Source organism: Nonomuraea sp. NPDC005692 (assembly GCF_040631115.1).
GTDB lineage: Bacteria > Actinomycetota > Actinomycetes > Streptosporangiales > Streptosporangiaceae > Nonomuraea.
Genome location: NZ_JBEXYU010000026.1, coordinates 108,937 through 159,936 on the forward strand (window position 1 = coordinate 108,937; position 51,000 = coordinate 159,936).

At 73.9% G+C, this 51,000-nt stretch carries 46 protein-coding genes (1 of these 46 only partly in view); 20 read left to right on the forward strand and 26 right to left on the reverse strand.

The features are described 5' to 3' along the window. The 3 genes in view from ABZ459_RS38125 to glgB are tightly spaced (at most 3 nt apart) and all read left to right on the forward strand, a layout consistent with a single transcriptional unit that may run on beyond the window. A protein-coding gene (locus ABZ459_RS38125) for an NDP-sugar synthase (protein ID WP_357981173.1) crosses the window boundary here: on the forward strand, positions 1-521 show its end. 787 nt of this gene lie to the left of the window's left edge; only the last 521 of its 1,308 coding nucleotides appear in the window; the start codon falls outside the window, past its left edge; the stop codon is at positions 519-521. A gap of 3 nt (positions 522-524) precedes the next feature. Continuing rightward, a complete protein-coding gene (locus ABZ459_RS38130; RefSeq protein ID WP_357981176.1) occupies positions 525-2,507 on the forward strand; it encodes an alpha-1,4-glucan--maltose-1-phosphate maltosyltransferase in 1,983 nt (660 codons plus the stop codon). Then, on the forward strand, positions 2,507-4,408 hold the full coding sequence (glgB, locus tag ABZ459_RS38135) for a 1,4-alpha-glucan branching protein GlgB (RefSeq protein WP_357981179.1): 1,902 nt from the start codon (positions 2,507-2,509) through the stop codon (positions 4,406-4,408). The genes ABZ459_RS38130 and glgB overlap by 1 nt, the downstream gene beginning before the upstream one ends. On the opposite strand, the gene ABZ459_RS38140 is transcribed toward glgB, so the two are convergent. After that, a complete protein-coding gene (locus ABZ459_RS38140) occupies positions 4,391-5,029 on the reverse strand; it encodes a response regulator transcription factor (protein ID WP_357981182.1) in 639 nt (212 codons plus the stop codon). The two genes, glgB and ABZ459_RS38140, sit on opposite strands and share 18 nt — an antisense overlap. Next, complete coding sequence (locus tag ABZ459_RS38145) at positions 5,007-5,888, reverse strand: ATP-binding protein (protein ID WP_357981185.1); 882 nt, start codon at positions 5,886-5,888, stop codon at positions 5,007-5,009. The genes ABZ459_RS38140 and ABZ459_RS38145 overlap by 23 nt, the downstream gene beginning before the upstream one ends. 330 nt (positions 5,889-6,218) lie before the next feature. Between ABZ459_RS38145 and ABZ459_RS38150 the strand changes: the two genes are divergently transcribed. The 3 genes from ABZ459_RS38150 to ABZ459_RS38160 all read left to right on the forward strand — a co-directional run bounded on the left by ABZ459_RS38150 (position 6,219) and on the right by ABZ459_RS38160 (position 9,583). Beyond that, a complete protein-coding gene (locus ABZ459_RS38150) occupies positions 6,219-7,370 on the forward strand; it encodes an IS701 family transposase (RefSeq protein WP_357981188.1) in 1,152 nt (383 codons plus the stop codon). A gap of 35 nt (positions 7,371-7,405) precedes the next feature. Next, a complete protein-coding gene (locus ABZ459_RS38155) occupies positions 7,406-8,518 on the forward strand; it encodes a low temperature requirement protein A (RefSeq protein WP_357981191.1) in 1,113 nt (370 codons plus the stop codon). Positions 8,519-8,608: 90 nt separating this feature from the next. Continuing rightward, complete coding sequence (locus ABZ459_RS38160) at positions 8,609-9,583, forward strand: hypothetical protein (RefSeq protein WP_357981194.1); 975 nt, start codon at positions 8,609-8,611, stop codon at positions 9,581-9,583. Between the two features lie 88 nt (positions 9,584-9,671). On the opposite strand, the gene ABZ459_RS38165 is transcribed toward ABZ459_RS38160, so the two are convergent. Genes ABZ459_RS38165 through ABZ459_RS38175 form a run of 3 tightly spaced genes read right to left on the reverse strand, consistent with a single transcriptional unit; the run spans position 9,672 to position 12,244 of the window. Beyond that, positions 9,672-11,006 (reverse strand): HAMP domain-containing sensor histidine kinase, encoded by a 1,335-nt coding sequence (locus tag ABZ459_RS38165; RefSeq protein ID WP_357981197.1) that lies wholly within the window; start codon positions 11,004-11,006, stop codon positions 9,672-9,674. Further along, positions 11,003-11,674, reverse strand: a complete 672-nt coding sequence (locus ABZ459_RS38170; protein ID WP_357981200.1) for a response regulator transcription factor — start codon at positions 11,672-11,674, stop codon at positions 11,003-11,005. Before ABZ459_RS38170 ends, ABZ459_RS38165 begins: the two co-directional genes overlap by 4 nt. Before the next feature lie 51 nt (positions 11,675-11,725). Then, entirely contained in the window at positions 11,726-12,244 is a 519-nt protein-coding gene (locus ABZ459_RS38175) for a hypothetical protein (RefSeq protein WP_357981203.1), read from the reverse strand. Positions 12,245-12,472: 228 nt separating this feature from the next. On the opposite strand from ABZ459_RS38175, the gene ABZ459_RS38180 reads away from it, so the two are divergent. Further along, positions 12,473-13,348, forward strand: a complete 876-nt coding sequence (locus ABZ459_RS38180) for a diacylglycerol kinase family protein (protein ID WP_357981206.1) — start codon at positions 12,473-12,475, stop codon at positions 13,346-13,348. A 29-nt stretch (positions 13,349-13,377) separates the two neighbouring features. Here ABZ459_RS38180 and atpB read toward each other — a convergent pair whose 3' ends face one another. From atpB to ABZ459_RS38205, 5 genes are all read right to left on the reverse strand, one after another. Next, positions 13,378-14,154: a F0F1 ATP synthase subunit A gene (gene atpB, locus ABZ459_RS38185; protein WP_357981209.1), complete on the reverse strand. Its 777-nt coding sequence runs from the start codon at positions 14,152-14,154 to the stop codon at positions 13,378-13,380. A gap of 55 nt (positions 14,155-14,209) precedes the next feature. Then, the gene (locus ABZ459_RS38190; protein WP_352363766.1) at positions 14,210-14,803 is read right to left on the reverse strand and encodes a response regulator transcription factor; all 594 of its coding nucleotides are present in this window, start codon (positions 14,801-14,803) and stop codon (positions 14,210-14,212) included. Then, a complete protein-coding gene (locus tag ABZ459_RS38195; protein WP_357981212.1) occupies positions 14,800-15,999 on the reverse strand; it encodes a sensor histidine kinase in 1,200 nt (399 codons plus the stop codon). The genes ABZ459_RS38190 and ABZ459_RS38195 overlap by 4 nt, the downstream gene beginning before the upstream one ends. A 138-nt stretch (positions 16,000-16,137) precedes the next feature. Continuing rightward, positions 16,138-17,385 (reverse strand): MFS transporter, encoded by a 1,248-nt coding sequence (locus ABZ459_RS38200; RefSeq protein WP_357981216.1) that lies wholly within the window; start codon positions 17,383-17,385, stop codon positions 16,138-16,140. A gap of 160 nt (positions 17,386-17,545) precedes the next feature. Continuing rightward, complete coding sequence (locus ABZ459_RS38205) at positions 17,546-18,139, reverse strand: winged helix-turn-helix domain-containing protein (RefSeq protein WP_357981219.1); 594 nt, start codon at positions 18,137-18,139, stop codon at positions 17,546-17,548. Between the two features lie 114 nt (positions 18,140-18,253). Between ABZ459_RS38205 and ABZ459_RS38210 the strand changes: the two genes are divergently transcribed. The 7 genes from ABZ459_RS38210 (at position 18,254) to ABZ459_RS38240 (ending at position 24,076) form a co-directional block, all read left to right on the forward strand. Next, positions 18,254-18,676: a nuclear transport factor 2 family protein gene (locus ABZ459_RS38210; RefSeq protein WP_357981222.1), complete on the forward strand. Its 423-nt coding sequence runs from the start codon at positions 18,254-18,256 to the stop codon at positions 18,674-18,676. Positions 18,677-18,893: 217 nt separating this feature from the next. Continuing rightward, positions 18,894-19,409: a 2Fe-2S iron-sulfur cluster-binding protein gene (locus tag ABZ459_RS38215; RefSeq protein WP_357981225.1), complete on the forward strand. Its 516-nt coding sequence runs from the start codon at positions 18,894-18,896 to the stop codon at positions 19,407-19,409. Further along, a complete protein-coding gene (locus tag ABZ459_RS38220; protein WP_357981228.1) occupies positions 19,406-20,413 on the forward strand; it encodes a xanthine dehydrogenase family protein subunit M in 1,008 nt (335 codons plus the stop codon). Before ABZ459_RS38215 ends, ABZ459_RS38220 begins: the two co-directional genes overlap by 4 nt. A gap of 123 nt (positions 20,414-20,536) precedes the next feature. Next, positions 20,537-21,508 (forward strand): prolyl aminopeptidase, encoded by a 972-nt coding sequence (gene pip / locus ABZ459_RS38225; RefSeq protein WP_357981303.1) that lies wholly within the window; start codon positions 20,537-20,539, stop codon positions 21,506-21,508. Positions 21,509-21,615: 107 nt separating this feature from the next. Continuing rightward, positions 21,616-22,290 (forward strand): response regulator transcription factor, encoded by a 675-nt coding sequence (locus ABZ459_RS38230; RefSeq protein WP_357981231.1) that lies wholly within the window; start codon positions 21,616-21,618, stop codon positions 22,288-22,290. Continuing rightward, positions 22,287-23,471 carry an ATP-binding protein gene (locus tag ABZ459_RS38235; protein ID WP_357981234.1) on the forward strand — a complete coding sequence of 395 codons (1,185 nt, stop codon included), beginning with the start codon at positions 22,287-22,289 and terminating at the stop codon, positions 23,469-23,471. Before ABZ459_RS38230 ends, ABZ459_RS38235 begins: the two co-directional genes overlap by 4 nt. A 98-nt stretch (positions 23,472-23,569) precedes the next feature. Then, positions 23,570-24,076 carry a DUF2690 domain-containing protein gene (locus tag ABZ459_RS38240; protein ID WP_357981237.1) on the forward strand — a complete coding sequence of 169 codons (507 nt, stop codon included), beginning with the start codon at positions 23,570-23,572 and terminating at the stop codon, positions 24,074-24,076. A gap of 46 nt (positions 24,077-24,122) precedes the next feature. Here ABZ459_RS38240 and ABZ459_RS38245 read toward each other — a convergent pair whose 3' ends face one another. The 5 genes from ABZ459_RS38245 to ABZ459_RS38265 all read right to left on the reverse strand — a co-directional run bounded on the left by ABZ459_RS38245 (position 24,123) and on the right by ABZ459_RS38265 (position 31,167). Beyond that, on the reverse strand, positions 24,123-25,745 hold the full coding sequence (locus ABZ459_RS38245; protein ID WP_357981240.1) for a protein kinase: 1,623 nt from the start codon (positions 25,743-25,745) through the stop codon (positions 24,123-24,125). Positions 25,746-25,816: 71 nt separating this feature from the next. Beyond that, entirely contained in the window at positions 25,817-28,606 is a 2,790-nt protein-coding gene (locus tag ABZ459_RS38250; protein ID WP_357981243.1) for an FAD-binding and (Fe-S)-binding domain-containing protein, read from the reverse strand. A 20-nt stretch (positions 28,607-28,626) separates the two neighbouring features. Next, a complete protein-coding gene (locus tag ABZ459_RS38255) occupies positions 28,627-29,529 on the reverse strand; it encodes an alcohol dehydrogenase catalytic domain-containing protein (protein ID WP_357981246.1) in 903 nt (300 codons plus the stop codon). Further along, positions 29,529-30,377, reverse strand: coding sequence for a fumarylacetoacetate hydrolase family protein (locus ABZ459_RS38260; protein ID WP_357981249.1), 849 nt, complete (start codon positions 30,375-30,377; stop codon positions 29,529-29,531). Before ABZ459_RS38260 ends, ABZ459_RS38255 begins: the two co-directional genes overlap by 1 nt. 25 nt (positions 30,378-30,402) lie before the next feature. Next, positions 30,403-31,167, reverse strand: coding sequence for an IclR family transcriptional regulator (locus ABZ459_RS38265; protein WP_357981251.1), 765 nt, complete (start codon positions 31,165-31,167; stop codon positions 30,403-30,405). 112 nt (positions 31,168-31,279) lie between these two features. Here ABZ459_RS38265 and ABZ459_RS38270 point away from each other — a divergent pair, with 112 nt between their 5' ends. From ABZ459_RS38270 to ABZ459_RS38280, 3 genes are read left to right on the forward strand one after another with little or no spacing between them, the layout of a single operon-like run. Next, positions 31,280-32,656 carry an MFS transporter gene (locus tag ABZ459_RS38270; protein WP_357981254.1) on the forward strand — a complete coding sequence of 459 codons (1,377 nt, stop codon included), beginning with the start codon at positions 31,280-31,282 and terminating at the stop codon, positions 32,654-32,656. A 59-nt stretch (positions 32,657-32,715) separates the two neighbouring features. Then, positions 32,716-33,147, forward strand: coding sequence for an SRPBCC domain-containing protein (locus tag ABZ459_RS38275; RefSeq protein ID WP_357981257.1), 432 nt, complete (start codon positions 32,716-32,718; stop codon positions 33,145-33,147). Next, the gene (locus ABZ459_RS38280) at positions 33,134-33,466 is read left to right on the forward strand and encodes a metalloregulator ArsR/SmtB family transcription factor (protein ID WP_357981259.1); all 333 of its coding nucleotides are present in this window, start codon (positions 33,134-33,136) and stop codon (positions 33,464-33,466) included. Before ABZ459_RS38275 ends, ABZ459_RS38280 begins: the two co-directional genes overlap by 14 nt. Before the next feature lie 19 nt (positions 33,467-33,485). On the opposite strand, the gene ABZ459_RS38285 is transcribed toward ABZ459_RS38280, so the two are convergent. Continuing rightward, positions 33,486-34,670, reverse strand: coding sequence for an MFS transporter (locus ABZ459_RS38285; RefSeq protein ID WP_357981262.1), 1,185 nt, complete (start codon positions 34,668-34,670; stop codon positions 33,486-33,488). A gap of 88 nt (positions 34,671-34,758) precedes the next feature. Continuing rightward, positions 34,759-37,002 carry an arylsulfatase gene (locus ABZ459_RS38290; protein WP_357981265.1) on the reverse strand — a complete coding sequence of 748 codons (2,244 nt, stop codon included), beginning with the start codon at positions 37,000-37,002 and terminating at the stop codon, positions 34,759-34,761. 110 nt (positions 37,003-37,112) lie between these two features. Between ABZ459_RS38290 and ABZ459_RS38295 the strand changes: the two genes are divergently transcribed. Further along, positions 37,113-37,700: a TetR family transcriptional regulator gene (locus tag ABZ459_RS38295; RefSeq protein WP_357981268.1), complete on the forward strand. Its 588-nt coding sequence runs from the start codon at positions 37,113-37,115 to the stop codon at positions 37,698-37,700. 100 nt (positions 37,701-37,800) lie between these two features. On the opposite strand, the gene katG is transcribed toward ABZ459_RS38295, so the two are convergent. The 5 genes from katG to ABZ459_RS38320 all read right to left on the reverse strand — a co-directional run bounded on the left by katG (position 37,801) and on the right by ABZ459_RS38320 (position 44,067). Next, a complete protein-coding gene (gene katG, locus ABZ459_RS38300; RefSeq protein ID WP_357981270.1) occupies positions 37,801-40,029 on the reverse strand; it encodes a catalase/peroxidase HPI in 2,229 nt (742 codons plus the stop codon). 34 nt (positions 40,030-40,063) lie between these two features. Then, positions 40,064-40,501, reverse strand: coding sequence for a Fur family transcriptional regulator (locus ABZ459_RS38305; protein ID WP_352327424.1), 438 nt, complete (start codon positions 40,499-40,501; stop codon positions 40,064-40,066). 94 nt (positions 40,502-40,595) lie between these two features. Beyond that, a complete protein-coding gene (locus ABZ459_RS38310) occupies positions 40,596-42,221 on the reverse strand; it encodes an ABC-F family ATP-binding cassette domain-containing protein (RefSeq protein ID WP_357981273.1) in 1,626 nt (541 codons plus the stop codon). A 564-nt stretch (positions 42,222-42,785) separates the two neighbouring features. Further along, positions 42,786-43,460, reverse strand: a complete 675-nt coding sequence (locus ABZ459_RS38315) for an ankyrin repeat domain-containing protein (protein ID WP_357981276.1) — start codon at positions 43,458-43,460, stop codon at positions 42,786-42,788. 58 nt (positions 43,461-43,518) lie between these two features. Further along, positions 43,519-44,067, reverse strand: coding sequence for a heme-binding protein (locus ABZ459_RS38320; RefSeq protein WP_357981279.1), 549 nt, complete (start codon positions 44,065-44,067; stop codon positions 43,519-43,521). A 200-nt stretch (positions 44,068-44,267) separates the two neighbouring features. Between ABZ459_RS38320 and ABZ459_RS38325 the strand changes: the two genes are divergently transcribed. Both ABZ459_RS38325 and ABZ459_RS38330 read left to right on the forward strand, forming a co-directional pair. After that, complete coding sequence (locus ABZ459_RS38325) at positions 44,268-45,476, forward strand: histidine kinase (protein ID WP_357981282.1); 1,209 nt, start codon at positions 44,268-44,270, stop codon at positions 45,474-45,476. Further along, on the forward strand, positions 45,473-46,096 hold the full coding sequence (locus ABZ459_RS38330; RefSeq protein WP_357981285.1) for a response regulator transcription factor: 624 nt from the start codon (positions 45,473-45,475) through the stop codon (positions 46,094-46,096). The genes ABZ459_RS38325 and ABZ459_RS38330 overlap by 4 nt, the downstream gene beginning before the upstream one ends. A 25-nt stretch (positions 46,097-46,121) precedes the next feature. On the opposite strand, the gene ABZ459_RS38335 is transcribed toward ABZ459_RS38330, so the two are convergent. The 4 genes from ABZ459_RS38335 to ABZ459_RS38350 all read right to left on the reverse strand — a co-directional run bounded on the left by ABZ459_RS38335 (position 46,122) and on the right by ABZ459_RS38350 (position 50,963). After that, positions 46,122-47,057, reverse strand: a complete 936-nt coding sequence (locus ABZ459_RS38335) for a hypothetical protein (protein WP_357981288.1) — start codon at positions 47,055-47,057, stop codon at positions 46,122-46,124. A 13-nt stretch (positions 47,058-47,070) separates the two neighbouring features. Continuing rightward, positions 47,071-48,243 (reverse strand): MFS transporter, encoded by a 1,173-nt coding sequence (locus ABZ459_RS38340; RefSeq protein ID WP_357981291.1) that lies wholly within the window; start codon positions 48,241-48,243, stop codon positions 47,071-47,073. After that, positions 48,244-49,551, reverse strand: a complete 1,308-nt coding sequence (locus tag ABZ459_RS38345) for a discoidin domain-containing protein (RefSeq protein ID WP_357981294.1) — start codon at positions 49,549-49,551, stop codon at positions 48,244-48,246. A 254-nt stretch (positions 49,552-49,805) separates the two neighbouring features. Continuing rightward, positions 49,806-50,963: a right-handed parallel beta-helix repeat-containing protein gene (locus tag ABZ459_RS38350; protein WP_357981297.1), complete on the reverse strand. Its 1,158-nt coding sequence runs from the start codon at positions 50,961-50,963 to the stop codon at positions 49,806-49,808. Positions 50,964-51,000: the final 37 nt, after the last annotated feature.

Genomic DNA, 51,000 nt, shown 5'->3' on the forward strand with positions numbered 1-51,000 from the left:
CGCTGAGCGGCGGCTACCCGCACGTGCTCAAGGGCATGCTGCGGGCCTACCCCGGCAACGTGCGCATCCACGAGTCCTCGCTGCGCCAGCGGGACGCGACGTCGGGCATGACGCTGGCCGAGAAGATCAGCGCGGGCCTGGTCAGGATCGGGCCGAACGTGCACATCGGCCGGGACGTCGAGATCGGCCCCGGCGTGGTCGTCTCCGACTCCGCGATCGGCGACGGCGTCGACCTGCACACCGGGTGCCGGCTGCAGCGGGTGGCCTGCCTGGACGGCGCGATCATCGGGCCCTGGGCGCGGCTCACCGACACGCACGTGGGGACGATGGTCACGGTGGAGTCGTTCGTGGACTGCGTGACCGTGCTGAGCGGCTACAGCGCGCTGGGCAACGGAGTGACGGTTCAGGCCGGCGTGCGGCTGTCCGGGGTGACGGTGTACCCGGGGCTGACCGTGCCGGCGCACTGCGAGGCCGCCGCCGGCACCTCGTTCGAGACCATCGCCGACCTGCAGGACGCGTGACACATGACTGAGACGCTGGTGTTGACCGAGATCTCCGAGATCGCCGCGGGGCGCGTGCCCGTCGTCGGCGTCCGGCCCGTCGTGGCGGGCGGGTGCCGGCCCGCGCGCGCGGTGCCGGGCGAGCCGTTCGAGGTGTCGGCGACCCTGTTCAGGGAGGGGCACGGCGTGGTGGGCGCGAACGTCGTGCTCACCGACCCCGACGGCAAGCAGGCCGCCTGGATCCCGATGGCGGCCGTGTCCCAGGGCTCCGACCGGTACGCGGCCGAGGTGGCCGCCCACCGGGAGGGCGAGTGGACGTTCCGGGTGGAGGCGTGGAGCGATCCCGTGGCGACCTGGCTGCACGTGGCCGAGGTGAAGATCCCCGCCGCGATCGACGTGGCCGTGACGATGGAGGCGGGCGCCCGGCTGCTGACCAGGGCCGCCGCCCAGCCCGAGGTGCCGCCCGCCGACGCCCGGCTGCTGCGCGTGGCCGCCGCGACGCTGCGCGACGGCGAGCTGGACCCCGAGGCGCGGCTGGCGATCGCGCTGGCCGAGCCGGTGCTGCGGACGCTGGCCCGCCGGCCGCTGCGCGACCACGTGACGGCCGGGGAGGACCTGCCGCTGCTGGTGGAGCGCGAACGGGCGCTGTACGGGGCCTGGTACGAGTTCTTCCCCCGCTCCGAGGGCGCCGTGGTGGACCCCACGGGGTGTCACCCGCCGCGCTCGGGCACCTTCCGGACCGCGGCCGAGCGGCTGCCCGCCGTCGCGGCGATGGGCTTCGACGTGGTCTACCTGCCGCCGATCCACCCGATCGGCCGGACCAACCGCAAGGGGCCGGGCAACTCGCCGATCGCCGGGCCGCACGACCCCGGCTCGCCGTGGGCGATCGGCTCGGCCGCCGGCGGGCACGACGCCGTCCATCCCGACCTGGGGACGATCGACGACTTCGACTTCTTCGTGGCCAGGGCCGGCGAGCTGGGCCTGGAGGTGGCGCTGGACTTCGCGTTGCAGTGCTCGCCCGACCACCCGTGGGTACGGGAGCACCCGCGGTGGTTCGAGCACCGGCCCGACGGCAGCATCGCCTACGCCGAGAACCCGCCCAAGAAGTACCAGGACATCTACCCGATCTCCTTCGACGCCGATCCCGGCGGCATCCTGGCCGAGTCGCTGCGGGTGCTGCGCCACTGGATGGGCCACGGGGTGCGGATCTTCCGGGTGGACAACCCGCACACCAAGCCGGTGTTCTTCTGGGAACGCCTGATCGCCGAGATCAACCGCACCGACCCGGACGTCGTCTTCCTGGCCGAGGCGTTCACCCGCCCGGCGATCATGCACACGCTGGCCGCCGTCGGCTTCCAGCAGTCCTACACCTACTTCACCTGGCGCAACGCCAAGCCGGAGCTGGAGAGCTACCTGGGCGAGCTGGCCGGGGAGGCGGCGGCGTACATGCGGCCGAACCTGTTCGTCAACACGCCCGACATCCTGCACGCCTACCTCCAGGAGGGCGGCCCCGCCGCGTTCCGGGTGCGGGCCGCGCTGGCCGCGACGGCCTCCCCCACGTGGGGCGTGTACGCCGGGTTCGAGCTGTGCGAGCGCGAGCCGGCCGCGCCGGGCAGCGAGGAGTACAAGGACTCGGAGAAGTACCAGTACCGGCCGCGCGACTGGTCGGCGGGCGGCACGCTGGCGCCCTTCCTGGCCACGCTGAACCGGGTCCGCCGCCGCCATCCGGCCCTGCGCCTGCTGCGCAACCTGCGTTTCCAGCACGCCGACGACGACGCCGTGCTCTGCTTCGCCAAGCAGGCGGGCGAGGACACCGTGATCGTCGTGGTCAACCTCGATCCGCACCACGTGCGGCAGGCCACGGTGACGCTGGACCTGCCCGACCTCGGGCCCTCCTTCCGGGTGCGCGACGAGCTGACCGGCGAGGTCTACCAGTGGGGGGCGCGCAACTTCGTGCGGCTGGACCCGTCCAGGCAGCCGGCGCACATCCTGACGGTGGAGCGGTGATGGACGTCCTGACCGGCGGTGTCCCGTCCGTGCTGGGCGAGCTGGACCTGCACCTCATCGGCGAGGGCAGGCACGAGGAGCTGTGGCGGGCGCTGGGCGGGCGCACCCGGACGGTGGGCGGCGTGGCGGGCGCCTCGTTCGCCGTGTGGGCGCCGGGCGCGCGCGAGGTGCGGCTGGTGGGCGACCTGAACGGCTGGGACGGCGCCGGGCACGCGCTGCGCCGGGCGCCCGGCGGCGGCCTGTGGGAGCTGTTCGTGCCCGGGGCCGGCGACGGCTGCCGGTACATGTACGAGATCACCGGCGCGGACGGCCGTGCCCGGCGCAAGGCCGACCCGCTGGCCCTGGCGGCCGAGCACCCGCCGCGCACCGCTTCGGTGGTGTTCACCTCGCGGCACCGCTGGCGCGACGGCGCGTGGCTGGCGGCCCGCGGCGACGGCCCGGCCCGCGAGGCGCCCATGAGCGTGTACGAGCTGCACCTGGGCTCCTGGCGGCGCGGCCTGACCTACCGCGACCTGGCCGAGCAGCTGCCCGGGTACCTGCGCGGCATGGGCTTCACCCACGCGGAGCTCATGCCGGTGGCCGAGCATCCCTTCGGCGGCTCCTGGGGCTACCAGATCTCCTCCTACTACGCGCCGAGCTCCCGCTACGGCACCCCCGACGACTTCCGCGCCCTGGTCGAGGCGCTGCACCTGGCCGGGATCGGGGTGATACTCGACTGGGTGCCGGCGCACTTCCCGCGCGACGACTGGGCGCTGGCCCGCTTCGACGGCGGCCCCCTGTACGAGCACCCCGACCCGCTGCGCGGCGAGCATCCCGACTGGGGCACGCTCACCTTCGACCTGGGCCGCCCGGAGGTGCGCAACTTCCTCATCGCCAACGCCCTCTACTGGTGCGAGGAGTTCCACGTCGACGCCCTGCGCGTGGACGCCGTCGCCTCGATGTTGTACCTGGACTACTCCCGCCCGGACGGCGCCTGGCGGCCCAACGCGCACGGCGGCAGGGAGCACCTGGAGGCGATCGCGTTCCTGCGGGAGCTGAACGACACCGTCCACCGGCGCTGCCCCGGGGTGCTGACGATCGCCGAGGAGTCCACGGCGTGGGAGGGGGTGACCCGGCCGACGGCCGCCGGCGGGCTGGGGTTCGACTTCAAGTGGAACATGGGCTGGATGCACGACACGCTCGGCTACATGCGGCGCGACCCGGTGCACCGGCCGTACCACCATCACGCGCTGACGTTCGGGCTGACGTACGCGTACGCGGAGGACTTCGTGCTGCCGCTCAGCCACGACGAGCTGGTGCACGGCAAGGGCTCGCTGGCCGGGAAGATGCCGGGCGACGAGTGGCAGCGGCTGGCGAACCTGCGCGCGTACCTGGCCTTCATGTGGGCGCATCCGGGCAAGAAGCTGCTGTTCATGGGCCAGGAGTTCGCGCAGCGGAGCGAGTGGTCCCATGATCGCGAGCTGGACTGGGCGCTGCTGCGCGACCCGCGGCACAAGGGCGTGCGCGACCTGGTCAGGGACCTGAACCGGCGCTACGCCGCCACCCCGGCGCTGTGGCGGCTGGACTGCTCCCCCGGCGGCTTCAGCTGGATCGACGCCGACGACGCCGGTTCCAGCGTCTACTCCTTCGTGCGCTGGGACCGGTGGGGGGCGCCGCTGGTGTGCGTGAGCAACCTGTCGCCGGCGCCGCGTCACGGGCACCGGCTGGCGCTGCCCTCCGGCGGGCGCTGGCACGAGGTGCTCAACACCGACGCCGCCTGTTACGGCGGCGGGAACCTCGGCAACCTGGGCTCGGTCACGGGCACGAGCTCGGACGGGGGTGCGGTCGCCGAGGTGCTGCTGCCGCCGCTGGCGACGCTCTGGCTGGTCCCCGGGGAGGAGGCGTCAGAGCGTCAGCAGTGAGGCGGCCATGGCCTTGTTCACCGCGTCGAGGCGGGAGGTGGCGTCGAGCTTGGTGAAGATGTTGCGCAGGTGACGCTTGACCGTGCCTTCGGCGATCATCAGCCGGGTGGCGATCTGGGCGTTGCTGAGGCCCTGGGCGGCCAGGGACAGCACGCTCAGCTCCCGCTCGGACAGCTTGCCGGCGCGCGGCCGGCCGGCCATCATCAGGCTCTCGCGCGAGACCGACAGGACCACGCGCTCGGCGTCCGCGCAGACGCCGCGGATGGCCTGCACCAGCTCCTCCCGGCCGACGCTCTTGAGCAGGTAGCCGCGCACGCCGTGGGCGATGAGCTCCTGCACCAGCACCGGGTCGTCGTACATGCTCAGCACGATGACGCGGGACCGGGGCGAGACCCGGTGGATGTGGGTGGTGGTGCGCACGACGCCGTCGCCGGGCATCTCCACGTCGAGCACCACGACGTCCGGCCGCAGCGCCTCGGCCGACTTCACCGCCGCGCGCGCGTCCCCCGCGGTGGCGACGACACGGAGGTCGGGTTCGAGCTCCAGCGTCTGCTTGAGCGTCTCCCGCAGGATCGTGTGGTCGTCGGCGATGAGGACGTCAATGCTGCCTTCTCTTTGCATCCGATGTTTCCTTCGGCCGCTCGTCCCGGACAGCCCGGACAGGGGCACGGAAGACGACCTCGGTGCCCTTCCCGGGGGAGCTCTCTATGGTCACCAGGCCGCCCATGGCGACCCCGCGCTCGCGCATGGAGGTCAGGCCGTTCCCATGTTTCGCGCGCCAGCCCGAGAAACCCCGGCCGTTGTCCCGCACAATTGCTGTGATCCGGTCGTGCGCAATCTTGACGCACACTTCGAGCAGGTCGGCGCCCGCGTGGGAGATGCTGTTGGTAATGGCTTCGCGTAATATCAGGAATAACTCGTCCCGAATACGCGGAGGTAGGCCGTCGACATCGCCGATAAGGGTGATTCGATGCTCCAGCCGAGGGTCCACAATGGTGGTCATCAGCCGTACCAGCGCTTGCTCCATTCCCGGCCAATGGGCGTGAACGCGCAGGTCGGATATGACGTCGCGGATTTCCTGGTGGGCTCGGAGCAGCGCGGCCTTCGCCTCCTTCACATGCACCGGGAAACCGTCCGTACCGCGTGCGTGACCGATTTCGGCGAGCTCCAGCTGCCGGCTCGCCACGCTGATCTCGTGGCCCACCCGGTCGTGCAGGTCGCGGGAAATTCGCCGCCATTCGCGGGCGTCGCCGCGACCGCCGTCCATTGCCCCGGCCAGGGCTCCGGAAGAGCGGTCCGTACTGGCCTTGAGCCGGGCCACCATCAGGTCGAGCAGCTCTTCCGCCAACTCCGCGCACTCGCCCGGAGCGGCTCCGGAAGTTGATTCTTCAATTTCGCCGCACAGCTGTGCCAAGATCGCAGCCTTATGGGCCTCGATCCGTTCGGCTATCACAACCGTGGGCTGGATGTTGCACTGCACTGGTCATCCCCCGTAGTGTGTGTCGCCTTACTCAGTCACCGGCGCAGATCCCCGCATCATATGATCACATGATTCCGGTGGATGCAAGAGTGCACTCCAGACTCATCGGGCGGCAAGTCCATTACCCGCACACCTGACTGAGCGCACGTGTGATGTAATACCGGGTTATCGATGAGCACCCGGTAGATGCCTCCGGGAGTACTCCCTTTAATACTCCCGGACAGCCCCGCTGCCACCTTGGTGTTACTCTCTTGTGCGAACCAAAACTTAACTGCGATCCTGACCGCGTTCGCCATTACGGATCTTCTCTAATGCAGGTGAGGGGCGGTCATGAGAGAACTCGCGGTGAACGAGCGCGAAGAGTTCGCAGAATTCTTCGGTACGATATTCGGTTCGCTGCCGCGCTCCGACCAGCGTAGCGCGGCCGAGTCGTACGTGCTGGGGCTGCTGCACGCGGGCGGGCGCAAGTCCATCCAGCGCATCGCCGACGAGGTGGGCGGTCCGCACAACGGCCAGTCGCTGCAGCAGTTCGTCAACCAGAGCCGCTGGGACCCGCGCCCGGTCCGCCGCACCGTCGCCGACGTGCTGGCGGCCGGCGCGCCCCCGGCCGCGTGGCTGGTGGAGGAGGTGGCCTTCACCAAGCACGGCCGCTGGTCGGCGGGCGTCGAGCGCCAGTACGTGCGCGGCCTCGGCCGCACGGTCAACTGCCAGGTGGGCGCGGCCGTGCTGATGAGCTCGGGCGAGGCGGCCGTGCCGGTCAACTGGCGGCTGTGCCTGCCGCAGTCGTGGGAGGCCGACCACGACCGGCGGGCCCGGGCGCACGTGCCCGACCAGGAGCGGCACCGGCCCTTCGGCGAGCACGTGATCGACCTGGTCGACGACCTGACGCTCGACTGGGGCACGCCCGTCGCGCCGCTGGTGGCCGACCTCACCCACGTCCGAGGCGTCGCCGACCTGCTGCGCGGCCTGGAGGACCGCGGCCTCGACTACGTCGTCGAGGTCGACGCCCGCCACCGGGTCAGGGCCTCGATGAGCGTGGTGCGCGGGGGCGGCCCGCGGGCCCGCGTCGCGCTGGCCGAGGCGGCGCAGGCCGCGGCCGGGCTGGAGCGGCGCACGGTGGCCTGGTGGGAGGGGCCGCGGGGGCGGTCGCTGCGTTCGCAGTTCGTCCTCCTGCCGGTCTCCGACGAGCAGGCGCGCTCGCGCAGGCTGCTGGTGGAGTGGCCGCTCGGCCGGCCGCGGCCGCGCGCGTTCTGGCTGACGAACATGTCCGTGCCGGCGCAGGAGCTGGTCGCGCTGGCCAAGTCCCGCTGGCGGGCCGCCCACGCCATCGGCGAGCTGGCCGGGGGATTCGGGCTGTTCGACTACGAGGGCCGTTCCTTCCACGGCTGGCACCACCACGTCACGCTGGCCTCGGCCGCCTACGCCTACGACGTGCGCTGGCGGCTGGCCGCCGGCGACGAGCCGGCGCTGCTGCCCGCGTGAGCACCCGCACGACGCACGAGGAGTCACACCGCTCGATGAAACCGAAAGCAGACAAGCAAGTCACCTGGGTCGAGCTCTTCTTCGACCTGGTCTTCGTGTTCGCCGTCACCCAGCTGTCCGACCTGCTCCACCGCGGCCACGGCTGGGGCAGCGTGGGGCAGGCCGTCGTCGTGCTGGTGCCGACGTACTGGGCCTGGGTGGGCATGGCGGTGCACGCCAACACCCGCGACGTCAACAACACCCCCGACCGGCTGGGCATCCTGGCGCTCAGCCTGTGCGGCCTGTTCATGGCGCTGGCCACCCCCCTCGCCTACGAGGAGCGCGGCCTGATGTTCGGCGCCGCCTACTTCGCCCAGCGCTCGCTGCTGGCCGCCCTGTACTTCCGCGGCCGGCCGTTCGAGCTGGTCAACCCCTTCACGCTCTCGGTGTGCGTGACCGGGCCGCTGCTGCTGGCCGGGGGCCTGCTGGACAGCGGCACCCGGGTGTGGGTCTGGGCCGCGGCCGCCGCCATCGACCTGGCCGCGCCGGTGCTGACCCGCAGCCACCTGGTGCGGGTCAACTTCCACCCCCATCACTTACCCGAGCGGTTCGGCCTGTTGCTGATCATCGCGATGGGCGAGCCGATCCTGGCCATCGGCGCGCAGGCGTCGGCGGCGCGCCCGCTCGCCGTGGGCTCGATCAGCGCGGTCGCCGCGACGTTCGTGCTGGCCTGCGCGCTGTGGTGGGTGTACTTCATCTTCGCCGCCGAGTCGCTGCCCAAGGCCCTGGACGAGGCCGTGATCCGCACCGACCTGATCCGGCGCGTCTTCTCCTACGGCCACCTGGCCTTCATCGGGTCGATCATGGCGATGGCGGTGGGCATGGCCGAGGTCGTCTCCCATCCGGGCCAGGTCTTCGCCGCCCCCGTGACCGCGCTGCTGTTCGGCGGCTGCGCCCTGTACTTCGCGACGTTCTGCTACGCCCGCTGGCACATCTTCGCCAAGTGGTCGGGGCCGCAGCTCGCCATGCCCGTGGCCATCCTGGCGATCATCCCGGTCTCGTTGCAGGCGCCGGCGCTGCTGTCCGTGGCCGCTCTGGTGCTGGTGGTGATGACGTTCAACTTCCTGGAACATTCGCGGGCCAGATCCGAGTCCGACGCCTTGACTTAGCGCGCGCTCTAACCGGCAAGGTGAAGGCGGCGGCGCCGGTCGTGCGGGCCGCCACCAGGACCTGAACCGGGTGGACAACTGAGGAGCGTCATGAAGAATCCCGCTGTTCGAGTCGCGGTCGCCTACCTGGTGTCCGCGGTCGTCGGCGTCGTGATCATCGCTTCGTTCGTCGGAGCGCTGCACCACCCGGTTCCGCACGGGGTGCCGCTCGCCGTGGTGGGCCCCGACGCCGCCCGGCTGGAGCAGTCCGCGGGCGGGGCCGTGGACGCGCGCCCGTACGCCGACGCGGCCGGCGCGCGGGCGGCGGTGCTCCGGCGCGAGGTCGAGGCCGCCTACCTGGCGGGCGAGGGCCGCCTGCTGGTGGCCAGCGCGGGCGGCGACACGGCGGCCCCGCACTTCACCGCCCTGATGCAGCGCGCCGCCGGACGGCAGCTCGCGGTCGAGGACGTGCGGCCGCTGGCCGAGGGCGACTCCTCCGGTGTGTCCGGCATGTTCTACGTGCTGGGCCTGCTGCTGACCGCGCTGGCGACGACCGTGCTCACCATGCGGATGCAGCCGATGATGCACCGGGGGCTGCGGCTGGCGGTGCTCGCGCTCGGCGCGGTGACCGGCGGCCTGGCGCTCACCTGGGTCGTCGGCGGCCTGCTCGGCGCGCTCACCGGCGCCCCACTCGGGCTCCTGGCCGCCTCCAGCGCGGTGATCTTCCTGGTCTCGGTGGCGGTGAACGGCCTGATGCGCCGCTTCGGGCCGCGCGGCGTGATCGCGGCGGCCGTGCTGTTCATCCCGATCGGCCTGCCGGCCAGCGGCGGGCCGTTCGGCGCCGCGTTCATCGAGCCCTGGTACGCGGCGCTCGGCTACGTGCTGCCCACCCGGTCGGCGCTCGAACTGGTGCGCAGCGTGGTCTACTTCGACGGTGCGGCCCTGGCCGTCCCGCTGACGGTGCTCGGCCTGTGGGCGGTGCTCGGCCTGGTGCTGATGGCGCTGCCGCCGCGCCCGATGCCCCGGCCGGCCGCGCCCGCCGCGCCGGCGGTCCCCGTCGCCGGGGCCGCCCCCGGCGCCCACTGAACACTGGACAGGCCACCGGCCCCCGGACCGGCGCGGCTGCGGGTGCGGGGGTCCGCGCCCGTGGTCGCGCCCTCATCTCCGGCGGCGGTCAGGTGGCCGGGGGCAGCGCGAGGACCAGCCGTACGCCGGGCCGCAGCGGCTCGGCGCGCACCGACCCGGCGTGCGCCTCGGCGATCTGGCGGACGATGGCCAGGCCGAGCCCAGAACCCGGCAGGGAACGGGCCGACTCGGCGCGGTAGAACCGGTCGAACACGAACGGCAGGTCGTGGGCCGCGATGCCGGGGCCCTGGTCGGCCACCGACAACGAGCCCGCCGCGTCCACCCGTACCAGCACCACGCCACCGGGCGGGCTCCACTTGATCGCGTTGTCCACCAGGTTGGCGACCGCCCGTTCGATCGCGTCGGCGTCGGCCGTCACCAGGCACTCGGCCAGCTCGCCGCGCAGCCGTACGTGCGGGGCGCGGGCCGTGGCCCTGGCCAGCACGCGCCCGGCCACCAGGTCGAGCCGCACGTCCTCCAGGTGCAGCTCGACGTCGCCGTGCCTGGCCAGCTCGACTAGGTCGTTGACCAGCGCCCGCAGCTCCTCGGCCTGGACGCGGGCCTCGTGCACCAGGGCCGGGGCCTGCGGGTCGGCCGTGCCGCGCCCCTCCTCCAGCAGCTCCAGGTTCGTGGTGAGGCTGGTCAGCGGCGTGCGCAGCTCGTGCGAGGCGTCGGCGACCAGGCGCCGCTGGGCCAGCACCGACTCGCGCAGCGCGTGCGTCATCGTGGTGAACGAGCCGGCCAGGCGGGCCACCTCGTCCCGTCCGGCGCCCATGCCGTCCAGCCCGTCGGCGGTGAGGGTGCCGGTGGCGGTGACCCGCTCCACCACGGCCGTCAGCCGGGCGACGGGCCGCAACGCCCGGCCGGCGAGGAAACGCGCGCCGGCCGCCGCGACCAGCGCGCCGCCCAGGGTCAGCGCGGCCAGCAGCAGCTTCAGCGCGTTCAGGGTCTGCTCGTCGCGGTTCAGCGGGAACGCCGTGCGCACCAGGATGCCCTTGCCCAGGTTGAGCGGGGCGGTGTAGAGCCGGTAGCGCACGCCGTCGTAGGCGACGTCCCGGAAGTAGGGGGGCAGCTTGCCGTACGCGACCGCCTGGTCCTGCTCGGCCAGCGGCACGAACCCGTCGGTCGGGCCGGACAGCAGCGGGTCGGGGCAGAACTGCAGCAGCGTGTTGCCCACCGGAAGGGGCGTGGCCGGCAGCGGCGAGTCGGCGGCCTTCACCGACTCCAGCAGCCGCGGCGCCTGCCCGGCCGCCAGCACCAGCTCCCCGTCGTGCTGGCCGGCCAGCCCCGCCGCGGCCGCCGGGTAAACCACCAGTGATACCGCCAGCAGCGCGGCGGCCACCACGGCGGCGACCGTCAGCGCGACCCTGGTACGCAGCCTCACGGCTCCTCCCGCAGCACGTACCCCAGGCCGCGGACGGTCTGGATCAGCCGCGGCTCTCCCCCGGCCTCCAGCTTGGCCCGCAGGTAGCTGATGTAGACCCACAACGCGTTCGAGGACGGCCCGAAGTCGTACCCCCAGACCGAGTCGAAGATGACCTCGCGGCTGAGCACCCGGCCCGGGTTGCGCAGGAACACCTTCAGCAGGGTGTACTCCGTCCTGGTCAGGTCGAGCGGCCGGCCGCCCCGGGTGGCCCGGCAGGCGGCCGGGTCCAGCTCCAGGTCGGCGTGGCGGAGCAGCCCCTGCGCGGGCGCGCTGCGGCGCAGCAGCGCGCGCAGCCTGGCCCGCAGCTCCTCCAGCGCGAACGGCTTGACCAGGTAGTCGTCGGCGCCCGCGTCCAGGCCCGCGACCCGGTCGCCGACCAGGTCGCGGGCGGTGAGCATCAGGATCGGGGTGCGGTCGCCCGCGGCCCGCAGGCGACGGCACACCTCCAGGCCGTCCAGGCCGGGCATCATGATGTCCAGCACCACCGCGTCCTGACGTCCGCCGCCGGCCGCCTCCAGGGCGCGCAGGCCGTCGGCGGCGACGCTGACGTCGTAGCCCTCGCGGGTGAGCGCGTGGGTCAGGGAGCGGCGGACCGCCTCGTCGTCGTCGGCAACAAGGACGTGCATGGTGCCACTCTCCCCTCCGCACCCCCGGCTGAGGAAGATCGGTGCCGGTCCCTATGCGGGCTCGGCACCGGCCAGCGCGCGCTTGACGTTCCGCAGCGCCCGCTCCAGCCGGTCCGGCGTGACGCCGAGGTGCTCGGCCACCGTGCCGAACCCGGCCGAGCCCGGGTCCACGCGGCCCTTCTTCGTCAGCGCGTCCAGTTCCTTGACGGCTCGCAGGGCGCGGTCGTACCCGATGCCCAGCTCGGCCGCGAGCGCCTTGGCGAACGCCTCCTGGGAGACGCCGTGATCCTTGTCGCCGGGCTTGCCAGGCTTGTCGAACCTGTCGGGCCCGCAGCCGGGCCTGCCGTCGCGCGGCTTCCCGCCGCCGGGGCCCTTCCGCACGTCGGGCCGCACGCCGGACTGCACGTCGGCGCTCTTCTCGCCCGTGTGGTCCTTGGCCACGTCGGCGGGCGAGCAGGTCGACGAGACCCGGGCACACGGGCCGGCCGCCGTGGCCGGCACCGCCCCGGCGGCGGCCAGCGTCAGGGCCGCCGCCGTCCCGAGGGCCAGCGCGGTCTTTCGTGGGTACATGTCGGTGCCCTTCTGGCGGCCGGTCCCCAGTGGCCCGGCCCGCTGCGGCCACTCAACCGCGGCCACCTTCACCCCACCGTCGGGGAACCTTAGAAACGCCACAGAAGCGCGCCGCCTCATCCCGCGCGCCGGACCTCCGCCCTCCTGAAAGGGTCCCGGCGGCGGGGCATTGTGGCGGGCGCCCGGGGAAGAGACCCATCCGCCCAGCGGAAGGGAAGGCGAGGACCCGTGAGACTTCTGGTGATCTGCAACCGGCAGGCCGGCGGCGTCGGCGACGACAGCACGCGGGAGGTGCTGCGGCTGCTGCGGGCGGAGGCCGACGTGCGGGTCTGCGACGGCGGCGCGCAGGAGGCCGCGCGGTCGCACGACGACCGGGTCCCGGTGGTGCTGGGCGGCGACGGGAGCGTGCACGCGCTGGTCGCCGCGCTGCTGGAGCACGGCCGTCTGGACGCCGGCCCGGTCGGGCTGATCCCCATGGGCACCGGCAACGACCTGGCCCGCACGCTGGGCATCCCGCTCGACCCGGCCGAGGCGGCCCGCGTCGTGCTGGCTGGGCACGAGCGGCCCGTGGACCTGCTGATCGACGACGACGGCGGCATCGTGGTCAACGCCGCGCATCTCGGCGTGGGCGCGCACGCCGCCGAGCGGGCCGCGCCGCTGAAGCCGCTGCTCAGCCGGGCCGCGTACGCGGTGGGCGCGGTGCTGGCGGGCGCGGGGACGAGCGGATGGCGGCTGCGGATCAGGGTGGACGGCGCCCAGGTGTGCACCGGCCGCCGCCGGGTGCTCATGGCCGGCGTCGGGAACGGCGCCACGATCGGCGGCGGCACGCCGCTGGCCCCGGCGGCCCGGCCCGACGACGGGCTGGCCGAGGTGGTGGTGTCCTACGCCACGGGACCGCTGGCCCGGCTGGCCTTCGCCACCGGGCTGCGCCGCGGCCGGCACCCCGCCCGCCCCGACGTGCAGACCTTCCGGGGCAGGCGGATCACCGTCGCGGGCGGGCCCGTCCCGGCCAGCGTGGACGGCGAGCTGGAGCAGGTGGCGGAGCGGCGCACCTGGATCGTGCGGCCGGCCGCCTGGCGGGTCCTGGCGCCGCCCGCGTCCTGACCGGGCCAGTGCTCGGGCCAGTGCTCGGGTCAGTGCTCGGGGTGCAGAGATTGGCCGAGGTACATGGCGGTGAGCATGGTGAACAGGTACGCCTGCAGGAACATCACGAAGATCTCGAACGCGGTCAGCACGCACGTCATGAACACCCCCAGCACGCCCACCGCCACGCCGCCCACGGTCGGCCGCTCCACCAGGAACCAGTAGCCGACCGCGCTGAAGAAGGCCAGCAGCGTGTGCCCGGCGAACATGTTCGCGAACAGCCGCACGGCATGGGTGAACGGCGCGGTGACGAAGATGTAGAACAGCTCCAGCGGCGCGTACAGGGTGATCGCCAGGGCCTTGGGCAGGCCCTCCGGGAACATCGCGTTCCTGAGGTAGCCGGCCAGGCCCTGGTGCCTGAAGCCGAGGTAGAGCTTGAGCAGGTAGACCACCCCGGCCAGCACCCAGGGGAAGGCGACGTGGGCGGTGACCGGGAACTGGAGCAGCGGGATCACGCCCATCACGTTCCAGAGCAGGGTCAGCAGGAAGAGCGTGAGCAGCAGGGGCATCCAGCGGTCGGCGTCCGCGCCCAGCGACGGGCGGGCGATCTGGTCGCGGACGAACAGGTAGGCGTACTCGCCCGCGTTCTGCAGGCCGCGCGGCACCAGCCTGGGCCGGGAGAAGGCGCCCCAGGCCAGCGCGCACACCACGAGCACGCCGGCGACGGCCAGCAGCACCGGCTTGGTGAGCCAGAGCGGCGCGCCGTCCCACAGCGCGGGGTAGTCGAACAACTCCGGTCCGGGCGGGCGGAAGTCGTCGGAGGGCATGGCGAAGCTCCTCTTGAGAATTGAGGGGTTGAGGGGTCGAGGGGTGGCCGGGGGTTCAGAGCCAGCCGCGGGACTCGGCCACGCGGACGGCCTCGGCGCGGTTGCGCGCCCCGGTCTTGGTGATCGCCGAGGACAGGTAGTTGCGTACGGTGCCCTCGGTCAGGAACAGGGTGCGGGCGATGTCGGCCACGGTCGCGCCGCCGGAGGCGGTCCGCAGCACCTCGGCCTCGCGCTGGGTGAGCGGGCTCGGTCCGACGGTCAGGGCGGACACCGCCAGCTTGGGGTCGATCACCGTCTCGCCGGCCATCACCCGGCGCACGGCCGCGGTCAGCTCGGCCACCGGCGCGTCCTTGACCACGAACCCGGACACGCCCGCGTCGAGGGCACGGCTGAGGTAGCCGGGCCGGCCGAACGTGGTGACGATGACCACCCGGTGGCCGCGCAGGCGTTCGGCGACCTCCAGGCCGGACATGCCGGGCATCTCGATGTCGAGCAGGACCACGTCGGGGCGGTGCTCGGCCACCGCGGGCTCGACCAGGTCGCCCCGGCCGACCTCGGCCACCACCTCGATGCCGTCCTCCAGGGCGAGCAGCGCGGCCAGGCCGCCGCGGACGAGGTCCTGGTCGTCGGCGATGAGGACGCGGATCACGGCAGCTCCAGGGGCACTCGGGCGTGCAGCCGGTAGCCGCCGCCGGGCAGCGGACCGGCCTCCAGACGGCCGCCGGCGGCCGCGATCCGCTCAGCCAGCCCGGTCAGCCCATTGCCCCCGACGCCCGCAGCCACCGCTCCCCCGGCCCCTTCGGCTCCCGGGTCGGTGGCGTCGTCGGCGCCCGCCTTGCGCCCGTGCGCCTCGGTGCCGGGGCCGTCGTCGCGGATCTCGACGGTGGCGGTGTGGTCGTCGACGGCGAGGTCGATGCGGCAGTGGCGGGCGCGGCTGTGGCGCACGACGTTCGTGGCGGCCTCCCGTACGGTCCAGGCCAGCAGCGTCTCGGCGGCGGCCGGGACGGGCCCGCCGGCGGGCGAGACCGCCAGCCGGATCCCGGCCAGGTCCAGGCTGTGGGCCGCCGTGCGCAGCTCGCCCGACAGGGAGGGCGCGCGGTAGCCGGCGACGGCGTGGCGCACCTCGTCGAGCGCCTGGCGGGCGGCGCGTTCCACGTCGGCCATCTCGCGGGCGGCCCGTTCGGGGTCGGTACGGGCCAGCCGGGCGGCGAGCTGGCTCCTGATGGTGATCGAGGTGAGCGTGTGGCCGAGCGTGTCGTGCAGGTCGCGGGCGAAGCGCAGGCGTTCGTTGTCCACGGCGAGCCGGGCGACGTGGGCGCGGGCGGCGTCGAGCCGGGCGACCATCTCGCCCAGGTGTTTCAGGCTCGCCACCGTCACCGCCTCGACCAGGATCGCCAGCGGCACCCACCAGACCTGCCCGAACGGACGCCCGTACGCCACCAGCGCGGCCACCACCACGACCGTCGTCACCGCCACCGACCCCACGAAGGCGGCCCGCGGCAGGCAGGCCGACAGGGCGCTGACCACGAACACGAACGCGACGTACGCCCACGGCGCCCGCAGCACCGGCAGCAGCGCCAGCGCGGCGGCCACCAGCCCCACCGGCGTCCAGGTCAGCGCCGCCGCGCCCAGGGCGCTGAGCGCCCGCCACATGATCCGCAGCCAGCACGCGGCGAACACCGCGACCGCCGCGACCACCCCCACCACCGCGAGCACGCCGGGACGCGTGGAGAGGAACGACCACAGCGGCCACCCCACCAGCAGCAGCCACACGCACGCCCCGGCGCGCGCCGCCGTCCGGCCCCGGCTGAACTCCACCTCCCGCACCGCCGCGTCACCCGTCACAGGGCCCGACGGTAACGCCCGGCGGCCGGCGGGGGCCGCCGGGGGTCGCCGTCCTTGAGTTTCAGCATGGGACCAGCCTGCTGGGAGTGGTGGCGCCGGGTGTAGTGCCAGCCGTCAGAGACGCCTCCATGACAAACGTCATGGCTGGATCCGGTCGGAAGCGGCGCGTCGGGGGTGCGGGGTTGGTGCTGTTCGGGTGGATGTGCGGTTCGTCAGCACGAGCACGCCGGCGGTGACGAGGCCCGCGGCGTGCAGGCACAACGCCGGGACGATGCCGACGACCTCCCCCAGCACCCCGGCCGTCGCCATGCCGAGCAGCGAGGTGACGGCCTGGGCACTCGCGAGCAGGCCGATGACGCCGCCCCGGCGCTCGTCGGTGGTGGCCGTCTGGGCCAGCGTCGCGAACCCGGCCATCGCCGCCGCCGCGGGGAGCCCGGCCAGCGCGATCAGCACGAGGGCCGGCCACAACGCGTCGAGGGCGAGGGGGTAGGCGAACAACGCCAGGTCGAGCAGGCCGAACGCGACCGTGCCCCAGCCAAGCAGCGCCCGTGGCGCGGGGTCGCGCCGGTGCAGGGCCACGGCCAGCGCGCCGGCCAGCCCGCCGACCGCCTGCACCGACAGGAACAGCCCGTACGCGTCGCCCTGGCCGCCCAGCACGTCGGCCACGAAAGGGGCGGCGAGCGTGGCGAAGATGCCTTCGCCCAGCCCCGTGATCACCATGTACGCGGCCAGCAGCCGGATGCCGGGGTTCCCCATGGCCAGCCGCAGCCCGGAGGCCCACTGGGCGCGGACGGACGGCGCCCGCGCCACGACCGGCGACCTGGCCGGGACGCGCAGGGTCGCCTGCAGGACCGCGGAGATCACGAAGCTGGCCACGTCGAGCAGGACGATCGCGGGCAGCCCGCCCGCCGTGACGGCGACGCCGCCCAGCATCGCCCCCAGCAGCCGGGCGAGCTGGCCGCTCTGGCCGTGCAGGGCGTTGGCCCGGACCAGCCCGGACGCGGGCACGAGCTGCGGGACGAGCGCCCGCTGCGCCGGGGCGAGCAGGGTGCCGAGCACGCCGGTCCACAGGGCGACCGCGTAGACGATCCAGACCTGGGCGGGGCCGCGTACCGCCAGCAGGGGCAGCAACCCGAGCCCGAGCAGCACGTCGGTGACGACCAGCACCCGGCGGCGGTCCCAGCGGTCGGCCAGCACCCCGGCCACGGACCCGAGCAGGACGTCGGGCAGCCGGGAGACCAGCAGCATGATCGCGGTGGACAGGGTGGAGCCGGTCAGGCGGTAGACGTGGAAGGCCAGCCCGGTGCTGATCACCCAGTCGCCCGTCTGGGACACGACGGACGCGGCCAGCAACCGCCCGAACCCCCGCCCGCCGCCGGGCGACACCCACCCGCCTCCCCCCCGCGCCGGCCACCGCCGCGCACCGGACCGCCGCGTCGGCCACCACCGCACCCCGGTCGCCCGGCGAGCCACACCCGCCCGGTCCGGCGGCTTCTCGGCCGTGCGCCCGCCGGCCCGGCCGGTCTCCCCGGCCGGGGTGCGTGGCTCAGTCACCGGAGGCCGTCGGGGCGAGCGGGATCACCATCTGCGTCACCAGCACGGGCCGGGCCCCTTCGGGACGGGCCGCCGCGTCGTCCACGCGGGCCATCAGCGGCCGCAGCAGGTCGGCGACGGCCTCGCCGAGCGCCGTGATCTCCTGCGGGGTGACGTAGAGGTAGGTGTTGCCGATGCCGCCGACGCCCCGCCAGGGCTCCTCCTCGCCCCGCCGCGCCTCCTGCCACTCCACCAGCCGCGACAACGCCCGCTCGGCCAGCACCTGCTCCAGCAGGCTGCGGGCGGCCGACCGCTCGGACCCGGTCACGTCGTCATCCCACACCTGGACGCTCGCGGTCACCTTCCACGGCCGCTCCCGCTCGTCGCGCGCCTCGGCCTGCTCAACCAGGCCGTACTTGGCCAGCTGCCGCAGGTGGTAGGAGGCCAGCGCCTGGCTGATCCCGACCTCGCGGGCGGCGTCGGCGGCGGTGGTCGCCCCCGACCGCAACAGCAGCTCGTGCAACGCCAGCCGGACCGGATGGGCGAACGCCCGCATCGCGGCCGGATCGTCGAGCACCAGCCGCCGCCCCGAGGATTCCAAAGACATGCTTGGAATGTTCCGCCACCGGCACCCGCGATGTCAAGGATTCCTTTGGAATAGCGCCGTCGGTTACCTCCGAGGTAATCGACGGCGTTCGGGCGGGGCCGGAAGACTGGGGGCATGGAGAGGGACACGCGGGGCATCGTGCAGGAGTTGTTGCGGCGGATCGGCGAGGGCGATCCCGAGCGGATAGCGGAGCTGTTCGCCGAGCCGATCGACTGGCAGCTCAGCTGGCCCGCCGAGGGGCATCCGGCGGTGCCGTGGATCCGGCCCCGGTCGGGGCGGGCCGAGGTGGCCGAGCACTACCGGTCGCTGGGGGCGCATCACGTGCCGGAGCTGAACGGCACCACGGTGCGGCAGATCCTGGTCGACGGGGCGGACGCCGTGGTGCTGGGGCAGATCGTGCAGACCGTGCGCGCGACCGGCGTCTCCTACGCCACGCCGTTCGCGCTGCACCTGACCGTCGAGGACGGGCTGATCACGCGCAGCCACATCTACGAGGACAGCCTGACGGTCGCGGAGGCCCTGAGCGCCAAGGGGTGAGCTCCCGGGGAAGGCCGGTGGCGGGCGCGGCGTGCCCCTCGCCGCCCCGGGAAGGCCGGTGGCGGGCATGGACGACGGCGGGACCCTCGCCGTCCCCGATGATCCGGATTCGGCAATGCCCGCCACCGTTTTGCCCCTCGGCCGGCGCACGGATCACGGCGCCCGGCCCGGCGCGGGTTACGGTGATCGCCACAGTCCGTACGGCCGGAGGGATGGGATGGACGGCCGCGCCCCGCTCCCCCTGCGCGTCAACGGCCGGCCGCACGAGCCGCCGGCCGACCCGCGCGTGTCCCTGCTCGACTTCCTGCGCGACCACCTCCGGCTGACCGGCACGAAGAAGGGCTGCGACCAGGGGGCCTGCGGCACCTGCACCGTCCTGGCCGACGGAATGCGGGTCTACGCGTGCCTGCTGCTGGCCGTCCAGTGCGAGGGGATGGAGATCGTCACCGTCGAGGGCCTGGCGGACGACGAAATGGGGGTGCGGGTGCAGGAGGCGTTCGTCCGGCACGACGCCCTGCAGTGCGGATACTGCACGCCCGGCCAGGTCTGCTCGGTCGCCGGCCTGCTGGCCGAGCTGCGGGACGGCGTGCCCAGCGCCGCGACGCCCGACCTGACCGTTCCTCCGCGCGAGCTGACCGACGCCGAGCTCGGCGAGCGCATGGCGGGCAACCTGTGCCGGTGCGGGACGTACCACCACATCGCCGCCGCCGTCCGGGAGGTCGCCGCGACGTGAGGGAGTTCGCCTACCTGCGGGCGGCCGGCGTGGCGGAGGCCGTCGCGATGATGGCCGCGATGATGGCCGCGACGCCGCCGGACGGCGGCCCGGCCCGCTACCTGGCCGGCGGGACGAACCTCGTCGACCTCATGCGGGAGGAGGTCGAGCGGCCGGGCCGGATCGTGGACATCTCGCGCCTGCCGCTGTCGGCCGTCGAGGACCTGCCCGGCGGCGGGCTGCGGCTCGGCGCGCTGGCCGGCAACACCAAGGTCGCGGCCGACCTCCGGGTGCGGCGGCGCTATCCGGTGCTCGCCCGCGCCATCCTGGCGGGCGCCTCGCCGCAGCTGCGCAACCGCGCGACCGTGGGCGGCAACCTGCTGCAGCGTACGCGCTGCCGCTACTTCTACGACACCGCCGCCGCCTGCAACAAGCGCGCGCCCGGCGCGGGGTGCGACGCGCTGGACGGCTTCAACCGCGCGCACGCCGTCCTGGGGGCGAGCCCGAGCTGCGTCGCCGTCCACCCCTCGGACATGTGCGTGGCCCTGGCCGCCCTCGACGCGACCGTCAACCTGACGGGGCCCAAGGGGACGCGGAGCGTGCCGTTCACCGGGTTCCACGTCCTGCCCGGCCTTACGCCGCAGGTGGAGACCGTGCTGCGGGACGGCGAACTGGTCACGAGCGTGGACCTGCCGCCCGCTCCGCCGGGACGCGGGGCGTACGCGAAGGTCAGGGACCGGGCCGGGTTCGCGTTCGCGCTGGTGAGCACGGCCGTGCTGCTGCACGTCGAGGACGGCAGGATCGTGTTCGCGCGGGTCGCGCTCGGCGGGGTGGCGCACAAGCCGTGGCGCGCCCACGCCGCCGAGGACCTGCTGACCGGCGCCGTCCCGGACGCGTCCGCCTTCGCGCGGGCCGCCGGCGTGGCGCTGGCCGAGGCCCGCCCGCTGCGGCACAACGCCTTCAAGCCGGTGCTGGCCGCACGACTGCTCCGCCACACACTCACCGAACTCGCGCACCCGTCGTAGAGCCGCACACTCACCGAACCCGCGCACCCGTCGGGGAGCCGGGCGCCCACCGAACTCGCGCACCCGTCGGGGAGCCGGGCGCGCGCCGGGCGGCCGGGGCGAGTAGGTCTGGTAGCCATGACGCTGATGACGTTCTACCCGCCCGTCGAGCCCTACGAGACCGGCCTGCTCGACGTCGGCGACGGCCAGGAGATCTACTGGGAGACCTGCGGTGACCCCGCCGGCAAGCCGGTCGTCCTCCTCCACGGCGGCCCCGGCGGCGGGCTGCTGCCCGTGCAGCGCCGGTTCTTCGACCCCGGCGCCTACCGGATCGTCCTGTTCGACCAGCGCAACTGCGGGCGCAGCCGCCCGCACGCCGCCGACCCCGGGGTGTCGCTGGCCGCCAACACCACCTGGCACCTGGTCGCCGACATGGAGCTGCTCAGGCGGCGGCTCGGCATCGACCGCTGGCAGGTGTTCGGCGGTTCGTGGGGGGCGACCCTGGCCCTGGCGTACGCGCGCCGCCACCCGAGCCGGGTGACCGAGCTGGTGCTGCGCGGCGTCTACCTGGCGAGCGCGGCCGACGAGGCGTGGGCGTTCACCGCTTCAGGGGCGGCCCGGCTGTTCCCGGCGGAGTGGGCGGCCTTCCGCGACGCGATCCCGCAGGCCGAGCGGGACGACCTGCTCGGCGCCTACCACCGCCGCCTGTTCGACCCGGACCCGGAGGTGCACCTCCCGGCGGCGCGGGCGTGGGCGGCGTGGGAGCTGGCGGCCAACACGCTGCTGCCCGCGCCCGCCCCTCCGCTGACGGACCGGGAGGTGCTGGGCTTCGCCCGGATCGAGGCGCACTACTTCACCCGGCGCTGCTTCCTGCGGGAGGGCGAACTGCTCGACGTGGCGGCGATCCGGGACGTCCCCTGCGTCATCGTCAACGGCCGCTACGACATGAAGACGCCGCCCGACGCCGCGTGGGAGCTACACCGCGCCTGGCCGGAGGCCGAGCTGCGGATCGTCGAGGACGCCGGCCACGGCGGCGCCGAACCCGGCACGCTGCACGAGCTCGTCAGGGCCACCGACGGCTACCGTCCGAACGCCCGTGCACCACAGGATTCATGATCTACAATACGAACTTGTAGTGGTTTTGCAGGACTTGCTGGTCTTGCACACTTCTGCTCACCGTTGTTGACATGTCACCTCGTTCGCAGCCTGCCGCGGAGCAAGACGTGATCCGGATCGCCGTGATCGACGACCACGAGCTGATCCGCCATGGGCTGGAGTACCTCCTGCACCGGCACGAGGACCTGCAGGTGGTGCTGCGGGGCTCGTCCGTCGGGGACCTGCGCGGCTTCGACGCCGGTTACGACGTGCTGATCCTCGACCTCTACCTGGCCGAGGACCGGCCGTGCCTGGCCGCGGTCAAGGAGCTGTCGGCCGTCACGCGGGTCCTCATCGTGTCGGCGTCCGGACGGCCCGCCGACGTGCTGGCGGCGATCCGCTGCGGAGCCAACGGGTACGTCACCAAGGACGCCCCCTCCGAGCTCATCGTCGCCGCCGTGCGCACGGTGGCCGCGGGCGGCTTCTACCTGTCGGCGGGCCTGGCCGACATCCTGCAGAGCGAGCTGGACGACAACACCCGCCCGCCCGCCGGTGCCGACGGCTCCGAGGCGGGCGGGGACGGCGGCGGCGACGCCCGGCCCCGGCTGTCGGCCCGGGAGGAGGAGACCCTCTCCTACATCGCCCAGGGTTTCACCCACGCCCAGGTGGGCCGCCGGATGGGCGTCAGCAAGGCCACGGTCGACACCTACGTCGAGCGCATCAGGGCCAAGCTGCAGGTCGGCAACAAGGCCGAGCTCACCCGCGCGGCGCTCAACCGGCTCGAACGCCGCGACCGGCCGTGAGCCCCCCGCGTCCGCCGCGTCCGCCCGGGACGGCGGTCGCCGGCATGGAGCGCAGCCGGGCCCTCACCATGGTGGTCGTCCGGGTGGGCGCGCTGGTGTTGTGCGGGTCGCTGGAGGTGCTGGGCGACGGGCGGTGGCTGACGCTGGGGCCGCTGCCGTACCTGCTGGGGGCGATGGGCGCGGTCAGCCTGCTGGTGTGCGTGGTCACGGCGGCCCGCGCCGCGCTCGCGCCGCGCGCGCTGCTCTGCGTGGACCTCGCCCTGGTGACGGCGGCGGTGCTCGCCGCCGGTCACTACGCGGGCTCGCGGGTGACCGACGGCTGGCCCGGCACGATCCTGCCGTACGTGCTGCTCGTCGGCATCATGGCGGGCATCTCCTTCCGCACGTTCCCCGTCGTGCTGGCGTGGACGGCGGCGCTGGGCGGCGCGCTGGTCCTCGGCTACGTCCAGGCGGACCTGGCGTGGTGGGCCGGGCTGCCGCACGTCGCCGGGCTGACGACGAACGCCATGATGGCCGCGTACGTCATGCGCATCCTGTTCAGGACCGCCGGCGACCTGGACCGGGCCAGGGCCGAGGAGCTGCGCCGCTCGGCGCAGCTGTCGCAGGAGCGCGAGCGCGGCAGGACGGCCCGCGTGCTGCACGACCGGATCCTGCAGACCATGGAGGCGCTGACCCGCGACGGCTGGATCGCCGACGCCTCGGTCAGGGCGCGGGTGGCGGAGGAGTCGCAGTGGCTGCGCGCCTTCCTGCGCGGCGACGACGGCGATCCGGCCGAGGACGTCGTGGCCGCCCTGGAGGAGGTCGTGCGGCAGGCGGTCGGCAGCGGGCTGCGGGTGGAGTTCAACGCGGGCCGGCTGCGTTCGGCGCCAGAACGCGACGGCATGCCGGCCGAGGTCGTCGAGGCGCTGAGCGGCATCCTGCGCGAGGCGCTGACGAACGTGCGCAAGCACGCGGGCGTGCGGCACGCCGTGGTGCGGGCCGAATGCCGGTCCGGGACGCTGGCGCTGAGCGTGCTCGACCACGGCAGCGGCTTCGACCTGGACGCGCCCACGACCGGCCTCGGGATCGCCCGTTCCATCCGGGAGAGCGCCCGCGCGGTGGGCGGCAGCGCCGACGTCGAGGCCGCTCCCGGCGAGGGGACGCTGGTGTCGGTGCGCATCCCGCTCCCGTCGGGCGAATGACGTCCCGCCAACGCACCACAGTCCGCATGACAGATCCGGGCAGGCCGGCCGGTCCACAATCGTGCCGACGAACCTGATCTCTCCCTGGAGGTGGCGGCATGCGATCACACCGGACGGCGGTCGTGCTGGCGGTGGCGGCTCTGGCCCTGTTCCCGGTCACGGGGGCGCACGCGGACGACGGCCCCGCGACCGGCCGCCCGGCCGCCCGGACCTGCTCGGGCACCGCCTGCGACGGCAAGGACCCGGCGCTGACGGGCTGCACGACAGGGTCCTCCACCGTGGCCTCCAGGTGGGTCCGGGCGTTCGGCGGCTACCTCGAACTGCGGTACGGCCCCGGCAAGGGCGGCACCTGCCAGGTCAACTGGGCCAGGTTCACCAAGCAGGGGCAGGGCGCGGACTACAACGTGTGGGTGGAGCGCAGGCCGGGCGTGCGCGCGGCCGCGGGCGACGACAAGCGCCTGACCCAGTACTCCGGGGGCGACGAGGGCACCGGGGTCGTCTACTCCGGCCAGGTCTACGCGCCCGAGGTCCCGGCACGGGCCTGCGTCGAGCCGGCCCACGCCCGCCGCGCCGCGAGCTCCGCCGTCTGCACGGACGCCGTCTGACCCGGCCCGCGCGCCTCCCGCCGGTGGAGGGCGGGAAGCGTGCGGATCAGCCGAAACCGTTGGGGCACAGGAAGCTCTTGATCGAGCCGGGCGCGCTCGCCAGCAGCGCCGGCCGGTCCTCCTGGGAGCAGAAATTGCTGCCGATATCAGCGTCGAGGAACCGGGACGCGTTCCGCCGGGCGATCAGGTCGATGCCGCCGACACTCGGGGAGGAGAGCTCGGCGGCCACCCAGGAGCCGACGCATCGTTTGCGGGCCACCACGGCGTCCTGCGGCAGGCTGCCGCCGTTGAGCGCGGCGGCCTGGCGCAGGATCGAGCCCGCGGACGCGCACGGCAGCGTGCGGGGCCTGCTCGCGGTGGGCGTGTCCGCGGGCTTCTCCTCCGGCGTCTCCTCCGGCGTGCCGGTCTCGGACGGGGTGTCCTGCGGGGTGTGGGTCTCGCTCGGGGTCTCGCTCTCCTCGGAGGTGTCCGGCGGGTCCGGCTGCGCGGAGGTGGCGGGCGGGTCGGTGTAGGAGGAGGTCCGGTCGTCCGTGGCCGGCAGCGCCTCCGGCGTGCCGGCCGCGTTCAGCGCGAACGCCACGCCGGCCCCCACGACCGCCACGACCACGGCCACGGCGACCGCCACGGGCCACAACCGCGCCGCCCCACCCGGCGGCGGGACCGGCGCTTCGTACTCGCCCGCCGACGCCCCTCGCCCACCCGGCGAGGGCACCGGCCCGCCGGACGGATGCGGGCCACCGGGCGCGGGCGGCCCGCCGGACGAGGGCGGCGGGGTCAGGGGGAGCGTGCCCGGCGGCGGGGGCGGTGGCGTGAGGAGGAGTGTGCCGGACGGGGGCGGCGGCATGGGGATCGTGCCCGAGTGGAGCGCGGCGAGCAGTTCGCCCGCCCCGGGCCGCGCCGCCCTGGACTTGGCCAGCGCCCCGCGGACCAGCTCCCGCACCCCCTCGGGCACCTGCGACAGGTCGGGATCGACGCTCATGACCCGGTAGGCGAGCACGTCGGGCGCCCCCATGCCGAACGGCGGCCGCCCGGTCGCGGCGTAGACCATCAGCGCGCCCCAGGCGAAGACGTCGGCGGCGGCGTCGGCCTGGTCGCCCCGGTACTGCTCGGGGCTGATCCAGCCGGGCGAGCCGATGAGCGCGCCGGTGCCGGTCAGCCCGCTCTCGTCGAGGGCGCGGGCGATCCCGAAGTCCAGCACCTTCGCCCCGGACGCGGCCAGGATCACGTTGCCGGGCTTGAGGTCGCGGTGGACGATCCCGGCCCGGTGGATGTCGGTGAGCGCCTCGGCGATGTCCACCCCGAACGCGACCAGGTCGTCCGGCGGCAGCGGCCCGTGGTCGCGTACGTGCTCGGTCAGCGTGGGGCCGGGCACGAACTCGGTGGCCAGCCACGGCGGCGAGACGTCGGTGTCGGCGGACAGGACCGCCACCGTGCACCGCCCGCGCACCCGCGACAACACCTCGACCTCGCGCACGAACCGGTCGTGGAAGTGCGGGTCGGCGGCCAGCCCCGGATGGATGACCTTGACCGCGACCCGGCCGCCCTCGGGCGCGACCCCGGCGTAGACCACGCCCATGCCGCCGGCGCCCATGCGGCCCACGATCCGGTAGGGACCGATGCGCTCGCGTTCGTCCATCTCCAGGGGGCCGAAGCCGCCGGGGTCGCTCATCGTGCTCCCGATCGCCGGATCTTCGCAACAGCGACGATCTTATTGACCATCGGTGTGAAGCGCGCCCCCTCTCAGGCGGTCACCTCGTCGAGGAGCTCCAGGAGATGCCGGTAGGTCCGGCCGGTGGCGCGGGTCAGTCCCAGCTCGCAGGTGCGGTTGACCGAGGCGTGCGCGGCGCAGCCCGCCTCGGCCACGGAGGCGGCCTCGGCGCGGGTGGCCGAGGCGGTCAGCTCGGGGTGCAGCAGGCCGCGGTCGCCGGCGAAGCCGCAGCACTGCCATCCGTCCGGGATCACGACCTGCTCGGCGACCGCCTCGGCCAGGCGGGTGACGGCGGCGTCCAGGCCGAGCCGGGCGGAGGAGCAGGTCGGGTGGAGCGCCAGCGACGGCAGGCGGCGCGGCTGCGGCAGGCGGGGCAGGACGTGCTCGGCGGTGAAGGCGACCGCGTCGACCACCTGGAGGCCGGGCACCAGGTGGGCGTAACCCTCGGTGCAGGAGGCGGCGTCGCTCACCACGGGCAGCCGGCCGCCGTCGGTGGCCCGCGCGAGCACGTCCCGGACGCGCTCGCCCATGGCCTCGTGACCGCCGGCGAAGCCCTTGGACGACCACGGCGTGCCGCAGCACAGGCTCGCGATCCTCTCCGGGACGTGCAGCGTCAGCCCGGCGCGGGCGGCCAGGCGCTGGAAGGCGGTCATCACGCCGGGGCCGCCGTCGGCGGGGGCGAACAGCGTGTTCAGGCAGGACGGCAGGTAGACGGCGTCGGCGCCGTCCGCCGGGGACGGGCGGCGCCTGGTGCCGCCGCGCGGCAGGTCGCGGCTCCACCGCGGGACGTCGTCCGCCCCGGCCACGGCGCGGGCGGCGCGCGAGGCGGCCTCCGGGAGCGCGGGCGGGACGGCGGCGGCGGTGTCGAGGGCCAGGTTCATCGCGCGGGTGACGCCGTCCCAGTGGCGGGCGGCGCTCGTCCAGGCGCGCCGGGCGGCGCGGCCGTGGCGCTCGGCGCGCAGGCGTTTGGTCAGGTCGCCGGTGTTGATGAGGACGGGGCAGGCGGTGGCGCACATGCCGTCCACGGCGCAGGTGTCCACGGCGTCGTAGGCGTAGGCGTCCGCCAGCTCGCGGGCCAGGGCGTGGTCGCCGGCCGCCTGCGCCGCGGCCAGCTCGCGGCGCAGCACGATGCGCTGGCGCGGGGTGGTGGTCAGGTCGCGGCTGGGGCAGACGGGCTCGCAGTAGCCGCACTCGACGCAGCGGTCGACCTCGGGCTCGACGGTCACGACGGTCTTGAGGTCGCGCAGGTGGGCCTCGGGATCGTCGGTGAGGACGACGCCGGGGTTGAGCGTGCCGGCCGGGTCGCACAGGCGCTTGACCTCGCGCATCACCTCGTACAGCTCGTCGCCGTACTGGCGGCGCACGAACGGGGCCATGACGCGGCCGGTGCCGTGCTCGGCCTTCAGCGTGCCGCCCCTGGCCAGGACGGCCGCCACCATGTCCTCGGTGAACTCGGCGTAGCGGTCGAGGTCGGTGGCGAACCGCTCGTTGAGCATGAAGTGCAGGTTGCCGTCCTTGGCGTGGCCGAAGACGACGCTGCGCTCGTAGCGGTGCTCGGCGAACAGCCGGGTCAGGTCGTCGCACAGGTCGGCCAGCGCGGGCACGGGGACGGCGACGTCCTCCAGCAGGGCGGTCGTGCCGCTGGGGCGGGCGCCGGCGACGGTGGCGTACAGGCCCTTGCGGATGTGCCACAGCGCGGCCCGGCCGCCGGCCTCCCTGCTCAGCCGGGCGGGGGCGGCCAGGCGCAGCCCGGCGAAGACCCGCTCGGCGGTCCGCTCCCGCTCGGTGAGCAGCCCGGCGTCGGACTCCTGCCATTCGACCAGCAGCGCGGCGTGCTCGGCGACGGCCATCGCGCGCAGCGTCTCGTCGGCCTTGGGGTCGGTCTGGGCCACGCGCAGGGACTCGGCGTCCAGCAGCTCGACGGCGGCGGGCCCGGCGGCGACCAGCTCCGGCACCGTGGCCATCGCCTCCCGCAGCGTCGGGAAGACGAGCAGCCCGGTGGCGGCCAGGCGGTGGGCGGGGACGGTGCGGAAGACGGCCTCGGCGATGAAACCGAGGGTGCCCTCGCTGCCGATGACCAGGTGGGCGAGGATCTGCGCCGGGCTGTCGTGGTCGAGGAAGCTGTTCAGGCCGTAGCCCATGGTGTTCTTCAGCGAGAACTGGTCCCGGACGCGCCGCACCGAGCCGGGGTTGCCGCGGACGCGGTCGCGCAGCCGTTCCAGGCCGGCCGCGAGGTCGGGTTCCAGGGCGCGCAGCCGCTCGTCGGCGTCGGTGGCGCCGGTGTCGAGGACGGTGCCGCTCGGCAGCACCAGCGTCATCGACTCCAGCGTCCGGTAGGTGTTGGCGTGTGTGCCGCAGGTCATGCCGCTGGAGTTGTTGGCCACGACGCCGCCGATCGTGCAGGCCGACTCGCTGGCCGGGTCGGGGCCGAGCTTGCGCCCGTACGGGGCCAGGCGGGCGTTGACCTGCCGCAGCACCGCGCCGGGCTGGACCCGTACCCGGGCGCCGTCGTCGAGCACCTCGATCGAGCGGAAGTGCCGGCGGGTGTCCACGAGCAGGTGCTCGCTGACGCCCTGGCCGCTCAGGCTGGTGCCGCCGGAGCGGAAGGTCAGCGGCAGGCCGGTGCGCAGCAGCGCGGCGACCTGGCCGGCGCTCTCGGCCACCAGCACGGCCTGCGGGGTCAGCAGGTAGTGGGAGGCGTCGTGGGCCATGCCGAGCCGGTCGCTCGCGCGGGCGCGGGTGATCCCCGGGACGGCCGTCTCGACCGCCGCCAGGACGGCGGCGTCCGGCGCGTTGAGCCGTCGCGGTTCACGGTGGGTCATGCTCGTGCTCTCTTCCAGGTTCATTGCCGGGGATCGATGTGGATCTTGGGCCCCGGGCCGGCGCCGGGCGGTCGCCGTCCGGCCAGGACGCCGACCGCGGTGACGTCCTTGAGCACCAGCTCGCGGGTGTCGAGCGTGGACGGCGTGCCGGCCAGGCCGATGTAGACGACGCGGCGGCCGGGTTCGGCCAGGCCGAGGGCGAGCGCGGGCATCGCGGCGGCGTTCGTGGCGTCGATGACGGCGTGCCAGGGCAGGCCGGGCAGCGTCGCGCGGGTCCAGGCGTGCCGGAACCCGAGGCCCGCGGCCAGCCGCAGGTCGGGCTCGGCGCGGCCCATGAGGTGCACCTCGGCGCCGCCTGCGCGCGCGAACAGCGCGGCCAGCAGGCCGATCGTGCCCGTGCCCAGAACCAGCAACCGCTCCCCCGCCTCCAGCCCCGCCGCGCGGACGGCGCGTAAGGCGTTGCCACCGGGCTCGACCAGCGCGCCCGAGGTAGCGTCCACCGTATCGGGCAGCCGATGGAGTGCCGCGACCGGGACGGCGAGCCGCTCGGCCAGGGCTCCCGCGGCGCCCCGGCTGATGCCGAGCTCGGCCAGGTCGGGGCACACGTGGTGGCGGCCCTGGCGGCAGCGGTCGCAGCGCCCGCAGCCGAGCATGGTGTCGCCGACGACCCGCCGCCCCAGCCACGACGGGTCCACGCCCGCGCCCAGCTCCGCGACGCGCCCGCACCACTCGTGGCCGGGGCGCAGCGGGTAGCGGGAGCGGCCGGTGCGCAGGTAGCTCATCTCGCCGCTGAACAGCTCCATGTCGGTGCCGCACACGCCGGTGCGCTCGACGTCCACGACCACCTGGCCGGGCCCCGCCGCGGGGGGCTCGACCTCCCGGACCTCGGCCGCGCCCGGCCCGGTCAGGACGAGCGCCCGCACTACCGGGGCTCCACGACCCGCTGGCGCTGGCTGCCGAGCCCGTCGATGCCGAGCTCCATCACGTCGCCCGGCCGGAGCCAGATCTGCGGGTCGTGGCCCATGCCGACGCCGGGCGGGGTGCCGGTGTTGATCAGGTCGCCGGGCTCCAGCACCATGAACTGGCTCAGGTGGTGCACGATGACGTACGGGTCGAAGATCATCGTCTTGGTGCTGCCGGTCTGGCGGCGTACGCCGTTGACGTCCAGCCACATGCCCAGGTTCCGGACGTCGGCGAGCTCGTCGGGGGTGACCAGCCAGGGGCCGGCCGGGTTGAACGTCTCGGCTGACTTGCCCTTGCTCCACTGGCCGCCGCGTTCCATCTGGAAGGCGCGCTCGCTGACGTCGTTGACCACGCAGTAGCCGGCGATCGCGGCCGCGGCCTCCGCGGGCGAGTCCAGGTAGGAGGTGCGGCGGCCGATCACGATGCCGAGCTCCACCTCCCAGTCGGTCTTGGCGGCGCCGCGCGGGATGCGCACGTCGTCGTCCGGGCCGACCAGGGTGTTGGGCGACTTGGTGAACAGGATCGGCTCGGCGGGCACGGCCTGGCCGGTCTCGGCGGCGTGGTCGCTGTAGTTCAGGCCGATGCACAGGATCTGGTGCGGGCGGGCGATCGGCGCGCCGACGCGCTCGCCGGCGAACGCCTGCCGCGGGCCCGTGGCGACCCGCTCGGCGAGCAGGGCGGGGCCGCCCGCGGCGAAGAAGCGCTCGTCGAAGTCGGGGGTGAGGTCGGAGACGTCGACGTAGTGGTCGTCGTCCACGCGGACGACCGGCTTCTCGGCGCCGGGCGCGCCGATGCGCATGAGGTACAAGGGGATCTCTCCGGTTCTGGGCGGGTCAGGGAAGGTGGTGCCCGGCGACGACGGCGCGGATGGCCGGCACGTCCTCGACGAGCACGCTCAAGGGGGTGCGGTAGGCCAGGCCGCTGATGCTGACCGCGCCGCTCGGCACGGTGGGCGAGGTCAGGTACGCCGGGACCGCCACGCAGTTGACGCCCGGCTCGTTCTCCTGGTCGTCGGCCGCGTAGCCCTGCGCGCGGACGCGTACCAGCTCGGCGTGCAGCTCCTCGGCGGTGCCGACCGAGCGTCCGGTGGGCCGCTCCAGCCGTCGGTCGCCCACCCAGGCGCGCACCGCGGCCTCGTCCCGCAGCGTCCCGGCCAGCAGCATCTTGCCGACGGCGGTGCAGTGGGCCGGGTTGCGCCCGCCGACGACCGAGGTCAGCCGGACCGCGCCGGACGGCGGGTCGAGCTTGGACCGGTAGACCACGGACGTGCCCTCCAGCACCGCGTAGTGCACGGTCTCGCCGTAGCGGTCGCACAGCGCCTTGAGCATCGGGGTGACCCGGACGTGGTCGGGCCGGGCCTCGTGGTGGGCGAAGGCCATGCGCAGGAACTCGTCGCCGAGCACGTACCGGCCGTGGCCGTTCTGGACGGCGAGCCCGGCGCGGCGCAGCGCGGCCAGGGCGCGGTGGGCGGTCGGCTTCGGGCTGGACACGGCGCGGGCCATCTCCTCCAGGCCGATCCCGTCGGGGTGCCGGGCGAGCTCGGCCAGCACGGCCAGCACGCGGTCGGCCCCCACCAGCTTGGCGTCACCGTCGGACATGTTCCGAAGGTTAGACCACCGTTCCGGAAAACGGAAGTTTGCCCAGCGTTGACGCAACCCAGCGGTTGCCATAATGTGGCAACCACTGGGTTGCTACTACTTGGAGGCCGCAATGAGTGTTCCTGTCGCGACCGTTGAGGCCGCCCCGCCGCGCCTCGACGGCAGACAACGGCTGATCGCGTTCGTCCTGCTCGGCGCCGGTTTCATGCTGGCGGTCGACTTCTCGATCCTGAACGTCGCCCTTCCCCAGACCGGCGCGGGCGTCGGGCTGAGCCCGGCCCAGTGGCCCTGGATCACCTCGGCGTACGCGCTGCCGGCGGCCGGGTTCACCCTGGTGTTCGGCCGGACGGCCGACCTGTTCGGCCGGCGGAGGCTGTTCCTCGCCGGCATGGTCGTGCTGGCCGGGGCCTCCCTCCTCGGCGGCTTCGCCGGCGGGCCCGCGACGCTCCTGACCGCCCGGGTGCTGCAGGGCCTGGCCACGGCGATGACGGTTCCCGCCGCGTTGTCGCTGCTCACCACCACCTTCAAGGAGGGCCCGCTGCGCGCCCGCGTCCTCGGGCTGAACGGCGCCCTGCTGTCCGGCGGCTTCACCGTCGGCGCGCTGCTCGGCGGCGCCCTGGTCAGCCTGCTGAGCTGGCGGGCGGCGTTCCTGTTCAACGTGCCGGTCGCGGTGGCGATCCTGGTGCTGGCGCCGCTCCTGATCCGGGAGAGCGTGCTGCCGGAGCGGGTGCGGCTCGACCTGCCCGGCGCGGTCACCGTGACCGGCGGCCTGCTGGCGGTGATCTACGCGGCCGTCGAGACGAACCTCCTGGCGGCCGTCGCGGGCGTGGTGCTGCTGGGCGCGTTCTGGATGATCGAGCTGCGCGCGCCCGCGCCGCTCGCGCCGGTGCGCATCCTGCGGCGGCCCACGGTGAAGTGGGGCAACTTCGCCGGGTTCGTGATCTTCACGATGGAGCCGGCCATGATCTTCCTGGTGACGGTCTACCTCCAGCGGGTGCTGGGCCTGTCGCCGCTGGTCACCGGCCTGGTGTTCGGCATCCCCGGGCTGGCCTCGGTGGTCGCCGGGGTGATCGCCGGGCGGTTCGTCGGGCGCTACGGCAGCCGCCGCGTCCTGGTCGCCGGCATGACGGTCCAGGCCCTCGCGACGATTCCCGCCATCTTCCTCGGCACCGGCTGGACGGTGCCGGCGATCCTGGTCCCCGCGCTGTTCGTCGGCTTCTTCGGGCACGTCACCGCGATCGTCGCCTACACCGTCACCGGCACCTCCGGCCTGCCGGACGAGGAGCAGGGGCTGGCCACCGGGCTGACCTCGATGACGCAGCAGGTCGCCGTCACCGTCGGCATCCCGCTTCTCGGCGCGGTCGCCGCCACGCGCGCCGGGGAACCGGCCGGCATCCGCCTGGCCCTGCTCGTGGACGTCGCGGTGACGCTGGCCGCCGTCGTCCTCGTCTCCTACGGCCTGCGCCGCCACCCGCGGCCGGAGCGGTGACCGTCAACCTGTCGCCACAAGGTGTGGCAACCTTTTCCCTGCTGCATATGGAGGTCGTCATGGGATTTCCCGACCGGGTCGAGCGCACCGTCGAGCTCGCCCATCCGCCCGGCAAGGTGTGGGCGGCGCTCACCACCCCCGAGGGGCTGGCCGCCTGGTTCGGCCAGGAGGCGGCGATCGAGCTGCGTCCCGGCGGGCCGGCGCGGATGAGCTGGAGCGACGGGCACACCGTCGACCTGCGCGTGGAGCGCGTGGAGGAGCCGTCGGTGTTCGGCTTCACCTGGCCGGTCTTCGGCATGCCGGAGGGCGATCCGCGCCGCACGTACGTCGAGTTCACCCTCGAACCGGCCGGCACGGGCACCCGGCTGACCGTCGTCGAGACCGGCTTCGCCCAGTTGCCGGACGACCACCACCGCAAGGCCCACGACGCCCACACCGAGGGATGGGCGAGCGAGCTGGGCGAGCTGGCCGGGCACCTTGACGCCGCCTGACATCGAGGCGGTGGCCGAGCAGGTCTTCGTCGCCCTGGCCGACCCGAGCCGGCGTGCCATCCTGGCCGCGCTGGCCTCCCGGGGCCCGGCCACGGCGACCGACCTGGCCGCCCGCCTGCCGATCACCCGGCAGGCGATCGCCAAGCACCTGACGCTGCTGGCCGAGGCCGGTCTGGTGACGGCCGAGCCCGGTGAGCGCCGCCGCGTCCGCTACCGGCTGCGCTCGGCTCCGATGCGGGTGGCCCAGCAGTTCCTGGCCGCGCTGGCGAACGACTGGGACGGCCGCCTCGACGCCCTGCGCGACCACCTCGGCGGCTGACCGCCCGTCCCCGCCCCGCTCAGACGGCCCGGCGCGGACGGGTGAGCCAGGAGAACGACCCGGCCATCACGAGCGCGACCAGCCCGCCCGCGACCATCGCGGCCGAGACCGAGAAGGCGTCGACGATCGTGCCGCCCAGGAGCGCGCCCAGGGCGAAGGTCGCCTGGAACGACGAGGTGAACACGACGGTCGCCGCCTCCGGCGTGCCGGGCGCGGCCCGCAGGAACCACGCCTGGGAGCAGACCGGCACTCCCCCGTAGGCCAGCCCCCACAACACCAGCAGCACGACCGCGCCCGCCTGCGACGTGCCGGCCAGGGGCAGCAGCGCGGTGGCCGCCGCGATCAGGCCGCCGCAGACGGCGAAGGTCAGACGGGGGGCGGTGGCCACGGCCCGGCCGGCCAGGAAGTTGCCCGCGACGCCCGCCGCCCCGTAGGCCAGCAGGACGGCGCTGACGACGGCCGGGGGCAGGTGGGTGACGTGCTCCAGGAACGGCGTGACGTAGGTGTAGGTGCCGAAGTGCGCCAGCACGACGAGGAACGTGCCCAGCAGGGCGATCCCGGTGCCGCGCAGCCGCAGCAGGTCCAGCAGGACGCGCGCGCCGGTGACCTGGCGGGCGGGCAGCGGCGGCAGCACGCACAGCAGCGCGACCAGTACGAGCACCGAGAGCCCGGCCAGGACCAGGAACGCCGTCCGCCAGCCCGCCAGGTGACCGATGAAGGTCCCGGCCGGCACCCCGAGCACCGAGCCCAGCGGCACGGCCGAGAAGATCAGCGCCGTGGCGGTGCCCACGGCGGCCGGCGGCACCAGCCGGGACGCCAGCCCGGCCGCGATCGACCAGAAGCCGCCGATGGTGAGCCCGACGAGCACCCGCGAGGCCAGCACCACCCAGTAGGCCCCGGCCACGGCCGCCAGGACGTCGGCGGCGGCCAGCACCGCCATCAGGACGCAGAGCATCACCCGGCGGTCCAGCCGGGCGGTGGCCACGGTCAGGACGGGCGCCGCGACGGCGGCCACGAAGCCGGGCAGCGTCATGGTCAGCCCCGCGGTGCCGTCGGTGACGCGGAAGTCGGCGCCTATGGTCGTCAGCAGGCCGATGGGCAGGATCTCGCTGGTGACGATGGCGAAGATGCCCAGGGTGATCGAGGTGACCGCGAGCCAGGAGATCAGCGGCGGGCGCGGCGGGGCGAGCGTGGTGGTTGACATGGTTCCGTTTCAGGACAGGGGTTGATCTACGGCGAACCAGCCAACCAGCCACGACGTCCCCGGTACCGGCCGATTTCGGACCACACCGTCAGTCGGCGTGGAGTGCGGTCCGCAGGCCGGCGAGCAGGTCGGGGGTCGCGGCGCCCGGCGTCCTGAGCCGGACCGAGAACAGCCGCCCGTTCCACCGGGCCGGGACGCGGTACCGGCCGGAGACGGGCAGCCCGCGGTCGTGGCCGAGCCGCAGCCCGGCCCCTCCGTGCTGGAGCGCGACCGGCAGCAGGCCGTCGAACGCCAGGGTGCCCACCACGACCCCGCCCTGCGACAGGTGGAACGCCGAACCCGCGGGGCCCGTCGTGTGGACGACGTCCACGGACTGGCGGCCGGCGGGCAGCGGGCGGTCGGCGGTGAGCTCCAGCGGCTCCCCTGCGCGGGAGAAGGTGAAGGCCAGGCGGCCTGCGGTGACGTACAGGGCGAAGCCGCCGTTCCAGTCGCCCAGTGCGAACAGCACGCCTTCGGGCTCGCGCGCCGCCTCGATCTCGGCCGTCCAGCGGAAGCCGCCGAACAGCAGCGGCAGCGACTCGTCGCACACGGGCGAGGCCCCGGGCCGGAACGTGCGGTCGTCGCCGGGTGGCCAGGCCGGCCCGATGAGCGCGCCGAAGCGGGCCACGAGGTCGTCGTACAGCGGCAGGACGTTGTTGCGCCCGGCCTCCCGCGCCCACAACCGCCGCAGCTCGGCGACCACCTCCGGATGCCCGGCGGACACGTCGGCCGCCTCGGAGAAGTCGGCCGCCAGGTCGAACAGCGCCCAGTGGTCGGCGTCGAGGTCGCGGCTGCCGGTGAGCAGTTCCTCCTCGTCCAGGACGCCCGTGGACACGTGGTCGGTGGTGACCTTCCAGCGGCCGTGGATGAGCGAGCGCGAGCCCAGCATCTCGAAGTACTGGGTCGTGCGCGGCGCGGGCGCCGCGGGGTCGGCGAAGGTGGCCAGGAAGCTGGCCCCGTCGACCGGCTGCTGCTCGATCCCGTCCACGACGTCCGGCGCCCGGATGCCGATCGCGTCCAGGAGGGTCGGGAACAGGTCGTTGACGTGCACGATCTGGTCGCGCACCGCGCCGCCGCCGCCGATCCCGGCCGGCCAGTGCACGATGAGCGGCGTACGGGTGCCGCCGAGCCAGGTGTAGCGCTTCCACAGCCGGAACGGCGTGTTCCCGGCCCACGCCCAGCCCCACGCGTAGTGGTTGTAGGTGCGCGGCCCGCCCCAGTCGTCGTGGTGGGCCAGGTTGTCCTGCGGGGACTCGCGGATGCCGGCGGAGAAGCGGTGCTCGTTGACGCTGCCGTCCACGCCGCCCTCGGCGCTGGCGCCGTTGTCGGAGAAGACCACGATGATGGTGTCGTCGAGCCGCCCGGTCTCCGCCAGGTGGGCGAGCAGGCGGCCGAGCTGGGCGTCGGCGTGGGTGAGGAAGCCCGCGAAGACCTCCTGCTGGCGGGCGTACAGGCGGCGCCGGTCGGCGGGGAGACCGTCCCAGGCGGGCACCCAGTCCGGGCGCGGGGTGAGCACGGTGCCGGGCGGGACGACGCCCGTCTCCGTCTGGCGCCGGAAGATCTCCTCCCGCCAGGCGTCCCATCCCCGGTCGAAGCGGCCGCGGTAGGGCTCGCTCCACTCGGGCGCGACGTGGTGCGGGGAGTGCGTGGCGCCGAGGCCGAGGTAGAGGAAGAAGGGTTTGCCGGGGGCGGCGTGGCGCTGGTCGTCGAGGTGGCGGACGGCCTCCGTGACGAGGTCCTCGGTGAGGTGGTAGCCCTCCTCGGGGGTGGCGGGCGGCTCCACATAATGGTTGTCCCGGACGAGGTTGGGCGCGTAGTGGTTGGTGTCGCCCTGCAGGAAGCCGTAGTAGCGCTCGAAGCCCTGGCCGAGCGGCCAGTGGCCGAACGGGCCGGCGGCCGAGCGCTCGTAGCGCGGCGTGAGGTGCCACTTGCCGATGGCGATGGTCGAGTAGCCGTGGTCGCGCAGGATCCGCGGCAGGGTCGCGGCCGAGCGCGGGATGCGGGCGGTGTAGCCGGGGTGGTCGAGCGGGATGTCGGCGAGGAAGCCCATGCCGACGGCGTGGTGGTTGCGCCCGGTGAGGAAGCAGGCGCGCGACGGCGAGCACAGGGCCGTCACGTGGAACCGGTTGTAGCGCAGGCCGCCGGCCGCGAGCCGGTCGATGTGCGGCGTGGCGATGCCGGAGCCGAAGCAGCCGAGCTGGGCGAAGCCGGTGTCGTCCAGGACGACGGCGAGCACGTTCGGAGCGTGTTCCGGCGGGCGGCCGGCCCGGTGGAAGATCGGTTCTGCGGTCACGGCGAGGCTCCTGCCAGGAGAGGCGTACGGTCTTGGACAGCAGACGGCACGAGAGTAAGACAGGTTGTCTTAATCCGCGACGATACCTCGGTGATCCGGAAAAGGTGGGAATGCAGGCCAAAGAGAAGATCCTCCTGGCGGCCGAACGGCTCTTCGCCGAGCGCGGCCTCGACGTCTCGCTCCGGGAGATCGCCGTCGCGGCCGGGCAGGGCAACCACTCGGCCGTCCAGTACCACTTCGACGGCAAGGCCGGCCTGATCGACGCCCTGTACGCCCACCGCATGACCCCCCTCAACGAGCGCCGCCGCGAGCTGATCGGCGACCTGCGCGTCCGCGGCCTGGAGGAGGACCTTCCCGCCCTGGTCGGGGCCTACCTGGCCCCGCTGGCCGAGCACGTGCTCGGCCACCCGGGCGCGAGCTGGTACCTGCGCTTCACCAGCCGTTACGTGCTGTCCGGCGGCTACCGGTCCTGGCCCTACTCCAGCGACCACCACCCCGGGGTCGCCGAGCTGGCCACCCTGCTGCGGCGGCGGCTGCCCGGCCTGACGCGGGAGCGCCTGCGGGTGCTCAACCTGCACGTCGTCGTGGTGCTGGCCGACCTGGAACAGCGCCTGGGCGACCCCGCCTTCGACGCCGCACGGGCCGCGGCGGCCGTCGCCGACCTGCACGTCACCGCCCGGGCCCTGCTCACCGCCTGACGTCCGGGGTCCATGCCCGCCGCGGTCACCCCCCACCACCGCGCAGGTCTCCGGGCACGCGGAACGCCCGGGGCGGCCGCCCCGGGCGTTCCGGTCACGCTCAGGCCAGGTCGAACCGGTCGAGGTTCATGACCTTGTCCCAGGCCGCGACGAAGTCACGGACGAACTTCTCCTTGGCGTCGTCACTGGCGTAGACCTCGGCGACCGCGCGCAGCTCGGAGTTCGCCCCGAAGACGAGGTCGGCGCGGGTGCCGGTCCACCGCACCTCGCCGGTGGCGGTGTCGCGGCCCTCGAAGACGTTGGCGTCCTCGGTCGAGTGCCACGTCGTGCCCAGGTCGAGCAGGTTGGCGAAGAAGTCGTTGGTCAGCGTCCCCGGGGTCGTGGTGAGGACGCCGAGCGTCGACTGCCGGTGGTTGGCGCCCAGCACCCGCAGGCCGCCCACGAGGACGGTCATCTCCGGCGCGCTCAGCGTCAGCAGGTTGGCCCGGTCGAGCAGCAGGAACTCGGCCGGCAGGCGGTTGCCCTTGCCGAGGTAGTTGCGGAACCCGTCGGCGACCGGCTCCAGCGCGGCGAACGACTCCACGTCGGTCTGCTCCTGCGTGGCGTCCGCGCGTCCCGGCGTGAAGGGCACCTGAACGTCGAAGCCGGCCTCCTTGGCGGCCCGCTCGACGCCCGCGCACCCGGCCAGCACGATCAGGTCGGCCAGCGAGACCTGCTTGCCGCCGGTCTGGGCGCCGTTGAACGCCTTCTGGACGCCCTCCAGGGTGCCCAGCACGGTCGCCAGCCGGTCGGGGTCGTTGACCTCCCACGCGCTCTGCGGCTGCAGGCGGATGCGCGCGCCGTCGGCGCCGCCGCGCTTGTCGCTGCCGCGGAAGGAGGAGGCCGAGGCCCACGCGGTGGACACCAGCTCGGCCACCGACAGCCCCGTGGCGAGGATCTGCTCCTTGAGCGCGGCGACGTCGGCCGCGTCGACGAGCTCGTGCGTCACCGCGGGCAGCGGGTCCTGCCACAGCAGCGTCTCGGCCGGGACCTCCGGGCCGAGGTAGCGCGCGAGCGGGCCCATGTCGCGGTGGGTCAGCTTGAACCAGGCGCGGGCGAAGGCGTCGGCGAGCTCGTCGGGGTGCTCCAGCCAGCGGCGGGTGATCTGCTCGTAGATCGGGTCCACGCGCAGCGACAGGTCGGTCGTCAGCATCGTCGGGGCGTGCCGCTTGGCCGGGTCGTGCGCGTCGGGCACGGTGCCGGCGCCGGCGCCGTCCTTCGGCCGCCACTGGTTGGCGCCCGCGGGGCTCTTGAACAGCTCCCACTCGTAGCCGTAGAGGATCTCCAGGAAGCTGTTGTCCCAGGTCGTGGGGGTGTTCGTCCAGATGCCCTCAAGGCCGCTGGTGATGGCGTCGCCGCCCTTGCCGGTGCCGAAGCTGTTGCTCCAGCCGAGGCCCATCTGCTCGATCGGGGCGGCCTCGGGGTCGGGGCCGACGTGGTCGGCCGGGCCGGCGCCGTGGGTCTTGCCGAAGGTGTGACCGCCCACGATGAGGGCCGCGGTCTCCTCGTCGTTCATCGCCATGCGGCGGAAGGTCTCGCGGATGTCGCGGGCCGCCGCCAGCGGGTCGGGGTTGCCGTTGGGGCCCTCGGGGTTGACGTAGATGAGGCCCATCTGGACCGCGGCCAGCGGGTTCTCCAGCTCGCGGTCGCCGGTGTAGCGCTGGTCGCCGAGCCAGGTGGACTCGGGGCCCCAGTAGACGTCCTCGTCGGGCTCCCAGGCGTCCTCGCGGCCGCCGGCGTAGCCGAAGGTCTTGAAGCCCATCGACTCCAGGGCCACGTTGCCGGTGAGGATCAGCAGGTCGGCCCAGGAGATCTTGCGGCCGTACTTCTTCTTGACCGGCCACAGCAGGCGGCGGGCCTTGTCCAGGTTGCCGTTGTCCGGCCAGCTGTTGAGCGGCGCGAAGCGCTGCTGACCGGCCCCGGCGCCGCCGCGTCCGTCGCTGATGCGGTACGTGCCCGCGCTGTGCCAGGCCATCCGGATCATGAACGGGCCGTAGTGGCCGAAGTCGGCCGGCCACCAGTCCTGCGAGGTCGTCAGCACCTCGGCGATGTCCCGCTTGACGGCCGCGAGGTCCAGGGTCCTGAACTCCGCGGCGTAGTCGAAGCCCTCGCCGAACGGGTTCGCCACGGCCGGGTTCTTGGCCAGGATCTTGACGTTGAGCCGCTCCGGCCACCACTGGCGGTTGCCGCCGCCCTGGGTCGGGTGCGGGGCGCGCTCGTGCGCGACCGGACAGCCGCCCGAGTCCTCCGACTTGGCGTCTGTGACGATCGCATCATGGTTCTCAGACATGGGAATCCTTCCGGACGAGGCGGAATCTGGGTGCTCAGGAACTGCTGCCGGTGGAACAGGCGGGGCACAGGCCCCAATAGATGACCTCGGCCTCGTCGATGGCGAAGCCGCGGTCGTCGGAGGCGGTCAGGCAGGGCGCGTGCCCGACGGCGCAGTCGACGTCGGCCACGGCGCCGCACGACCGGCACACGAGATGGTGGTGGTTGTCCCCGACGCGGCCCTCGTACAGGGCCGAGCTGCCCGGGGGGTCGAGGCGGCGGACGAGCCCCGCGGCGGCGAGCGCGTGGAGGGCGTCGTACACGGCCTGCAACGAGATATGACCCACGCGCTCGCGCACCCCGGAGGCGATCGCCTCGACCCCGAGGTGGTCACCCTCCCGGACGGTCTCCAGCAGCGCGACCCGGGCGGCGGTCACCCGCAGCCCGGCGCCGCGCAGCTCCTCGGCGGTCGTCGGAGCCTTCGATGCGGTCATAGCCGCCAAACCTACCTATACAAACCTGAATGACACAAGAGAACGAACCATCCAAGTTTAGCAATATGTCCGGAAATAGCTCCCTAGAAGGGCGTCACCCCAGGTCAGGCCCCCCGCCCTCCAGCAGCCGCCCCTCGGACAGCTCCAGCCTGCGCTCCACCCGGATCTCCTCCAGGAACCGCTCGTCGTGGCTGACCACCACGAACGCCCCCTCGTACGCGCCGAGCGCGCTCTCCAGCTGGCCCACGCTGACCAGGTCGAGGTTGTTGGTCGGCTCGTCCAGCAGCAGCAGCTGGGGCGCCGGCTCCGCGCACAACACGCAGGCCAGCGTGGCGCGCAGCCGTTCGCCGCCCGACAGCACCCCTACCCGCAGATGGGCACGCGCGCCCCGGAACAGGAAGCGGGCCAGCAGGTTCATCCGCTCGGCGGCCGGCATCGCGGGGGCGAAGGCGGCCAGGTTCTCGGCGACGGTGAGCTCGTCGTCGAGCAGGTCGAGCCGCTGCGACAGGTAGGCCACCCGGCCGTCGGCCCGTCTGGCGGTGCCGCCGTCGGGCGTCAGCTCGCCGGTGATCAGGCGTAGCAGCGTGGACTTGCCGGCGCCGTTGGGGCCGGTGAGCGCGATGCGCTCGGGCCCGCGGACGACCAGGTCGATGCCGGGCTCGGCGAACAGGCCGCGGGCCATGAGGCGCTCGCCCTGGAACACCGTGCGCCCGGCGGGCACGTTGGTGCCCGGCAGTTGCAGGGAGATGCGCTGGTCGTCGCGCAGGGCGCGGCCCGCCTCGTCGAGCCGGGCCTTGGCGTCGCTGACGCGGGCGGCGTGCGTCTGGCCCGCCCGGCCGGCCGACTCCTGGGCGCCGCGCTTCATGTTCCCGGCGAAGATGCGCGGCAGGCCGGCGTTCTTGAGATTGCGGGCGGCGTTGCCGGCCCTGCGCTCGGCGCGCTCGCGGGCCTGCTGCATCTCCCGCTTCTCGCGCTTGAGCTCCTGCTCGGCCGTGCGCACGTTGCGCTCGGCGGCCTCCTGCTCGGTGCGTACGGCCTCCTCGTAGGCGGTGTAGTCGCCGCCGTAGAAGCGCACCTCGCCCCGTTCGAGCTCGGCGATGCGGTCCATGCGGTCGAGCAGCGCGCGGTCGTGGCTGACCACGAGCAGGCAGCCCTTCCAGTCGCCGAGCACGGCGTGCAGCCGGTGGCGGGCGTCGAGGTCGAGGTTGTTCGTGGGCTCGTCGAGCAGCAGCACGTCGGGCCGTCTGAGCAGCTGCGCGGCCAGGCCGAGCGAGACGATCTGCCCGCCGCTCAGCGTGCGCAGGGTGCGGGCGAAGTCGAGGTGGCCGAGCCCGAGCCGGTCGAGCTGGGCACGGGTGCGCTCCTCGATGTCCCAGTCGTTGCCGATGGTGGTGAAGTGCTCCTCGGCGGTGTCGCCCGCCTCGATGGCGTTGAGCGCGGCGATCACCGGGGCGATGCCCAGGACCTCGGCCACGGTCAGGTCGCCGGCCAGCGGCAGGCTCTGCGGCAGGTAACCGAGCACGCCGTTGACGGACACGCCGCCCGAGCGCGGCCGGTACTCCCCGGCGATCAGCTTGAGCAGCGTGCTCTTGCCGGCGCCGTTGGGCGCGACCAGGCCGGTACGGCCGCCGGGCACGCTGAAGGACAGGTCGCTGAAGACGGGGGTGTCGTCAGGCCAGGAGAAGGACAGGTTGGAGCAGACGATGAACGCGTCGGACATGTGAAGAAGACCTCAACGGAGAACGCGGGCACGCCGAAGCCGCCCGGTGAAGAAGGACAGGAATTCGGGAACGACGAACAGGGCCACACCGGCGGCGCTCAAGCGCTCACGCCGGGGCCGATCAACCTCCGGTATCACCCGGAGATGTCGTCGTCACCTGCCATGTCTGGTCTCCTAGCTGAGAATCACAAGCATTTCACACCATAGCAGGCGCCCACCGTTCTCCGGACGCCTGCCTGCCTCCTGCGCGCCACCGAGGCCGCCCGGCCAGCATGGACCGCCCGGTCCAGTCCGGAGGCTGATCGTGCGTACGCTGACCCGCAAGGGAGCCTCCACTACTTCCCCGGCGGCCGGGAGGAGCTGCTGCCGGCCGTGGCCCGCCTGGAGGCCGACCGGGTGCTGGCGGACCAGCGTCCCCAGCTCGACGCCCTCACCTCCTGGGACGCCTGGCAGGCCGAGATCGCCGCCGGCGTGCGACAGCGGCACCGGCAGTTCCTGAGCACGGCGGCCAGGCTCGCCGTCGTTCGGGGTCGGCTCGACGGTGCCGGCGCGGCCTCCGTCGCGTCAGTGGGCTCCGGCCGCGCGGAGCAGGGCGGCCACTTCCTTCTGGCCCTTGGACACGGCGTGGGCGAGCGGGGTGACGCCGTCGCGGTCGGCCAGGTCGACGTCGGCGCCCGCGGCGATGAGCAGCCGCACGACCTCCTGGTGGCGCTCGCCGCCGTCGCCCAGGATGACCGCCTCCAGCAGGCCCGTCCAGCCCAGGTCGTTGACGTGGTCGACGTCGATGCCGGCCTTCAGCACCTCGCGCACGTACTCGACGTGCCCGCGCTCGCAGGCGGGGATGAGGGAGACGCCTCCGTACCGGTTGCGCCTGGTCAGGTCGGGCCCGGCGGGCAGCAGCGCCCTGAGCATCGCCACGCTGCCGGTGACGCCGGTGACCAGCCAGGGGGTGTCGTTCCTGGCGTCCTGGGCGTCGGGGTCGGCGCCCGCCGCGACGAGCACCTTGGCCACCTCGACGTGGTCGGCCGCCGCCGCGAGCAGCAGGGCCGTACGGCGTTGCCCGTCGCGGGCCTCGACGTCGGCCCCGGCGCCGAGCGCGTCCCGGACGGCGGCGGCGTCCCCGCGCGCGGCTCCCGCCAGCAGTTCCTCGTCGGCCATTCCCGCTCCCTTCACCTCGCGCCCGCCGCAGGCCGCGAGCATCAGACCGAGTCCCCAGGTCAGGACGGCTCGGCGGTTCATCCCCTCATCCTTCCGTCCGCCCGCCCCCGGCGGCGCGCCGGGGGGCAGGTCCGGCCGGTCAGCGAAGCTGCCCGGCGACCGCCTTGAGGGCCGCCTGGGCGATGGACTCGTCGATGTCGCCGCTGGGCGCGCCGCCGACGCCGATGCCCGCGACGGGGGCACCGCCCGAGGCGACCGGCACGCCGCCGCCGAGGAAGAGGGTGCCCGGGATGTCGGCGATGGACGGCCCGCCGCCGTTGATGCCCTTGCCCAGCTCGGACGTCGTCCGGCCGAAGGAGACCGCGGTGAACGCCTTGCGCCGGGCCGACTCCTCGGTCTGCGGGCCCGCGCCGTCGCCCTTCAGCACCAGCCGGGTCGCGCCGGACCGGTCGACGATCACGACGGTGACGCGCTGCTTCTGCTTGACGGCCTCCTTCAGCGCGGCGTCGGCGATCTTCAGCGCGGCGTCGGCGGAGAGCGTGCCGGTCTGCACGACGGGCTCGGCCGCGGCGACGCGGGCGGTGCGGGCGGCGTCGGCGACGGCGGCGGGCGAGGTGGCGGCGACGGCGCCGGCCAGCACGGCCAGCCCCGACAGCGAGCCGGCGACCAGGCGAGTACGGATGTTCATGGTTTCTCCAGTTCGTCAGGGCGAAGTCGGACATCTCTAGGTTTCCGGGCGGACCGCCGCGGGCCATCGGAAGCACGGGCGATCCCCGCGCGCCGAGCGGTCGAGGGCCGGGTCAACCGATCGGTTGATGCGCCGCCGCCCTGGTGGGGGCCACTCTCGGGCAGGGGATAGTGTCGAAGGGCGCGGCGACGGGGAGGGCCATGAGGGAGCGCACCTGGCTCAACTGGGCCATGCACGTCGGCTTCTACCTGCTGCTCGCCGCCTCGGCCCTGCGGCTGGTGTCCCGTCACGGCATGGGTGCCCAGACGGTGACGTCGCTGGCCGTCTGCGGCCTGCTCGCGCTGGCGTACGCGGCCGGGATCGTCTGGTGGAACCGGCTGGGCCGGCAGGGGCGGCTCGTCTGGCTGGGCGGCGTGGCGGCGGTGTGGCTGGCGCTGGTGGTGCTGGCGCCGTCGTTCAGCTGGTGCGCGGTCCCCCTCCTCTTCCTGTGCCTGCGGCTGCTCAACGCGCACGGTTTCGCGGTGGCCGCCGCGGCGCTGACCCTGGTGGTGATCGTGGCCCAGCTGGAGATCGCCCGTGAGCTCGACGTCAGCCTGATCCTCGCGCCGGTCGGCATCGCGGCCATGACGGCGGTGATCTTCGGGGAGCTGCAGCGCGAGAGCGCCGCCCGGCAGCTGCTCATCGACGACCTGATCAGCACCCGCGGCACACTGGCCGACTCCCGCCACCGCACCGGCGTCCTGGAGGAGCGCGAGCGGCTGGCCAGGGAGATCCACGACACCCTCGCCCAGGGCCTGACCAGCATGGGCATCCTGCTCCAGGCCGCCGACCGCATGTGGGCCACCGACCCCGCCCAGGCCCGTGCCCACGTACGGCGGGCCGCCGCGGCCGCCGCCGACAACCTGGCCGAGGCGCGGCGGTTCGTCCGCGACCTCCAGCCGCCCGGCCTGGTGGACGTCACGCTGCCCGAGGCCCTGGCCCGGCTCTGCGCGGACGCCGGCGAGACCGGGCCGCGGGTGCGCTTCCGGCTGGCGGGCGAGGAGTACCCGCTGGCGCCGGAGGTGCAGGCGGCGCTGCTGCGGGTGGCGCAGGCGGCGCTGGCCAACGTACGCGACCACGCCGCCCCGGCGGCGGACCCGGCGGCCAGGGTGACGGTCACGGTGACGGTCACGGTGACGCTGTCCTACCTCGACGGCGAGGTGACGCTCGACGTGTTCGACGACGGCGTCGGCTTCGCCGAGCCGGCCCCCGCTCCCGGCCGCGGCTACGGGTTGCGGGCGATGCGCGACCGGCTGGCGGAGGTGCACGGCGTCCTGGTCGTCGAGAGCGCGCCCGGCGAGGGCACGGCGGTCGCGGCCCGGGTGCCCGCCGCGTGGCCGCCGCGGGTCCTGGACGGCGGTGCGGCATGAGGTTGTTCCTGGTCGACGACCATCCGGTGGTCCGGGCGGGGCTGGTGGCGCTGCTCGGCGGCGAGCCCGACATGGAGATCGTCGGCGAGGCGGCCGACGGGGCCGAGGCGCTGCGCGGCATCGCCGCCCGCTCCCCCGACGTCGTCCTCATGGATTTGCAGCTCGGCGAGGGCGTCGACGGCGTGGAGGTCACCCGGCGGGTGCGCGAGCTGCCCGCGCCGCCGCAGGTGCTGGTGCTGACGACGTACGAGAGCGACGCCGACATCATGCGGGCCGTCGACGCGGGGGCCATCGGCTACCTGCTCAAGGCGTGCCCGCCGGAGGAGCTGTTCCAGGGCATCCGGGCCGCGGCCAGGGGCGAGAGCGTGTTGTCGGCCAAGGTGGCGACCCGGATGATGCGGCGCATGCGCGAGCCTGGCCCGGCGCTGAGCGCCCGCGAGGTCGAGCTGCTGGAGCTGCTGGCCAGCGGGGCGGGCAACCGGGAGATCGCCCGCCGGCTCTACATCACCGAGGCCACCGTCAAGACCCACCTGGTGCACATCTACGACAAGCTCGGCGTGGACACGCGCACGGCCGCGGTCACGGCCGCGGTCGAGCGACGCCTCATCCGGCTCCCCTGACCACCCCGGGACAGGGGGCCGCGGGTCAGCGGACGGCGGCGGGGGAGCTCGCGCCGGGGATCAGCCGGCGGGGCGGGCCGCCGCCGACGTCGGCCGCCCACACGTCGCCGTCCTTGGCGTACATGACCGTGCGGTCGTCCAGCCAGGCGGCCTGGTCGTCGATGCTGGCCCGCTCCCCCAGCGGGCTCTCCCGCATCGTGGCCAGGTCCAGCAGGTGCAGCCGCCACGGGCCCGGCGAGACGCGCTTCTTGAACACCAGCCGGGTGCCGTCCGGCGACAGGGACGGGCACTCGGCGTTCTCCCGGAGCACGCGCGCCCGCCAGGCCCCGAAGTCGCCCTCCACCAGGTACGTCCTGCCCTTGGTCGAGACGGTCGCGTAGAAGCGGTTGTCGTCGGCGGCGAACGTGACCCCCCAGTAGTTGACGTCGGCCGAGTGGTAGCGGCGGCCGTCGAGGGAGAGCGGGATGTCCTCCATGTTGGTGATGAGGTAGCCGGTCCGGGTGTCGAGGATGCCGGTCCAGGTGGAGAAGCCGCCGGTGCTGTAGGAGTCGCCGGTGACGAACACCGTCCAGGAGGCCATCCGGCCGCTGGCCGACACGCGGGCCCGGCTCGGCACGCCGGCCAGGTTGATCCGGCGGGTCTCCTTCAGCGACCGGTCCAGGACGAGCGCCTCGGTCTTCGGTAGCGGGCCGGGCCGGGTGACCAGGCAGAGCGTGGTGCCGTTCGCCGTGTAGAAGCGGTCGCAGGCCCGGGAGCTGACGCGCGGCGGCGCTCCGGGGTCGGCGAGCGGCACGGAGGCGACGCGTCCGCCGCTGCGCACCAGCACCCGGCCCGGCTCGCCGGTGTCGAAGCCCGCGACGGCGGGCCCGGCCTGGCGCGAGGACGCCGCCCAGGTGGCGTACGCGGTCGCGCCGCCCGCCAGCAGGACCACCGCGGCGAGGAGTACGAGCACCCGTCTCATGACGACCTCCTTGTCATCGCAGCGCCCGCCAGGCGATCGCGGACGCCGTCACCAGCCCGGCGGCCATCACCGCCAGCGCCGGCCCCTCCCCCGTCCCCGCCCACAGCAGGCCGAACAGGATGGACGACACCATCCGGGCCGTGGCCTGCCCGGTCTGCAGCAGCGCCAGCCCGCCGGTCCGCGCGCTCTCGGGCAGCATCGGCCCGGTCAGGGCCATCAGCACCCCGTCGGTGGCGGCGTAGAACAGGCCGTGCAGCAGCAGCGCGGGCAGCAGCCAGGCCGGGCCCATCAGCACCAGGTAGACCGCGAGCAGCGCCACGTGCCCGGCGACGAACACCACCGCGCGCCCGAACCGGTCCGCCAGCCTGCCGAGCGGCACCGCGAGCAGCAGGTACGCGCCCGCCGTGCCGAGCGGCAGCAGCGGGAACAGCTCGGGCGCGATCGCCAGCCGCCGCTGCAGCACCAGGTAGACGAACGAGTCGCTGACCGTGACCAGGCCGAGCGCCACCGCCACCAGGCAGGCCCGGCGGAACCCGGGCTCCCGCGTGACCGCCGCCCGCAGCCGGACGCGGACGGTCAGCGGGCCGCGCCGGTCCCGGACGTACAGGGCCAGCAGCAGCACGGCCAGCGCGGCCACGCAGAAGCTGGTCACGAACACCGCGTCGTAGGCGCCGGCCGTCGCCGTCAGCACGGCGAAGGCGGCCAGCGGCCCGAGGAAGGCGCCCACGGTGTCCATCGCCCGGTGCACCCCGAACGCGCCGCCCAGTCGTTCGGGCGGGGCGCTCAGCGTGATGAGGGCGTCCCGGGGCGCGGTGCGCAGGCCCTTGCCGGTGCGGTCGGCGGCCAGCACCAGGCCGAGCGCGACGGCCGACCCGCCGGCCGCGAGCAGGCCCAGCTTGCACACGGCCGAGAGCCCGTACCCGAGCCCGGCGACCAGCTTGCGGCGGCTCCACCGGTCGGCGGCGTGCCCGCCGGCCAGCCTGACCAGCGCGGTGACGCCGAAGTACAGGCCGTCCAGCAGCCCGAACTGCACCAGGCTGAGCCCGAGCGTGCCCACCAGGTACAGCGGCAGCACCGCGGTGACCATCTCCGACGAGACGTCCGTGACCAGGCTGACCAGGCCGAGCGCCACCACGTTGGCGGGCACCGCCCTGGTCAGCCGGGTACCGAGAAGCGAGATGTACATCTAGTGGCAGGAGTAGGTCGGGCTGGTGTCCTTGACCGAGCCGTCGGTCCCGATCAGCTGCCAGCCGAACGTGCTGCCGGCGAAGGTCAGCTTCAGCACGCCGAACGTGCCGCTCAGCCGCTTCTGGCTGTTCGGCTGCACGTTCTCGATCTGGTACGGCGACGCGCCGCCCATCCCGCCGAGCACCTCGACGATGCCCTTCGCGGTGTCGGCCTGGGCGCTGGGGTTCTGCGGCCCGAACCGCTCGTAGTGGTGGTCGTGCCCGTTGAGCACGAATTCGGCGCCGGCCGCGTACAGGGCCTGCCACACGGGCTTGGAGACGGGGTCGTTGCCGTGCTCGCCGGAGCTGAACAGCGGGTGGTGCCAGTACGCGGCCACGCACGGCTTGGTGGTCGCGGCGAGGTCGTTCTTGAGCCAGGTGATCTGGGCGGACTGGTCGAAGTGGTTGGAGTCGAGCGCGACGAAGTGCCAGTTGCCCCGGTCGTAGCTGTAGTAGCTCTTGCCCTGCGGGAAGGCGATGGCGCCGAAGTACGACTTGTACCCGGCCTCCGACCCGGCCGGGTCGTAGGTCTCGTGGTTGCCGGGGACCGGGTGGGTCTTGGCCTTGAACCTGCCCCACGTCTTGTCGTAGTAGTTGCGGAAGTCCGACAGCAGGGCGTCGTCGTACTGGTTGTCGCCCATGGTGATGACGAACTCGGGGTTCATCGACTCGACCAGGGCGGCCGTCTTCGGGTGCACGCAGGAGGAGGAGCTGGCGGTGCACTGCTCGGCGATGTCACCGGCGGCGGCCACCACGAACGTGTCGCCCGGCGGGTCGGTGGGCTGGGTGCCGCCGCCGTAGACCTGCATCTCCCACAGCGAGTAGCCGTATTCGGTGCCGCGCACGGTCCCGTACATGCGGACGTAGCGGCCGGTGGCGGTCACGGTGAGGTCGTCCACGTCGCCGTCGCCGGTGGTGGTGGAGTAGACGTCGGTCCAGGTGCTCCCGTCGGCGGAGGTCTGGATCTTGTACGACTTGCCGTAGGCGTCCTCCCAGGTCAGCTTGACCCGGCTGATCTGCTGGGACGCGCCGAGGTCGACCCGCAGCCATTCGGGGTCGTGGCCTTCGGCCGAGGCCCACCGGGTGCCGGTGAGGTCGCCGTCGAAGGCCTTGGCGGCGGCGTAGGAGGTTGCTTCCTTGGAGGAGGAGGTGGCGGGTTTGCCCTGTGACAGCAGCGTCTCGGCGGTGACGGCCGAGGCGTTGGCGGCCACGAGCAGGCCGGCCAGCAGGCCGATCACGGCCATGACGGCCAGGCGGACTCTGGACATGGCGATTCTCCTGGGGGTGAGAGATCGGAGCACGGTCCCGTGGGCGGCCGGGGCAGGAGTCTTTCGCTGAGCGCGTCACATCCTGGGGAAGGAAGCCGCGCCGAGCCGCTTACCGGGATCGTGGCGTAGTGCGTTGAGGGCTGTCAATGAAGTTAGGAAGGTTTCTTAACCCTTTGCGCGGGGTTCACCCGGGCGGCGCGCGGCACGGCGAGGGCGCCGCCCGCAAAGCCGGGCGGCTGGTCCCGAGCGGGCCGTCAGCCCGGGGTCACCGGGACGTTCGTCAGCCCGCGGGTGGCGCCGGTGACGGTGTTGGAGGAGCGGACGACGTTGGGGTCGGCCGCGCACTTCGACGTCGAGGTGATCTTGATGGCGTACGCGCCGACGCCGCCGAGATCGGACCTGTTGCCGCGCCAGACGTTCCCGCAGCCGTTGAGGAAGGACGGCGTCGTGGTCGGATTGTGCGTCTCGTAGCCGTTGGCGAGGGTGCCGGGCGGGGCGAACGTGCCGGTGTTGTTCTCGATCGTGTAGCCGGAGCCCTTGACGTCCACCCAGGAGTCGGCGGAGTTCTGGCCGCTGACGCCGGTGCCGTCGAAGGTGTTGCCGCTGATCAGGCCGCCGCTGGTGCCCTCCTTGACGTCGATGTGCTCGGCGGCGACGTACGGGCCGATCGTGTTCCCGGTGACCTGGACGCGGTCCGAGCGGTCCGCGCCGCCGGTGTTTCCGTGGCAGCCCCAGTTGGAGCCGGCCGAGCCGAGGTAGACGCCCTCGCCGTAACCGGGCTGGACGAGGCCGGTGTGGGTGATGCGGGAGTCGCGCAGCACGCCGTCGGACGAGCTGCGCCGGAAGTGCACGCCCTCGTCCTCGACGTGGTGCACGTACACGCCGTCGATCACCACGTGGGGGGAGGCGTCCAGGACGAGGCCCTTCTTGGCGTCCTTGACGGTGAACCCGGCGAGCCGCCAGTACGGCGCTCCGTACAGCCACAGCCCGTAGCCGGAGTCCCAGCCGCCACCGGGCACGGGGCAGGACGGCGCGGTGCCGGAGGGACCGTCGTTGACCAGGACGGCGTCCGCCGGCCCGGTCAGCGTGATCGGGGCGGCGGACGTTCCGGGGCGCCGGGCGACGAAGGCCCCGTGGTACTCGCCGGGAGCGAGCCTGATGGTCTGCCCGGGAACCGCCGCGGCCAGCGCGCCGGTGAGCTGGGCCGCGGTGGACACCTCGACCACCTCGGCCCCTTCGACCACCTCGGCACCGGTCGCTGCGGCGGGCACGGCCGCCCCGGCGGACGGCATCTCCGTGGCCGACATCTCCGTGGCCGACATCTCCGTGGCCGACATCTCCGTGGCCGGCGTCGCGGCGGCCGGGGTGGCGAGCAGGAGTGGCAGCAGGCCGGTCAGCAGGGCCCGTCTCATGGGGTTCCTCCCTTCGGGGGCCGTGCCCGCGGACGCC

What these genes read in the sequence shown, in the direction of transcription:
- ABZ459_RS38130 (WP_357981176.1), top strand. Translation starts at nt 525, where the DNA reads ATGACTGAGACGCTGGTGTTGACCGAGATCTCCGAGATCGCCGCGGGG.
- glgB (WP_357981179.1), top strand. Translation starts at nt 2,507, where the DNA reads ATGGACGTCCTGACCGGCGGTGTCCCGTCCGTGCTGGGCGAGCTGGAC.
- ABZ459_RS38140 (WP_357981182.1), bottom strand. Translation starts at nt 5,029, where the DNA reads ATGCAAAGAGAAGGCAGCATTGACGTCCTCATCGCCGACGACCACACG.
- ABZ459_RS38150 (WP_357981188.1), top strand. Translation starts at nt 6,219, where the DNA reads ATGAGAGAACTCGCGGTGAACGAGCGCGAAGAGTTCGCAGAATTCTTC.
- ABZ459_RS38155 (WP_357981191.1), top strand. Translation starts at nt 7,406, where the DNA reads ATGAAACCGAAAGCAGACAAGCAAGTCACCTGGGTCGAGCTCTTCTTC.
- ABZ459_RS38160 (WP_357981194.1), top strand. Translation starts at nt 8,609, where the DNA reads ATGAAGAATCCCGCTGTTCGAGTCGCGGTCGCCTACCTGGTGTCCGCG.
- ABZ459_RS38170 (WP_357981200.1), bottom strand. Translation starts at nt 11,674, where the DNA reads ATGCACGTCCTTGTTGCCGACGACGACGAGGCGGTCCGCCGCTCCCTG.
- ABZ459_RS38175 (WP_357981203.1), bottom strand. Translation starts at nt 12,244, where the DNA reads ATGTACCCACGAAAGACCGCGCTGGCCCTCGGGACGGCGGCGGCCCTG.
- atpB (WP_357981209.1), bottom strand. Translation starts at nt 14,154, where the DNA reads ATGCCCTCCGACGACTTCCGCCCGCCCGGACCGGAGTTGTTCGACTAC.
- ABZ459_RS38205 (WP_357981219.1), bottom strand. Translation starts at nt 18,139, where the DNA reads ATGTCTTTGGAATCCTCGGGGCGGCGGCTGGTGCTCGACGATCCGGCC.
- ABZ459_RS38210 (WP_357981222.1), top strand. Translation starts at nt 18,254, where the DNA reads ATGGAGAGGGACACGCGGGGCATCGTGCAGGAGTTGTTGCGGCGGATC.
- ABZ459_RS38215 (WP_357981225.1), top strand. Translation starts at nt 18,894, where the DNA reads ATGGACGGCCGCGCCCCGCTCCCCCTGCGCGTCAACGGCCGGCCGCAC.
- ABZ459_RS38240 (WP_357981237.1), top strand. Translation starts at nt 23,570, where the DNA reads ATGCGATCACACCGGACGGCGGTCGTGCTGGCGGTGGCGGCTCTGGCC.
- ABZ459_RS38245 (WP_357981240.1), bottom strand. Translation starts at nt 25,745, where the DNA reads ATGAGCGACCCCGGCGGCTTCGGCCCCCTGGAGATGGACGAACGCGAG.
- ABZ459_RS38250 (WP_357981243.1), bottom strand. Translation starts at nt 28,606, where the DNA reads ATGACCCACCGTGAACCGCGACGGCTCAACGCGCCGGACGCCGCCGTC.
- ABZ459_RS38265 (WP_357981251.1), bottom strand. Translation starts at nt 31,167, where the DNA reads ATGTCCGACGGTGACGCCAAGCTGGTGGGGGCCGACCGCGTGCTGGCC.
- ABZ459_RS38270 (WP_357981254.1), top strand. Translation starts at nt 31,280, where the DNA reads ATGAGTGTTCCTGTCGCGACCGTTGAGGCCGCCCCGCCGCGCCTCGAC.
- ABZ459_RS38275 (WP_357981257.1), top strand. Translation starts at nt 32,716, where the DNA reads ATGGGATTTCCCGACCGGGTCGAGCGCACCGTCGAGCTCGCCCATCCG.
- ABZ459_RS38285 (WP_357981262.1), bottom strand. Translation starts at nt 34,670, where the DNA reads ATGTCAACCACCACGCTCGCCCCGCCGCGCCCGCCGCTGATCTCCTGG.
- ABZ459_RS38295 (WP_357981268.1), top strand. Translation starts at nt 37,113, where the DNA reads ATGCAGGCCAAAGAGAAGATCCTCCTGGCGGCCGAACGGCTCTTCGCC.
- katG (WP_357981270.1), bottom strand. Translation starts at nt 40,029, where the DNA reads ATGTCTGAGAACCATGATGCGATCGTCACAGACGCCAAGTCGGAGGAC.
- ABZ459_RS38305 (WP_352327424.1), bottom strand. Translation starts at nt 40,501, where the DNA reads ATGACCGCATCGAAGGCTCCGACGACCGCCGAGGAGCTGCGCGGCGCC.
- ABZ459_RS38310 (WP_357981273.1), bottom strand. Translation starts at nt 42,221, where the DNA reads ATGTCCGACGCGTTCATCGTCTGCTCCAACCTGTCCTTCTCCTGGCCT.
- ABZ459_RS38315 (WP_357981276.1), bottom strand. Translation starts at nt 43,460, where the DNA reads ATGAACCGCCGAGCCGTCCTGACCTGGGGACTCGGTCTGATGCTCGCG.
- ABZ459_RS38320 (WP_357981279.1), bottom strand. Translation starts at nt 44,067, where the DNA reads ATGAACATCCGTACTCGCCTGGTCGCCGGCTCGCTGTCGGGGCTGGCC.
- ABZ459_RS38325 (WP_357981282.1), top strand. Translation starts at nt 44,268, where the DNA reads ATGAGGGAGCGCACCTGGCTCAACTGGGCCATGCACGTCGGCTTCTAC.
- ABZ459_RS38330 (WP_357981285.1), top strand. Translation starts at nt 45,473, where the DNA reads ATGAGGTTGTTCCTGGTCGACGACCATCCGGTGGTCCGGGCGGGGCTG.
- ABZ459_RS38335 (WP_357981288.1), bottom strand. Translation starts at nt 47,057, where the DNA reads ATGAGACGGGTGCTCGTACTCCTCGCCGCGGTGGTCCTGCTGGCGGGC.
- ABZ459_RS38340 (WP_357981291.1), bottom strand. Translation starts at nt 48,243, where the DNA reads ATGTACATCTCGCTTCTCGGTACCCGGCTGACCAGGGCGGTGCCCGCC.
- ABZ459_RS38345 (WP_357981294.1), bottom strand. Translation starts at nt 49,551, where the DNA reads ATGTCCAGAGTCCGCCTGGCCGTCATGGCCGTGATCGGCCTGCTGGCC.
- ABZ459_RS38350 (WP_357981297.1), bottom strand. Translation starts at nt 50,963, where the DNA reads ATGAGACGGGCCCTGCTGACCGGCCTGCTGCCACTCCTGCTCGCCACC.